Below are 57,329 nucleotides of genomic sequence, written 5' to 3' on the forward strand. Positions count from 1 at the left end.
AATGCCATCACTCATATGCGATAGCCCTGCCCTCCGGAGGGAGAGGAAGGGAGCCAGCCGGCATAAGCTCGCGCCTTTCCTCTCCCCCGTCGATCGGGGGAGAGGTGTCGAGCGCAGCTCGACGGAGTGGGGGTCGAACCTTACCCGGCGTTGCTGACCGCCCCATAAACCGGCGTATCGATCCCTTCCATCCGCGCCTTGATCTGCAGCGCCACATATTTCGAATAGAAGCGCGACAGGGCCAGATTGCCGCCGTGGAACCACAGCGCTTCCTGCGCCGTCGGTTTCCACATGTTGCGCAATTCGCCTTGCCAGGGGCCAGGGTCGCCCTTGACGCCGGAGCCGAGGCCCCAGCAGGGGCCGACCTTGTCGGCGACCTCGCGCGAGACGAGTGCGGCCACGTTCTCGTTCATCGACTGATAGCCGGTGCAGGCGATGATGGCGTCGGCCTCGAGTTCGCTGCCGTCCTCGAACAGGATGCCTTTCACCGTCAGCGCCTTGATCGCGACGCCGCTTCGGATACCGATCTTGCCGTCGATAATCAGGTCCGAGGCGCCGACATCGATGTAATAGCCCGAGCCGGTGCGGTAGGCCTTCATCAGCAGGCCGGTCTCGTCGTCGCCGAAATCCAGCGCGAAGCCGGACGCGGCGAGACGCTCGTAGAAAGCGGCGTCGCGCGCGCGGATGACGTCGTAGAGCGCGCGCTGGCCCTTGGGCACCAGCGCGAATGGCGTCGAGGCGACGATCATGTCGGCCTTTTCCGTAGTGATGCCGCGCGCCAGCGCGTCCTCGGAGAAGATCTCGAAGCCGACCTGCATCAGCGTGTCCGACTTGACCACGGTCGTCGGCGAGCGCTGGATCATGGTGACGTCGGCGCCGTTTTCCCAGAGATCGACGCAGACATCGTGCCCGGAACTGGCCGCGCCGATGACGGCGACCTTTTTGCCGCGGAATTTCTCGCCGCTTGAATACTGGCTGGAATGCAGCAGCTCGCCCTTGAACTGGTCCGCGCCGGGCAGCTCGATCTTGCGCGGCGGACCATAGGCGCCGGTGGCAAAGACGATGTGCTTCGGCTTCAGCGTGATCTGGCGGCCTATACGATCGACCACCACGGTCCATTCCTTTTCGACCTCGTCATAACTGGCGCTGAGACACTTGGTGGCGACCCAGTAATTCAACTCCATGACGCGCGTATACATTTCCAGCCAATCGCCCATCTTGTCCTTGGGCGTGAAGACGGGCCAGTTGTCGGGGAACGGAATGTAGGGCAGATGGTCGTACCAGACCGGATCGTGCAGCACGAGGGTGCGGTAGCGGTTGCGCCAGGAATCGCCGGGCCTTGCATTCTTCTCGATGACGATGCTGGGCACGCCGAGCTGTCTTAGCCGCGCGCCGAGCATGATGCCGCCCTGGCCGCCGCCGATGACCAGGCAATAGGGCTGCTCGGAGGCGCCAAGCTCGCGCGTCTCGCGTGCCCGCCCTTCCGACCAGGTCTCGCGTTCCGGGTCGGCCTTGTGGCGCACGCCCAGCGGCCGCGCCGCGCCCTTGCGCTCCTCGAATCCTTTCAGCTCGCTCATCGCCGTGAACAGGGTGCGACAGCGGCCGTCGCGCAGCCGCATGATGCCTTGTCCCGTCGCCACCGACGTTTCGAATGTGAACCAGGCTTCGACGGTGCCTTCGTCGGAGGTTGCCTCGCCGGTGAGCTGCCACGCGGCAGGCTTGGTCGTTGCCAGCGTCGATTTCAACATGTCGGCGATGGCCTCGCGGCGGTCCATGGTGGTGACGTTCCAGGTGAAGGTCAGCAGGTCGCGCCAGTAGCAATCGTCGACGAACAGGTTTGCCGCGGCTGACACGTCGCCGGATTCAAGCGCCTGCGAAAAGGAGCCAAGCCATGCGGCCGCCTGTTTGGATGGTGACATTTCGAGCATTTCTTCCCTCTTGCATGCGTCCAATCTGTATATTGGGACGGTAACCGTCGAACTCGGCGCTGCCCCTCATCCGCCTGCCGGCACCTTCTCCCCGTATAGTGACGGGGAGCAGGGACTAGTCTCCCAGCGGCTCCATTTCCTTCCCCGTGCGGTGGATCTGGGCGTTGTACTTGATGCGGCGAACCGTCTCGCGGGCCGTGCCGTCGAGCTTGTAGGCCGAGGCGACCGCCAAAAGGTCGATCATTGCCAGGAAGGCGAAGCGCGAGGCCGTCGGCTTCAGCGTGTCGGGATATTCGGGCACGGCAACCGTCAGCCTGACGTCGCAGGCGCGGGCGAGGTCGGTATCGGGCGCCGTCACGCAGATAGCGTTGGCGCGGTAGTGCTTGGCGAGTTCGACGGCCTCGATCACCTCGCGCGTGCGTCCGGTCGCCGAGATGGCGATCACCAGGTCGCCGGGTTTCAGCGTCGAGGCGGTCATGCGCATCAGATAGGGGTCGCATTGGGCGCTGATCGAGATGCCGTAGCGAAACAGCCGGTACTGGGTTTCGTGCGCCAGCGCCGAAGAGCTGCCGCCGAGCCCGAATACGGTGACCTGGCGGGCCCGCGCGATCAGTTCGGCCGCCTTTTCCAGCTCACCGGGATCGAGCTGCCGCTCGGCCTCCTGCAGTGCCCGGCGTGCTTCGCCAAACACGGAGTTCCAGAACGGCATGCCGGTGTCGCTCTCCCTGGCCGGCGACGTATCGAGATAGAGCGCGCCGACGACAAGGCTCTGCGCCAGCTTCAGCTTGAAGTCGCGCACGCCCTCGCAGCCGATGGCGCGGCAGAAGCGGGTCACCGTCGGCTCGCTGACGCCGGCGCGCTGGGCCAGCGCAGCGTTAGAGGCGTCGACGGCGTATTTGACATCGTCGAGCACGACATCGGCGACGCGGCGTTCGGCCGGGCGCAATTCCGCGTAGGAGTCCTTGACCAGCGAGATGATGTCGGGAATGCGCCGGAAAGGCTCGCCCCCGGCTCCCTCTTCGTCCGCGATCGGATGGCTCATGAAGTCGGTCTTCCCTGGCCCGTTTTCGACCCGACCTCTTATCATGTTTGCATGCTGTCGCTCCATGCGCCCGGCACTGTCGCAACCGACGCGTGCCGCAAGGGCAGCGCCGCCTGCGCCTGCTTGACTATGTAGGAAAGCAACTCACCCAATCACCTCCAGCCGCCTCGACAACCGGTTCATGGCGACCGGTCCATCCGGCCTGATCAGGAACTGGTCCTCGAGGTTGAAGCTGGCGAGGCCGTCGATATAGAGCGGGATCTCGAAGGCCAGCACCATGCCTGGTTCGATCACGACATCGCTGCCAGCGGCAATGAACGGCCATTGCTCCGAGAAGACCGATTGGCCGACGCCGTGGCCGAAATGGCCGCGGCGGTACGAGCGCAGGCCTTGCCGCGCCAGGCTTTCGGTGGCGACAGCGTATACATGGCCAAGCGAATTTCCCGGCACAAGCTCGGCCAGGCCATCCTCGAAGGCGCGCTCGGCCATGGCGTGCAGTTCCGCCTGATCCGCCGAGGGCGGGCCAAAGGTGAAGTTGCGCGACATGTCGGAGGCGTAGAAGCCGACGGTGCAGACCATGTCGCATTTCAGGGGATCGCCGGCCATCGCCCTGGCGTCGGCGCCCTTGGCCCGGGCGCCCAGCGTCACATATTCGGCCGTGGTCACTAGATGCGAGAGCCCGGCCGCCGCCGTGGCGACGCCCTGCCGGTAGAGTGCAATGAGGTCGCCCTGGCGCATGCCGGCCATGGCATCGACCTGCAGCTGCTCCAGGCCGGCTTCCGACAGGAGGATGCCTTGCCGCAGGAGGTCGATCTCGCGTTGCGACTTGACGGCGCGCAGCCGGTCCAGCACGGGCGAGCCGTCGACAAAAAGGCAATCCGGCAGCAGCGCCTGTATGGCGGCAAAATCGGCGGCGGGAACGAAGTCGAGGTCGACGCCGAGCGTGGCGCGCTCCAGCCCGAAATCAATGAGCATGGCTTGCAGCTGGCGCACCGAGCCGGCGAGGTCGAAGGTGGCGGGACGAGAAAAATCCGGCGCACGTACCAGCGAAGCCAGGCCGGCCTCGATGCGCTCCGCCAGGGCAAGTCCTGCAGATCCTGTCTCGACGGGCGCCGATTCGATCCAGATCGGATGCGAACGCACAACCATCTCGGGCGCGGCGGTCCGCAGCTGCGCGGCATTGAAGTCCGCGACCACGACGCCAATCGGCAGGTCTTGCCGGGCCGGGATGACGACGAAGCCGGCGCCGGCGCGCCGGAACAGGCCGGCCGGGCCGATCCAGGCGCCGGTCGCATAGTGGAAGGCCTCGGGCGCGCAAAGCACAAGCGCCGCAATGCCGACGCGCTGCAACAAAAGCGTGGCGCGCTGGCGGTCGACAAAGCCCGTCATGAAATTTCTCCGTATGCCCGAACCGGCAACGGAGCACTAAGGGTGCGGACAATCAAGCGGCCGGCAAGGGCTACTTGATCGATTCCAGCTTGGTAAGCGCGGCGGTGAAGCCGGCCAGTGACACCGGGATGGTGACCGGCTTGCGGGTGACGGATTCCATGCCGATGTTCAGGTTGGTTCCCGACTTCATCGCCTTGACCAGTTCCGGCGGCAGCGGCGTCGCGGCATAGGCGCCGTTCTGGTCGCTGGTCTGGATGGCGATGGTCGTCTTCTGCCCCTGGTCGATCTGATAGCTGGCGCCGGACGGCAGGAACAGGCCGTGCGGCAAAGCGAGCAGCATGGCAAGGCTGCCATTGGCATTGTCGCGGCGCACCGTCACGGTGAGCACGCGCTGTCCTGTCTTGGCCTCGGTCAGGTTCTGCGACACCTGGCATTGAAGCTCGGTGTTCGCCGCGCCGCTGGAGCAGTTGACCGCCCAGGGATTGGCGTCGGCCGGCTTGGGCTGGGCAGGCTTGGCGGCGTCCTCGGCGAGTGCGGGGCCAGCTACCGACAGGATCAGCCACAATGCACCGATAGCTGCGCCCAAGCCCAGAGTATTAGCTTGCGCTAAAGCAACGGTCATGTTTTTTTGCCCCGGTTTGGTATTTCCCGCAGTATGGCTTGATACAACACTCCAACCCGGCCCGGAAGCCGGGAATCCGGCCAAGCAAGCCGGCAAATCTACTGTGTCCATATTGCCACAACGAAGCACTTTGGGGGGTGGCGGCAGCACTTGGGCCATTAGGGACTCGCTATACAATAGAATTCCAGTAAATATCCGCACGCGGGACGTGTAGTCCCAGAAGGACTCGCCGGGGATGGGAACTACCGAGAAGTCTCGGCAAGTTGGTGAGATGGCGGCGCGTGGGGAGGGGTTCCACACGCGCGCCGGCTATCGCCGTTCGAGCATTGCAAGGCATCTCTGGAAGACGACGGCGCTTACGTCGTTGGCGCTGGCGCTTTCGGGCGCGGCCGCCTATGGCGACGATGCCGGGCTGTGGCAGCCGCAGGTCCGGGCCATCATCGGCGCAGACAACAATGGCGGCAACGCCGCGCTCGAAGGCTTCATCCCGATCAAGCAGACCGCCGAGTCGGTGCTGTTCCTGGATGTCCGCGCCAAGCACGATTTCAAGGACGCCTTCGGCCAGGACATCGGCCTCGGCATCCGCCGCATCGTCAACCCGGACCTGATGCTGGGCGGCTACGCCTATTTCAATGCCGAGAGCTACGGCGGTACCCAATTCACCGGCGGCACGCTCGGCGTCGAGGCGATCACGCCGAATTTCGACGCGCATGTGAACGTCTTCGTGCCGATCAAGGGCGACTCGACCGGCCACTCGGTCGGCTCGACCCTGTCGATGGTCAGCAATCAGCTGATCGAGCAGATCTCGGTGCTCGACCATCGCGACTACGCGGCCTGGGGTATCGAGGGCGAGGTCGGCGCGAAGGTGCCGCTCAACCTGCCCGACAAGCATTCGCTGCGGCTGGACATCGGCGGTTACCATTTCGAGGATCCGCACGGCGACGACGGCAGCGTCACCGGCGCCAAGGCCGGCATCGAGTATGAAATCGGCGATGTTTTCGGCACCGGAACGTCGCTGACCTTCACCGGCGAGGTGCGCAACGACAACCGCGACGACACCCAGTTCGCCGGCAGCGTGCGGCTGAACATCCCGTTCAATCCCGGCGGCGGCTCGGACAACACCGCGGCCATCGGCGGCGCGGAGCCTGTCTATCCGGTCAGCGAAGGCCTGCGAAAGCGCGTCAACGAGCGGGTGCGCGGCGATATCGGCGTCCGGATCCAGAGCCAGGACAAGACCGGCGGCTCGACGACGCGCGTCGCCATCAACGCCGCCACCAATGCAGCCTTCGGAAAATTCTACTTCGCCGACGGCGGCCTGGCCGGCGTGGGCACGCAGGCCGACCCGACGACGCTTGATGACGCGGTCACCAAGGCCGGCGCCGGCGGCTTCGTCGTGGCTCTGGGCGGCAACGGCAATCTGACCACCGCCGGGGTGACGCTGGCCACGGGCCAGACCGTCATCGGCGGCGGCGAAAGCGTCACCGCGAAGCTTTTCGACGGCGGCACCGCCACCTTCAACCTCGGCGGCAGCGATGGCACGATCCAGGGCACCAACGTCGCCAACAACGTCATCACGCTTGGCAATGGCAACACGCTGAACGGCATCACCATCACCGGCGGCGCCGACGGTATCTTCGGCAACAACGTCACCGGCACGACGCTGACCAAGGTCACGGTGACGGGTGCCGGCGGCAACGGCGCCGACTTCACCGGCAATTCGACCAACGTCAGCGCGTCCAATTTCACCGCTACCGGCAACGGCCTCGACGGCCTGCATATCGAGGGCAACGGCACTTACAACTTCACCGGCACGACATTGCTGCAGAGCAATCTCGACGATGGCCTAGATATCACCGGGGCGGGCACCTACACCTTCGCCACGGTCAACGCGCTGGGCAATGTCGACCGCGGCATAACCGTGCAGGGCAGCGGCGGCAGCTTCACCACCACCGGCGGCAATATCTCCGGCAATGGCGGCATCGGCATCTACATCGACCCGATCACCGCGCATGTCGTGCTGGATTCGATCTCCCAGACCGGCGGCACGTCGGGCGTGGTGCTCGACCACGTCTCGGGCAGTTTCACCGTCAACGGCGCCACGACGATTTCCGGGACGTCCGGACCGGCGATCGCCATTTCGGATTCGCCCGCGGCGATCCGCTTCGGCGACGTCAGCATCACGACGCCCGCCGGCGACGGCATGGTGTTTTCCGGTGTCAACGCGGCGGTGGTTGCCGGCAACATCGTCATCTCCGGGCTGGGTCTCGGCCATACCGGACTCGACTTCTCCGGCAGCCAGACGACCTTCACCGCACTGTCGGCCAATATCAGCGGGTCCGGCGCCGGCTCGATCGGCATCGATCTCGCCGACACGACCGGCGATGCCTCGATCATCATCACCAATGGCGGAACCATTTCGGGTGTCGACACCGGCGTGCGCCTCGGCATTGCCGGCTCGCTGGCCCACTCGGCCAATGCCCAGTTCAGCTTCGGCGGCGGCTCGATCGCGGGCATCACCGCCTCGCTCGATGCGCGCGGGCTTAACCAGACGCTCGGCCATTACGGGTTCGGCTCGACCACCTTCAGCGGCCCGCAGCTGTTCGACGTTCAGAACGTGATCTTCGTCGGCGCCGCGGCGTCGGGCTCCGGCGACGGCTCATCGCTTGGCAACCTGGCGTCGATCGGTACGGCCGACGGCATCAGCGATAGCAACGCAATCTTCGTGCTGGTCAACGACGCCGGCAACACGCCGATCGACGCCACGGGCGGCTTCTCGCTCAGTGCCGGCCAGACGCTGGCTTCGTTCGGCAACGGCCGCTCCTTCTCGCTCGGCGGCGTGCCGATCAACGTTACCGGGGCCAACATCCAGCACGACGTCGTGGTTTCCGATCCCGGCACCGGGGCGGCGACGCTGACCAATTCCGGCGCGGGCGCCGTGGTGACGGCGGCCAGCGGCGGCACGTTGGAGGATTTCAACATTTCCGGCGGCAGCGGCGCGGCGATCAGCGGCTCCGGCTCTTCCGCCCTGACAGTCCAGGGCGTGACGGTGAGCAGCGTCGCCACCGGCCTGTCGCTCAATGGTTTCAGCGGCACAGGCACCTTCACCAACTTCGACATCACCAGCGCCGGCACCGGCGTCAGCATCACCGGCGGTACCACCGGCACCTTGACCTTCGATGCGGCGAGTTCGATCACCGGCACGTCCGGCGTGGCGTTCAATATCGATTCCTCGACGCCGAACCTCACCTACAACGGCACGATCAACCAGACCGCCGCCTCCAGCGCGGTCAAGATCAACGCCATGACCGGCGGCAGCGCCACCTTCGGCGGCAAGATCACCGCCAGCACGGGCGCGGCCAACGCGATCGACCTGACCGGGAATACCGGCAGCACGATCAACTTCACCGGCGGCCTCGACCTGACCACCGACGGCGGCTACGGCTTCAGCGCCGTCAATGGCGGCACGCTGACGGTGACCGGCTCCGGCAATACGGTCAACACCGGCGCCGGCGTCACGGAAAACGGCATTCATCTTGGCGGCGCCGGCGGCCTGACGATCGGCGCGGCCGGCGTGACGTTCGCCAGCGTCACCGTCGATGGTTCCGGCGGCTCGGTGCCGGCCGGCATCGTCATCGAGAACACCAGCGGCGGCAACGTCACATTCGGCGGCGTCAGCATCAGCCGTGCCAATGGCGACGCCATCCGCCTGACCAATGTCGCCAGCGGCACCTACAGTTTCAACGGCACGACGACGATTGCCGCGGTCGGCGGCGCGGGTCCCGGCTTCGTCGTTCAGGGCAGCGCCGCGACCGTCAGCGTCAACAATCTCGTCACCACTAATGTTTCCGGCGCCGATGTCAGCCTGACCAACAACACCGGCACAATCGGCATTGGCGGTACGATCACCAATTCAGGCGCTGGCGACGGCGTCGTCGTCTCCGGCGGCAGCGCCGCGATCACGGTTTCGGCCGCCATCTTTAGTTCCCCCGGCACGACCGGCACGGCGGTCAAGGTCGACGGCATCACCGGCGGCTCGGTTGCCTTCACCGGTTCGGTTACCTCGGCCGGTACAGGCAACCTCTTCGCCATCGGCTCGACCACCGCGCCGACGGGTGGCGCGATCAACTTCACCGGCTCGGCGCTGACGGCAAGCGGCGGTGGCGGCGCGGTCATCGCAGGCCTGGGCACGGCCGCGACCTTCAACGCCACGGCGCCGCTGTCGATCACCAACGCGACCGGCAATGGCGTGTCGGTCTCCAACGTTGCCGGCAGCGCCACCTTCGGCGCCGTCACCGTGACAACGGCCGGTGGCAACGGCATCGATATTTCAGGCAATTCCGGCGCGGTGACTTTCGGCACGACCAATGTGACGCTGGGCGCTGCGGCCAACACCGCCGGCATCAATTTCAGCGGCACCAATGCCGGTGTGACCTTCGGCACCACCACCGTCAGCAATGTCGGCGCCAACCAGACCGGCATCGACTTCAGCGGTTCGTCCACGACGGCCGCCCTCGGCCTTACCACCATCACCGGCACCGGCGACCTGACCTCGCGCGGCATCGACCTGTCGTCGACGACAGGCAACAAGACCATCACCTTCCTGGCCGGCTCCAGCATCAGCAATGCCGGCGTCGGCGTCGAACTGGCATCGGATCACTCGACCGCGACTTCGGCCAACGCCAATTTCACCTTTGGCGACGGCACCTCCGCCAATGGGCTGCAATCCTCCATCACCGCGGCGGCCGGCGGCTACACCGTCAACACGGTCGGGCTGAATCCGGCGCTCGGCAACTACAATTTCAACGACGTCTCCTTCACCGGCAGCGCCAATCTGGCCAGCGCGGTCGGGGGGGTCATCATGGTCTCGCAGAACGGCGGCGTCATCGCCGCCGGGACCGACGGGCTCAGCGCCGATGTGACCACGATCTCGGTTGCCGCGGCCGATGCCATGGCCGGCACGCAGACCTTCGCCTTCGTCGGTACCGTCGATCTCAGTGGCACGCCGTTCACGCTGGATTCGGGACAGTCGATCACCGGCTTTGGCAACAACACATCCATCCTCACCTCCGGCACCATCCAGCCGGTCAATGTCCAGGGCAATCTCGGCGCCACCGGCGGCAACGTCACCGGCAATGAGGGCGTGGTCACCGGCAGCGGCGGCTTCCTGCATCTGCTCGGCAGCAATCAGGTGCGCAACACCGCGTTCGACTTCACCGGCGCCAGCGGCTCGGTCTTCACCATCGACCAAAATGCGCTCGGCTTCAGCAACGCCGGCGGCATCGTCATCGACGGCGTGACGGTCAGCAACGTCGCCGCCGGCAGTGTGGTTTTCAAGGTCGTCGACGTCGACACCAATGTGTCGATCACCAACAACAACATCAGCGTCGCCGGCACGCTGCTCGACGCCAATGGCGGCGCCGGCAACATCACGCTCACGCGCGGCACCTTGCCCAACAGCGCGACGCCGGGCACGCTGACCGGCGGCGGCATCTCGATCGCCAACCGCAGCGGCGGCCTGGTCAACTTCACCGACAAGGTGACGGTCGGCGGCAATGGTGTTTCGCTGACTTCCAACACCGGCTCCACCGTCACTTTCGCGGATGTGGACATCACTACCAATGGCGCGACGGCTTTCACCGCCACCGGCGGCGGCACGGTCAATGTCACCACCGGCACGGTGAACGCCACGGGCGCACAGGCGGTGGCGCTCGACGGTATCACGGCCGGTATCAACTTCGCCTCGACCAGCGCGACGTTCAGCTCGGGCAACGGCATCGACCTGCAGAATCTCAGCGGCACGGCCGCTTTCGGCTCCGGCACGCTGACCAACACTGGTTCGGGCACGGCGTTCAATGTCGGCTCCGCAACCAACCTCAGCGGCGGCAACGCCGCCATTTCCTATGGCGGCACGATCGCCAGCAACGGCACGGGTGCGTCGGTTTCGATCCAGGAACTGACCGGCGGCTCGGTGACGCTATCGGGCAATCTGACGGACGGCAACGCGGCGGCCGGCGGCAACATCGTCGTCGCCGGCATTGGCAACGGCACGGCAGCGGCCGTCACCTTCTCCGGCACAACCAAGCAGATCAGCTCGGGTGCGACCGACGCCGTCAGCCTTATCGGCAATCCGAACGGTACGGTCGACTTCAGCAATGGTGGCCTCGCCATCAAGACCACCGGCGGCACCGGCTTTGGCGCCAGCACCGGCACGGTCAGCGTCACCGGCCCAGGCAACACCATCACCACCACGACCAGCACCGCGCTCAACCTCGACGGCGCGACGGTCGGCGCCGGCGGCTTCACCTTCGGCAGCGTCTCGGTCAACGGCGCGGCGACCGGCATTGCGCTGAACAATGTTTCCGGCGGCTCGATCGGCCTCGGCGTGGTCGATCTGCAAGGCATCACCTCGCGCGGTGTCGACATCTCCAGCACGCTCGGCGCGACGCTGAATTTCACCAGCCTCAACATCGGGCTCGGTGCGGCAAACGCGGTCGGCCTCGACCTCAACGGCGCCGCGCTCGGCGCCAGCAACATCACGGCTGGCGATTTCGACGTCGACGGCGGCAGCTTCGCCGGCACGATAGGCATCGACATGGCCGGCACGACGGGCACCGGCACGATCCAGCTCGGCGACACCGTCAACAACAATCCCGGCCCGAGCGGCCAGACCTCGACGATCAGCAATGTCGGCTATGGCGTGCAGTTCTCCAGCGCGACCAACGCCCAACTGGTGTTCGGCGACGGCCAGGGTCCGGCCGAATCCTCGATCGCCACGACCGGCGGCCAGGTCATCCACGCCACAGACAGTTTGCCGCTCAGCGGCGACTATAATTTCAACGACGTCACCTTCACCGGCGATACGTCGAACCTGTCGTCGATCAGTGTCTACTACGTCACCGAGGGGGGCACTGGCGATGGCAGCCTCGCCAATCCGGGCAGCTATGCCGGCGCGCAGGCGTCCACTACCGCCAATGTCATCGTGCTGATCGACAAGACCGTCGACGCCAGCCAGTCGACGATCGACCTCGGCGGCACCTCGTTCCAGCTCGATGACGGGCAGGTTCTGCTCGCCTTCAAGAGTGGCGACGCAGCCATTGACGTCTCGCAGCTTGGTGTCGACACCACCGGCGGCGCGGGAGCGGCGTTCCATTTCACCACTGTGCAGAACTCGCCGATCGTCTCGGCGCCGGGCGGCATCGATTCGCTGCGGCCCATCCTGCAGAGCAACAACGCCATCTCGGTCGTCAGCCTGGCAACATCAGGCACGGGCCTCATCACCGGCGGCGTCCAGAACCTCATCATCCGCAACATCGGCACCGGCGACGGCATTGCCGTCAGTGCGACGGCCGCTTCCAGTTTCTTCCTGAGGAACAACGACATCGCGGCCGGCGGCAGCGCGCTCGACTTCGCCACGACCGGCGCCCCGGCCAATACGCTTCTGCTGTCGATCGACGGCAACACTCTCAAATCGACGGGATCGGCGCTGGCAGCGTCGTTCGTCGGCCAGAACATCAATGCGACGGACAATTCGATCGCCATCCGGTCCTTTGCCGGCAACAAGGTCACCGGCGGCACCGGCGGCGGCATCGCCTTCAACAATGTCCGGTTCGACTCCGACGGCCTCGGCGGCACCGTCAGCGTCGGCACACTCGACATCGGCACCACAGGCGCGCGCGTCCAGGGCGACGGCCTCAACCTCACCAGCACCAGCGGGACGCTCGACCTCGGCACGTTCACCATAGCCAACAATTCAGGCACCGGCCTGCTGGTCGACACAAAGACGGCGGGCACCAACTTCACGCTCAACAGCAGCGGCGGCTCGGTCGACACCACTGGCGGCGCGGCGTTCAATCTCGACCCGCTGACGGTCAACATGACGATCGGCAGCGTCACCGCCGCGGGCGGCACCAGCGGCATCATCTTCGACGGTGTCGCCGGCACCTTCACGGTTACGGGCGCCACGACCATCACCGGCACGTCGGGCGACGGCATCAGCGCCATCAACACCAACACCGGTACCTTCAATTTCAACACGGTAACGGTCAACAACGCCCTCACGAGCGGCGGCGGCATCGGCTGGGCCAGCGGCACGCTCACCGTTAGCGGCCTCGCCAACATCGACACGACCAGTGGCACCGGCCTGACCCAGGGCGGCGGCACGACCAGCTTCACCGGCGGCCTGACCATCGACACCACGTCCGGCACCGGCATTCTCGGCAGTGGCGGCACGATGGCCATCGCCGCCACCGCCGGCGCCGAGACTGTGAATTCCACCAGCGGCCAGGCGATCGGCCTCACCAGCGTCGCCGCCAACATCGCGCTGGATTCAACCTCGTCGGGCGGCGGCTCCGTCAATGTGAACCTTATCAACACCAGCGGCACGATCGACCTTGGCTCGGGCGCGTTGACCGGCGCCGCGGCTGTCTCGTTCCTGGTGAATGGCGGCACGGCGGCAGTCAGCTATTCGGGCAGTGCCACCATCTCGAACGCTGCCGGCACTGCCCTGGAAGTCCAGAACCGATTGGCCGGGGCCGGACTCGTCTCGCTGAGCGGCAACTTGACCTCCAATGGCAACGGTATCTTCCTGAACAACAATGCCGGCGGCACCGTGACCGCGTCGGGGGCATCCAACAATTTCACCGGTGCGGGTACCGGCATTACGCTAATCAACAACACCAGCGGCACCTTCAACATCAACGGTGCAAGCTACACGATCGGCATGAGCTCGACCGGCGCCGGCGTCGCCATCAGCGGCAACAGCAGCCCGGTGGTCATGAATTTCGGAGGCGGCCTGGCGATCACCACCGCGGCGGGCACGGGATTCTCCGCGACGGGCGCCGGCACGCTCAACGTGACCGGTTCCGGGAACATGATTTCGACCGGCACCGGCACCGCTCTCAACCTGAACGGCGTCACCGTCGGCACCGGCGGCGTGAATTTCTCCACCGTTTCGACCACCGGTGCGGCGACCGGCATTGCGCTGGCCAATGTCGCGTCGTCCGGCGGCGGCACCATCGCGCTCGGCACCGTCAATTTGCAAGGCATCACCTCGCTCGGCGTCGATGTTTCCGGCACGCTGGGTGCCGCCCTGTCCTTCAACTCTCTCGCCATCGGCCTCAACAGCTCCACCGCGACGGCCTTCGACCTCAGCAATGCTACGATCAACGCGGCCGTTACCGCCAACGATTTCGATGTCACCAATGCCGCCGCCGGCGCGGGCACCTCGATCGGCGTCGACCTGCGCGGCGCCAGCGGCGGCCAGACGGTGCGGTTCGGCGATGCCGCAGTCGGCGGCAACAGCTCCAGCATTGCCGGCGTCAACACCGCCGTGTTCCTCAACAGCGCGACGAATCTTGCCTTCACCTTTGGCGACGGCGAGTCCGCGACAGACCAGAATTCGACCATCAGCGCCACTACCGATATCGACGCCACCAACGCGCCGACGCTCGGAACCTACAATTTCAAGGACGTAAATTTCCAGTCGAGCCCCGGCAACGGCTTCGGCATCGGCAGGATATTCTTCGTCGGCGCCAGCGCGACCGGCAATGGCAGCGGCAAGGACCAGAGCAATCTGATTTCGTTGACCGGGGTGCAATTCCAGGCCACGACAAACGACGTCATCGTCCTCGTCAACGATCAAGGTGTCATCACGGCGACAGGCTCGTTGGTGCTGCAGACTGGCGAACAGGTTCGCGGCTTCGGCAATGGCAACATCAACCTGGCGCTGACAGTGCCCTCGACCATCCAACTGGCCAGCAACAGCATTTCGATCATCGACCAGACGCCCAACGGCGCCGCGACACTGAGCGCCAGTGCGGGTATCGACGCCATCAGGCTCGGCGCCAGCGGCAATATCATCGACGGCTTCATCCTCGATGGCGGCGCGCGCGGCATCAAGGACAATGGCTCGGGTGCGTCCGGCACCACGATCAGCCACATGACGATCCGAAACTTCACCGCGGCCGGTATCGAGATCACGCCTTCGACCAGCACCACAATCGACAATGTGACGTTCTCGGGCAATGCCACGGACGTGATCCTCAACGCGTCCAACTCCACCATCGCCAACGTCACCAGCACCGGCGCGACAGGCATCGCCTTCGACCTGCGCAATACCACCGGCACGACGACGCTGACCAACCTCAACATCACCACGGCGGCGAGCGGCACCGGTATCGTCTTCGGCGGCGCTTCCGGCCCCGGCGGCACGATCACCGGCACCAATGTCGACATTTCGGGCGGCAGCGGCATTTCCGTTGTTGGCGGCAATGCCGCGATCAGCTTCGATGGCGCCAGTTCCATCGCCGCTGGCGGCTCGGGCACAGCGGCAAGCATCACCAACCGCACCGGCGGCAGCTTCGCCTTTGCAGGCACGGTCACCGCTAATGGCGGGGCGAGCGGCATTGTCATTTCCGGCGCGACGGGGGCGAGCGATGTCAGCTTCACCGGCGCGGTCGATCTCGGTGTCGGCACGACGATGACCGGCACAGCCGTGTCGATCAACAACAACGCTCAGTCGTCGGTTGTCGCCTTCTCAAACCTCGATGTCGTCACCAACGGCACAACCGGCTTCAGCGCCACGGGCGGCGGCACCGTCAATGTCACGACCGGCACGGTCAGCTCAACCGGGGCGCAGGCGGTCAACCTCAATGGCGTCGCGACCAGCACCGGCATCAACTTCACCTCGACGACATCGACGGGCGGCGCCAGCAACGTTTCGCTGACCAACGTCACAGGAGCTGGCGCCGTCAGCCTCGGCTCGGGCGCGCTCAGCGGCGCGTCCGGCACGGCGTTCCTGGTTTCTGGCGGCTCGAACAATGTCAGCTACGCCGGCACCATCGCCAAGACGAGCGCCGGCAACGTCGTCAGCGTATCGTCTCACACCGGCAGCACCACCACCTTCAGCGGCACGATTTCGGCGACAGGCTCCAGCGGCGGAATAGCGCTTGCCAACAACACTGGGGCGATCATCAACTTCACCAACACGCTGACACTGACAGGCACGAACACCACCGGCTTCAGCGCCACGGGCGGCGGCACGGTGAGCGCGACCGGATCCGGCAGCATCATCAGTTCCGGCACCGCGACGGCGCTCAATGTGGCCAACACGACGATCGGGTCCGGCGGGTTGAAGTTCCAAAGCATTTCGGCCATCGGATCAAGCGGCAATGCCGGCATCGTCCTTGACACCACCGGCTCCCTGGGCGGCTTGACCGTGTCGGGAACAGGCACCGCCGGCAGCGGCGGCGTGATCTCCAACAAAACCGGTGGAGACATCCTCACCGGATCGGACGCAAGCGGCCAGACTGTATCCGGCAGCGGCGGCACCGGCATCTTCCTGCGGAATACGAGCGGTGCTTCATTCACCAACATGCAGCTGAACGACTTCTCCAACTTCGCCGTCTACGGCAACAACGTCACCGGCTTCACGCTGGCGAGCAGTGTCGTCAATGGCGTCAACGGCACCAACAATGCCGGCGACCGCGAAGAGAGCTCGATCCGCTTCGACAATCTGCTCGGCACGGCCTCGATCACGGGTTCGAGCATTTCGGGCGGCTTCAACCAGAACATCGATCTCTACAATACCAGTGGCACGCTCACGCGCCTGACGATGGACAACAACACGTTCGGGTTGGTCGGATCGACCGGCAACGACAATGTCAGCGGGCAGGTATTCAACAGCGCGACCGCCAACTACACACTGACCAACAGCACCTTCGCCGGAACCCGCTCCGACTTCATCGCCTTCCTTGCCAACAACAATGCAACGATGGATGCGGTGGTACGCAGCAACACGTTCCATAATGGCCAGGCTATCGTCCCCGGCGGCGGCACCGCGGTCGACATCCGTAGCGGATCCGGCGGCCTGACCTCCGCCGCGACGACGACTTTCGATATCTCGCACAACATCCTAACGGATGGCGGCGCCAACGCCTTCGATACGGTCGGCATATTCGTCGCCAAGGGCCAGGACAACGGCACCATGTCCGGCACGATCGCCAGCAACGCCATCGGCCCGGCGAAAGTGAACTCGAATTCCGACGGCATCTTCGTGCGCTCCGCTGGCACCGGCACGTTGACGACCCTGATCCAGAACAACACCATCACAGGCGTTGGCAACAACGGCATCCATCTGCAGAACAATGACGGCAGCGCGACGATGAACGCCACGATCTACGGCAACACCGTGTCCTCGCCGACGAGCTCGTTCCCGTTTGCCGCGCTGCTGGTCGACAATGGCGCGACAGCGACCGACACCAGCACGACGAACGTCGTCATCGGCACAGGCACTGGAGGCGCAGGCAGTAAGAACACACTGACGCACAACGCTCTCTACGCGGTCGACGTTTCGCTAAGCAATTTCAACGCGAATACCCATCTCAATCTTTCTAGAAACGGCTCGGCCCAAAGCACCGCTCAAGGTGTCATAGGTGACGACAACAATGGCTCGCCGATCGTGGACACGACTGGCGGCAGCGGCGCGATCACATTTGTCAATACGTTACCGACGCTGCCTGCGGTGGTAGCGCCATAGGCTTTCGAGCCGCCTTCAACCAGAAGCCGGCTATCTTTAATAAAAGCCGATATAAAAATATTATTTTTATCTGCACGACTCTTAACGTTGCGTAAGTTTGTAGTTGTGGCATATTGGCCTAAACAACTAGGGGACACCGATGGCGGAACCATTTATTTCCGAAATCAGAATCATGTCTTTCGGTTTTCCGCCGAAAGGCTGGGCGCTGTGCGATGGGCAATTGCTGCCGATCGCTCAGAACCAGCCGCTGTTTTCACTGCTGGGCACCACCTTCGGCGGCGACGGCCGGGTGAATTTCGCCTTGCCCGATTATCGCGGGCGCGTTCCCATTCATGTCGGCAGCGGTCATACATTGGGTGAGCGCGGCGGCGAGCAGGCGCACACGCTTTCGCTCGCGGAACTGCCTTTTCATAGCCACAGCGAACAGGCCACGACGGCCAATGCCGACGTGCCGGCACCCAACGGCAATCTGCTGGCGACGGTCTCCAACGTCTATACACCGCCAGGCAACCCCACGACGGCGATGGATCCCGGTACGCTAGCCTCTGTCGGCGGCAGCCAGGCGCATATCAACATGCAGCCGTTTCTGACACTGAGCTTCTGCATCGCCCTGCAGGGCATTTTCCCGTCGCCGACCTGAGGGAGCACTATCATGGCACAGCCTTATGTTGGCGAAGTCCGTATGTTTGCCGGCAATTTCGCGCCTGCCGGATGGATGATGTGCGAGGGGCAGTTGCTGCCCATCTCGGAAAATGAAACGCTGTTCCAATTGATTGGCACTACCTATGGCGGCGACGGCCAGGAAACCTTCGCGTTGCCGGACCTGCGTGGGCGCCTTCCGATCCATCAGGGCAACAGTTTCATCCTTGCCGAGGCCGGTGGCGTGGAAGAGGTCACGCTGACGACCCAGCAGATGCCCACGCACACACACCCCTTCGTCGCTTCTCTGAACAACGCGGGGGCGAGTACCCCGACCGGCAATATGACCGGTCAGGTCGGTGCGTCGCAAATCTATCGTGAAGCGCCGGCGACCACTCCAATGTCTACGCAGACTGCAGGGCAAACCGGCGGCAACCAACCGCATACCAACTTCCAACCGTATCTCTGCATCAATTTCATCATCTCGCTGTTCGGAATCTTCCCGTCGCCGACTTAAGAGGACCGCCATGGCCGACCCATTCGTCGCCGAAATTCGCATCTTCCCGTTCAACTTCGCGCCAAAGGGTTGGGCATGGTGCGATGGGCAGTTGCTGCCGCTGTCGCAGAACACTGCGCTTTTCTCCCTGCTCGGCACCACCTATGGCGGCGACGGCAAGTCCAACTTTGCCTTGCCCGATTTGCAAGGCGGCGCACCGATGCACCCGGGGCAAGGGCCGGGTCTTTCATTGCACGATCTCGGCGAGCAAGGTGGTTCGGAGACGGTCTCTCTGCTGATATCGGAGATGCCGCAGCACGGGCACACACTGATGGCGAACATCAATCCCGCCAATCTGGCGGCCCCAAGTGCGACTCGATCCTTCGCGCGTACGTCTCCTGGACAGTCTTATTCGGCGACGGCCACTTTGACGCCGCTCAGCGATCAGGCGGTGCGACCGGTCGGCGGCGACCAACCACATAACAACATGCAGCCCTACCTCACCTGCTATTTCTGTATCGCTCTCCAGGGCGTCTTCCCACCACGTCCCTAATGCCCGATGAGCCATTTTAGCAGGGCGGTCGGCTGGATGCGTGCGGCCGGTGCAGGGCTCACATTCCGCCCCATCACGGACGACGATCTGCCGTTCCTGGCAGGCGTCTACGCCTCGACCCGCGCCGAGGAACTCACCTTGACCTCCTGGACCGAGGCGCAGAAGGCTGCGTTCCTCGACATGCAGTTCCAAGCGCAGCACGCGCACTACCGGAAATACTATCCCAACGCCGACTGGCTGGTGACGATGCATGCTGGCAGCGATGTCGGTCGCCTCTATATCGAGCGCTGGCCAGGCGAGCATAGGATCATCGACATCACCTTTCTACCGGCGTTTCGCGGCAAAGGGTTGGGCTCAGCCCTGCTTGCCGACCTGATCGACGAGGCGGGTGCCGTCGGCAAGGCGGTCTCGATCCATGTCGAAAAGCACAACCCGGCTATGCGGCTTTACCTGCGACTGGGTTTCACCGTCGCCGAGGACAAGGGTGTCTACGATCTGATGGTCCGCCCAGCATCCTCATTTTGAGCCAGTTCCGGACGGGAAGCTGCTTCACATTTTCCTGGAATTGCTCCTGAGCCATCACGCGCCGCGATACCAGGAGACGATGGTGAACCGCTCGCCGCGCGTCACCGGGGTGACTTCGTGCGTCGTTTCCGAACGGAATGCCACAAGGGAGCCCGGCAATGCCGGCATGGCGATGCGCAGGTCCGGACCGCTATAGTGTCCGTGCAGGACCAGCGAGCCGCCGGCGTAGCTTGTGGGCGAAGGATCGTCACATCGAGCGTTGAGAAAGATCACCGCCGAGACTTTTCGGAAGCGCGACTCGTCGTGAATGAGCGGCGTGTTACCGTCCTGGTGCGGCACGAAGAAATCCCCCTCCCGGTAGTGCAGGAATTGGGGTTTCTCGGTACAGCCGAGCGCAAGTCCAAAATGTCGCTCCAAGGCCACTTTCTGGCCTGTAAACAGCACATTCACCCGCGCTTCGGTGGCCGGCGAGATTTCGGCGCGCCTGGTCTTGCGCACCTCCGGCCATGCGGGCTTCTGCTCAGGGGCCCCCATCAGGCCGGCCGGCCGCGGCTCGCCCGAATTTCAGCGCACAGGGCGCCGCACGCCGCTTCGTCGAGCACGCCAGGGATTTCGATATGGTCGATCATGTGTCGAGCCGCCACCGCCCTGATGGTCCGATCGTCGCTCTGACCGGATCGCCGAAAATCAGTTGAACACCGCCTCGTAGACCCGTCCCGTCGCGTCGGCCGCCACCGGCACGATGAAGATGTCGTGGGTGCCGCTTTTGCCGGCAAGACTGTAGATCGCCTGTGGCAGCGCCGCATCGCCCGGGCCCCTGAACAACAGAGAGAATCCGCCGCCGGGGCGCGGGCTGGCGGGGATCGGCCTGATATCGGTCAACTCAAGCGCAATCGACCTCTCGCCGAGCGTGATGGAGAAGGTCGTGCCCTGTTCGAAATCCGTGATCTTCATACCATGCGCCTCGATCCGCCTGCCGCGACGGGCAATGTCGCCGCTTCACGGCTGACTGTCCATAGCGGCAAGCCGCCCTCGCGGCATGGCGCGGTACAAAGTTCGGCGTAAATCCGCATTGTGGCGCCGTGCATGCTTTTGTGGAGGCGGGGAACATTGTAGAGCCTTTACTTCGATTTGCGCACGATCTCTTGCCAACCCCTTGCCCAACCCCTTGCCCAACCGAAGATCAGCGCAGAAAAACAGATCCCGGCGGGATCGCGTGTAAAGCGGACCGGTGCAACCGGGTCGCGGGAGAAGAGGAACCGGACGATGGCCGACAGCGGTGTGAAGAAGGAAACGGTGCCGGCGGGCGAATCCATGCCGCTGTTCTATACGAGGCCCGAGGCGCTCAATCCGACCCGGCACGGCTCGCTGGGTCTCGCCGCGCGCAGCGACTTCTCCTTCGCACGCTCGGCGCACGCCATTCCGGTGGTGGCGTCGGAAATGCCGGCGGCGATGCGCTCCTACCCGATCGTCTTCATCGGCCCCGCCAAGGCGCCTGTCATCATCACCGGCGTGCGCCAGGACGAGAACCTGTTCGTCGATGCCGACGGCAAATGGAACGCGCCGCACTACGTTCCGGCCTATGTCCGCCGCTATCCTTTCATCCTGGCCGAGGACCCGACCTCGGCCGGCCGGCTGACGCTGTGCGCCGACCGGGCGAGCGAGCGCGTGGTCGACCAACTGCTGGCGCCGTCCCGCGACGACAAGGTGCTGCCGTTCTTCAGCGGCAACGAACCGACCGAGGCGACCAAGCAGGCGCTCGCCTTCTGCAACCAGTTCCAGATCGACTTCAGGGCCACCCGCGAGATGGTCGACAAGATCGACGCGCACGGCCTGTTTTCGCCGCGCCAGAGCACGGTGACGCTGGAAGGCGGCGAAGTGCTCAACCTCACCGATTTCCAGGTGGTCGACGAGGCGGCCTTCAACAAATTGAGCGACGAGGCCTTCCTCGACCTCAGAAAGTCCGGCGCGCTCGGCCTGCTCTATTGCCACCTCGCCTCGACCAATAGCTGGACCTCGCTGGTGCACCAGGCGTCGGTGCGCAAGGCGGAGCGGGCGAAGGGCGCCTGAAGGCAAAAAAAGCGCGCCGCATCGCGGTTTTGGATGAATTGCTCGACCTGCCGAGGGTCGAGACATTGGGATGGAACATTTCAGGCGCTGTCCGGTTGCTTCCTCTAACGCGGAGGAATGGCCATGGTGATCAGCCAGGAAGAACGTGTCGCGCATATCAGGAAGCGGGCTCGCGAACTCTGGGAACGGGAAGGTCTGATGCCCGACCGTGAGAAGGCCTGCTGGGACAAGGCGGTCGAGGAGTTCGAGTCCGGTAAACTGACCGCCGGACGAAAGCAGGCTGGCGCGGATGCCGCTGGCGACTCCGCTGGTGCCGAACACTAACGCCCCCGCTGCGTCTCGTCACTTTACGGAATCCGCTATTTTAGAGCGGTTGAGTGTCGACTGAACCGCTCCAACTCTTTGTTCTCACCACGATTCCGGACGGAAAACCGTTAGACACTTTTCCTGGAATTGCTTCAGGCAGCCGCCCGCCGGTCGTGCCGGCCTTGCCTGATCTGTCGGTTGATGGATGGCTAACGAGGCCCGGCGTTCCTCCTGAAATTTTATGTGATTCCCGGGAGATGTCGGGCTGGGTGTCGGCCGCAGCATCCAGGCTGACGTCCGCCACAAAACGAAAAAGCCGCGGCGGACCGCGGCTTTTCGATGCTTGATTCCCCTGGAGGAAACTGGAGCGGGTGAAGCGATTCGAACGCTCGACCCCAACCTTGGCAAGGTTGTGCTCTACCCCTGAGCTACACCCGCTCACACGGCGTCTTGGCCGCAAGCCGGGCCTATATGGCTGAAGAGCGCGGCGATTGCAACAGGGAAATAGCAGGCTTTTTGCAACCTCCCGAGCGATGCCGGCAAACCGCCCGCGACGCGCGGATTTCATCGCTCCTTGCGCGACGGTCTTGTGTCGCCCGCCTCATTGGCCGTAAACGGCAAGGCCAAGAAACGGACGAGAAGAAGATCAATGCCGAAGACCGAAGCTGAACTGATGGCCTTTCTTGCCGAACTGGGCATCGCCGTTTCGACGATACGCCATCCGCCGCTCCATACGGTTGCCGATTCGCAGGCGCTGCGCGGCGAAATCGCCGGCGGGCACACCAAGAACCTGTTCCTGAAGGACAAGAAGGACAATTTCTTCCTGGTTACCGTCGGCGAGGACGCGGTCGTCGATCTCAAGCAGATCCACCAGTTGATCGGCGCCGCCAGCCGGGTTTCCTTCGGCAAGCCGGAGATGCTGATGGAGCTTTTGGGCGTCACGCCGGGCGCGGTTACCGTTTTCGGCGTCATCAACGACAGGGAAAACAGGGTCAAGCTGGTGCTCGACAAGGATTTGATGGCGCATTCCGTCATCAACGCGCATCCGCTGACCAATGAAGCGACGACGTCGATCGCTGCGGCCGACCTCATCAGATTCGTCGAGGCAACCGGGCATGATGCTGCTATCTTGAAAGTCTCGGCGTGATCGCCACATGGATGGCGAAACCGATTTCCAAAGACATTGCGCCGAGCCGCGGGCCGGCGGCGCGACCGAAAGGGTGACGAGATGAGCGACAACAATCCGTTTGGCGGATCATTCGGAAATAATGGCGGCCAGTATGCCACCACGGTGCAGTATGGCGGAACGGAGGCGGCGCCGGCGAAGACCGCGCTCGGCAACGCGCCCGCCGGCCCCGCCGGCGACGTCATCAAGGACACGACGACCGCGGCCTTCGCCGCCGACGTCATCCAGGAATCGCGCCGCCAGCCGGTGCTGGTCGATTTCTGGGCGCCGTGGTGCGGACCTTGCAAGCAGCTCACCCCGCAGCTGGAAAAGGCGGTCAAGGCCGCCGGCGGCAGGGTCAAGCTGGTCAAGATGAACATCGACGACCATCCCTCGATCGCCGGCCAGCTCGGCATCCAGTCGATTCCCGCCGTCATTGCCTTCAAGGACGGCCAGCCGGTCGACGGCTTCATGGGCGCCATTCCCGAGAGCCAGATCAACGAGTTCATCACCAAGGTCGGCGGCAAGGGCAATGGCGTGCCGCCGGTGGCCGAGGCCCTGGCGGCGGCAACCGAAGCCCGCGATGCCGGCGATATGCAGGCCGCCGCCGACATCTATGACGCCATCCTGGCGCAGGCGCCGGAGACGGTCGAGGCGATTGGCGGGCTGGGCGACCTGTTGTTCGAGGCCGGCGACACCGAGGGTGCCGAGGCGCTGCTCGCCACAGCGCCGGAGGCCAAGAAGGACGCTCCGCCGCTGGCTGCCCTGCGTGCCAAGATCGCGCTGGCCGCGCAGGCGGCGGCGCTGGGCAATCCGGCCGAGTTCGAGCAGCGGCTTGCGGAAAACCCCAGGGATCATCAGGCGCGTTTCGATCTGGCCATGATCCAGAACGCCAAGGGCGATCGCACGGCAGCCGCGGACAATCTGCTGGCCATCATCAAGGCCGACCGGAGCTGGAACGAGGATGGCGCCAGGGCGCAGTTGCTGCAGTTCTTCGAGGCCTGGGGCATGACCGACGAGGCGACGCTTGCCGCGCGCCGCAAATTGTCGGCGTTGCTGTTTTCCTGAGCCGGTTATCGGTTGTTTTGTCGCACGGGCTTGTGGCGTCGGGCCAGAGCGCCAGATAGGACAAGGCACGCTTCGCGATGGAAGCGATCGGAGGAATGAGGTGCAAGCGGGAAACGCGCATTACCGGCTCGCCAAGGATCTGCCGTCGACGATCCCGATCTTTCCGCTCGAGGGCGCGCTGCTGCTGCCGGGCGGCCGCATGCCGCTCAACATCTTCGAGCCGCGCTATCTGCAGATGGTGGACGAGGCGGTCGCCCGCTCGCGTCTCATCGGCGTCATCCAGCCCAGTCTCGACGGCGCGCTACGCGAGGATGACGAGCCGGAGCTTTGCAATGTCGGCTGCATCGGTCGCATCATCGCCTTTTCAGAGACCGGCGACGGCCGCTACCTGATTTCGCTGCAAGGCGTGTGCCGGTTCCGCGTCGCCCACGAGCTGACGGTCAAGACACCGTTCCGCCAGTGCAAGCCGGCGCCGTTCCTTGCCGATCTCGGCGAGGATCAGGCGGCTGATGAAATCGACCGGCCGGCGTTGCTGCGGGCCTTTCGCGCCTATCTGCAGGCCAATGATCTGGAAGCCGACTGGGAAAGCGTCAGCCGGGCCGAAAACGCCATGCTGGTCAACGCGCTGTCGATGATGGCGCCCTACGGACCGGCCGAGAAGCAGGCATTGCTGGAAGCCGCGGACCTGAAGACGCGGGCCGAGACGCTGATCGCCATCACCGAAATGACGCTGGCGCGCGAGAATGAGGATTTTGGCTCGAGCCTGCAGTAAAATGAACGGAGGCTTGAAGCTGGAAAGAGAATGCGATGGCGGATGGGCGTGACGGAAAGAAAACCAGCGTCGACCCGAAGCTGCTGGAACTCTTGGCCTGCCCGCTGACCAAGGGCCCGCTGGCCTGGGACCCTGAGCGTGGCGAGCTGGTCTCGCGGGTCGCCAAGCTCGCTTATCCCGTGCGCGACGGCATCCCGATCATGCTGCCCTCGGAGGCGCGGACCATCTCGGCCGAGGATGTGCTGTCGCCGCCACGGCTGGGCGGGCCGAGCAGTTCAGTGTCATAGATAGTCATTTGCCGAGTGTGATCGGACGTTAAGTTGACGCTCTACGGCGCCCCCCTCTGTCCTGCCGGACATCTCCCCCACGAGGGGGGAGATTAGTAGCTTCGGCGCCGGCCCTTCTTCTTGCAACGTTGAAAATTGGCGAAGGCGATCGCGATAGCCGATCTCCCCCCTCGTGGGGGAGATGCCCAGCAGGGCAGAGGGGGGCGCTGTCCCGCCAGCGTTTGATGATGAGGAGCCCGGTCCGCCCCTACTGAAAATTGCGCCCTTTGGGCATGACCCTTTCCGCCTCTTCCGACAGCATCGCGAGATCCTGTCCGACTTTCCGTATTGCGGGTTGGCTGGAGCGATCCGGGTCGTTTGCCTTGCCGGAGCGGTCCGAAGCGACCGGCGGTGCCTCTCCACTGACCTTTTCCAGCAGTACGGTCAGCCAGGGCGTCAGATCCTCGATCTTCTCGGCGATGATATGGACGACACCTGATTCCGACTGCAGTTTCCCGCTGACCTTCACAAACCGGGCACCCATGACGATGGGCCGGAAGCGGGTGAAGGTCCTTTCCCAGAAGATGACGTTGGCGACGGCCTTGTCGTCTTCCAGCGTGAGAAAGATCGCGTTGCCCTTGCCGGGGCGCTGGCGCACCAGCACCAGACCGGCAACGGAGACCCGCCTTCCGTCGCGAACGGATGGCAGGCTGGCATTGGGGGTAACGCCGGCGCGCTCGAGCCGCTCGCGCAGGAAGGCGACCGGATGCGCCTTCAGCGACAGGCCGAGCGAACGGTAGTCGTGGATGACATGCTCGCCGAGCGGCATTTTCGGCAGCTTCGTCTCGGGCTCCAGCTCGCGCAGGTTGAGCGCCGGCTGGTCGAACAGCGGCAGCTTTTCGGCGGCACTCTTGCCGTCGAGCGCGCGGACCTCCCAAAGTGCTGCGCGGCGATCGAGGCCGATGGACCGAAAGGCGTCGGCCTGCGCCAGCTTCTCGATTTCATCGACATCGAGGCCGGAGCGCAGCCAGACATCCCGGACGGTCGAGTAGCCGGCGCAGCGCCGCTCGACGAAAGCCTCCATGCGTTCCTTGGAAAGACCCTTGATCTGCCTGAAGCCGAGCCGCAGCGCATGGCTCGTCTCGATGACATCACGCATATCGGCATGGCGTGGCAGGATGCGGGCCGGATCGAAAGGCGCTTTTTCCAGGGTGCAGTCCCAGACGGAGAAATTGACGTCGACCTCGCGGATGTCGACGCCATGGTCGCGGGCGTCGCGCACCAATTGCGCCGGCTGGTAAAAACCCATCGGCTGCGAATTCAGGATCGCGGCGCAGAACACGTCGGGATAGAAGGTCTTGAACCAGCAGGAGGCATAGACGAGCAGCGCGAAGGAAGCGGCGTGGCTTTCGGGAAAGCCATATTCGCCAAAACCCTCGATCTGCTTGAAGCAACGCTCGGCGAAGTCCTTTTCGTAGCCTCTGCCTGTCATGCCGTCGATCATGCGCTGGCGGTAATTGCCTATGGTGCCGGTGCGTTTGAAGGTGGCCATGGCGCGGCGCAGTTCATCAGCCTCGCCCGGCCTGAAGCCGCCGGCAACGATGGCGATCTTCATCGCCTGCTCCTGGAACAGCGGCACGCCCAGCGTCTTGCCGAGGATTTTTTCCAGCTCCGGCTTGGGATATTCGGCTTTTTCCTTGCCTTGCCGGCGGCGCAGATAGGGATGCACCATGTCGCCCTGGATCGGGCCCGGCCGCACGATCGCCACCTCGATGACGAGGTCGTAGAAGCAGCGAGGCTCGAGCCTTGGCAGCATCGACATCTGTGCGCGCGATTCGATCTGGAAGACGCCGAGCGTATCGGCGCGGCAGATCATGTCGTAGACACGGGAATCCTCCTTGGCGATCGTATCCAGGGTCAATGGCCTGCCATAGCCGTCTCTCACGCCGTAGTGGGTTTCGAGCAAGGTGAAAGCACGCTGGAGGCAGGTCAGCATGCCGAGCGCCAGGATATCCACCTTGAGGATTTTCACCGCGTCGAGATCGTCCTTGTCCCATTCGACCATCTTGCGCTCGTCCATCGCCGTCTTGACGATGGGCACGATTTCGTCGAGCCGGTCCCTGGTGATGACGAAGCCTCCGACATGCTGGGAGAGATGGCGGGGAAAGCCCATGATCTCGTTGGCCCGCTCCATCACATGCCGCGATATGGGATCGCTGCGATCGAGGCCGCCGGCCCTGGCTTCCTTCTCGCCGAGCTCCGAGGTCGACCAGCCCCAGATCGAGCCGGAAAGCGACGCCCGGACATCCTCCGACAGGCCCATCGCCTTCGACACTTCGCGCAGCGCCGAGCGGCCGCGATAGCTGATGACGGCGGCGGCCAGCGCCGTGCGCTTGGAGCTGTATTTCGTATAGATGTACTGCATCACCTCTTCGCGCCGCTCATGCTCGAAATCGACATCGATATCGGGCGGCTCGTTGCGTTCCTCTGAGATGAAACGCTCGAAGAGCGTGTCGATCTTGTCCGGTCCCACCTCGGTGATGCCGATGCAGAAGCAGATGATCGAATTGGCGGCGGACCCGCGGCCCTGGCAGAGAATGCCTTCGCCGCGCGCGAATTTGATGATGTCATGGACGGTCAGGAAATAGCGGGCGTAATTCAGCCGCTCGATCAGGGCGAGCTCTTCCTGAATGCGTTTTATGACGCTGGCGGGGACGCCGCCCGGGAAGCGCCGGGCCGCTCCCTCCCGGGCCAGCCGTTCCAGCTCCGCCTGCGGGCCGAGGCCTGATTCCGTCGGTTCGTCGGGATAATTGTACTGGAGGTCGCTGAGCGAGAAGGTCAGCTCTTCGCCGAAACGCAGCGTCTCCGCCAGCGCCTGCGGATGCCTGCGGAACAGGCGCGCCATTTCCAGCGGCGGCTTCAAATGGCGTTCGGCATTGGCGGTCAGCTCCAGCCCCACTTCGGCGACCGGAACATTGAGGCGGATCGCGGTCAGCACGTCCTGCAGCGGGCGGCGTTCGGCCGTGTGGTAGAGCACATCGTTGGTTGCCATCAGCGGGATGCCGGCACTCTCTGCAAACGCAGCCGCCTGCTCGATCCGGAAGCGATCATGGCCGGCATAACAGGGCGACACGCCGAGCCGCAGGGTCCTGCCGAAGCGGTCCTTGAGTTGGCGGAGCAGAGCCAGACTGTCTTGCGCGCCCTGCGCCAGATCGGGCAGGACCGCCAGCGACATCCGGTCCCCCCATTCGAGCAGGTCGTCGCGCCGGAGCAGGGTGGCGCCCTTTTCGGTCTCGTCGCGCAGATTGGCCTGGGTGAGCATGCGGCACAGATGCCCCCAGCCCTTGCGGTCCCTGGGATAGGCGAGAATGTCAGGCGTGCCGTCGTCAAAAACCAGCCGGCAGCCGGGATGATAGGAAAGCTTTTCGACCTTGGCCTGCTGCCAGGCGCGCACCACGCCGGCCACGCTGTTGCGGTCGGCGAGCCCGATCGCGGAGAAGCCCATGAGCTTGGCCGCGACCACGAGCTCCTCCGGCTTGGAGGCGCCGCGCAGGAAGGAGAAATTCGACTGGATGCCGAACTCGGCATAGGGGATGACGGTCAGCGCGTTCATGCGAAGACCCCGTGCATGAACCAGCGCGGCGGGATCTGCGAGACGCCGCCGTAAAGGCCTTGCCGGTAGAGCCAGTAGCGGCGGCCATCGGCATCCTCGATGCGGAAATAGTCGCGTGTCGATGCCGCCGGATCGCTTGGCACCTCGCGCCACCATTCGGCGGCGATGCGCTCCGGACCTTCGGCGCGCGTGACCCGGTAAAGCGCGCGGCGCCAGCGGAAATGCAGCGGCGGTCCCTCCGGCATTTCGGTGGCCGGCACATCGACGGGCTCGGGCGCCCGGAAGAGCCGGATCGGCCGTTCCGGCGGGAAGATGGTTTTGGGCGCCTGCATTTTGTCGGGCCTCTTCGGCGGCGTGGTCCGGCGCGGCGCCTCGGTGAAAGGGACGATGGCGACGGCGCGTTCGGGCAGATGGCTTTCCACAGGGACAGGCTGCAGAACCGCGCCCTCGCCGAGGCGGGCGCGGATGCGGTCGACGAACAGGGCGATGTCGGCGCCGTCATCGGCCGCTTCACCGGTCAGATCGGCCTGCTGCATGTCGAAGGCGGCGACGGCCAGCACCGAGAGGCGCACCAGATCGAAGCCATAGCCGGCATCGATTTGCTGCTCTAGTGCTGCCAGCCGCTCATGGAACAATTTCCGGATCAGCAAGGGTTCGCGCATCGGCCGCGAGGTACCGAGCGCGATGCGGCTGACGGCGCCGTCGACGCGAAAGAGCAGCAGCGCCAGCGTCCGGGCGCCTTCGCCGCGGCGTTCGAGGTCGGTCTTCAAGGTCGTCGCCAGCATGCCCACCAGTCGCTCTATCTCCTCCGTCAGCGTGACGGGCTCGGCGAGATGGCGTTCGACCGAAAGTGGCGCGACGGGAAGGCGCGGCGAGATCGCTTCGTCGAGACGGCCGAGCGCCTGGTCGAGACGCAAAAGCAAGGTGGCGCCGAAACGGCGGGCGAGCGGCGCGCGCGGCGCGGCCATGACGGCGCCCGCCGTGCGCAAACCGACGCTTTCCAGGCTGGTCCGGGTTTCCGGCGCTATGCGAAGGGCGGCCAGCGGCAAAGGGGCAAGCAAGGCTTCCTCCTCGCCTGATACGACGATGCGGTCGCCGCAAAAGCGTGCAGCCGCCCAGGCGGCCCCGGGCGTGCCGGCAAGTCCGGCGCGGACGTCGAACCCCTGGTGGAAGAAGCGCGACAGGATTTCGTCCAGCATGGCGCGTTCGCCGCCGAACAGATGGGTACAGCCGGTGACGTCGAGGAACAGGCCGTCGATGCTGTCCAGCGCCACCAGCGGCGTGTAGCGGTCGCACCAGTCGGCAAGGCCCTCGAGCAGGCGCCGGTCGGCCTCCGGATCGGCTTCGACGATGTCTATCGACGGATGCATGGCGCGCGCATCGGCAATGCCCATGTCGCGCTTCAGGTGCAGCGCCTCAGCCCGCTCGTCGAGGGCTAAGATGCGCTGCGCGTTGCCCTGGCGGTGGCTGATCACGAGCGGCGGGTGAGATGGCGACGGATGACCCGACGGCCGGGAACGCCAGGACTTCCCCAGACGCTGCCGCAGGATCCTTTCGGCCGCGAGATAGGGAAACCACAGGGACAGGATTCTCTGCCCGCTCCCGTCTTTCCTCGCCCCTTCTTTCTTCGAATCTGCGTTCATCGGGGTTCCACTCCAGTGTGAATTGTCCAGGCAGGGCCGTGCGGCTCTTGCCGATGCTGATGGTGAAGGCGGGGTGGCCGATCGAGCCGGCGAGTGGCCCGGCGACCGTGGCGCGCGGCACGGCCGGCGCCGACGCGACAATCAGACGAACAGGCGCCGCCGTTGGTTCCGGCTCGGCCGCCTGCCGCAGTAGGAACACCGGCCGGCCGGCCCCTTGCGCCCGCGCATGCAGGCGGCGCGTCGCGGTCAGGTCCAGCCGCTGCGGATTGCCGCGGATTTCCAGGATGACGGCGGCAAGCGCGGTCATGCGGGCCGCCTCCTCGGCGACCCACAGCGCATCGACAAGCCTGGGCGCCTCGGAAAACAGCAATTGCCCGGGCTCGATGCCGAACGAGGCATGCAGCCCCCTGGCGTAGGGAAAGCCGGCCTCGTGGAAAATTTCTGATGTCCCGATCCACAGGATGGGCAGCCCCTGCGCCTGGTTGAGGATCAGGCTGACGAGCGACAGGGCGAAGCCGGCGACAGCTCCCGCATCACGGGTTTCCAGGCCATGGATTTCACTGAGCGCGGCTTTCGGCAGGCCGCCGCTGAGCGCGGCATCGAGCCGCTCGACGCCGATGGGCAGGAAAGCATCCGGCAAGGCCGCGGCAAGGCCGCGCCGGACGATCGTCAGATCGCTGCCGGGGCCAGTGCCGGCGCCGTCATCAAGGGTCGCCCCCGCCGGCGCCTGCAGGCGCTCGGGCAGCGTTCCCTCGATTTTCGCGATCTGGCGGCGCAGGGCAAAAACAGTCTCCCGCGCCACGGCGGTCATCGCCATGACGGTCAGCGTCCACTCACAATTGTTCCTGTTATGTTCCTATAGATTCCAGAGCGCTCCGGAAGAGTCAAGCGGAGTCACGAGGAATTTATTCCTGCCCGCATCGGCACACGAGTCCGACATCCACATGTCCGCACGTCACCATGAGGTCGTCATCCCTGAGCGAAGCAGCCGCGCAGCGGCGTCGCGGAGACCCTGGGATCCATGCCGCGACCTTGGCCGTGAAGTGCAGCGGAGCAAAATTCTGCCCCGTGGCTGCGCACCGGAGTCCCGGCATGGATTCCGGGGTCTGCGCTGCGTCGCTGCGCTCCTTGCTCCGCCCCAGAATGACGAAGTGATGGGCGTTTCCTCGCCAATCGCCAAGCCACTCTTCCATGCGAGGCGATCACGCTTCTTCGTGGAGACTTGACCGCCGAAAGCGAACGTGCGGCGAGCTCCGCGAACGTGCGCTCTGAACTGGGTGCGCCTCGACAGAAATTGCCGCGCCATTTGCCTGGACCAGCACGAAAGCCTATATGCCGGGATCAAAGGACAAAGCATGGCCCGCATCTACAAGACACGCACCTGGCATGGCGAACTTGCGCCCTCAATGGAGGAATTGGAGTTCCTGGCCCTGGAGGCCTACGCCCATCTGCCGGAGGAGTTTCGCAAGCTGACCGGCGAGATCGTCATCCAGATCGCCGAATTCCCGACCGACGAGATCATGGACGATTTGTCGCTGGAAACGCCGTTCGACCTGCTCGGCCTGTTCGAGGGGCGCGGCATCGCCGAGCGCTGGAACCCGCAGACCGGCGAAGGCCCGAACCGCATCACGCTCTACCGCCGCGCCATGCTCGACTACTGGGCCGAAAACGAGGAGACGCTGGGCGACATCGTCACCCACGTGCTGATCCACGAGATCGGCCATCATTTCGGCCTGTCGGATGATGATATGGAGAAGCTCGAAGAGGCGGCGGAATAGACACACCTTCGTCATCTTAGGGGTCTGCGCCGCCTCGCTTTGCTCCTCGCTTCCCCTGTCCACTCGCTGATCTGGGTGTCCGGCCCGTGTTCCTGAACGTCGATATCCCCGACCATGGTCTGGTCGCAGCATGGGTCAATGAGCCGCCGCTATAGTCACCAATCGGCCGCTGGCGGGTCACCGTCTTGCACGATTATACAAGTTTTGATATAAGTCTGCCAATGCCAGTGACGAAGCGCTTAGAGTTTCTCGGAGATTCTCTTGCCCAACTCCGGGATTTTCCAGAGGCGGCGCGCAAGGAAACAGGCGTCCAGCTGCATAAGGTGCAACTCGGACTTGAACCAAGCGACTGGAAGCCGATGACGACGGTAGGCCCGGGTGTGCGGGAAATCCGCGTCCGCGACGACGCCGGCGCGTTCCGGGTGCTTTACGTTGCGAGCATAAGCGACGCCGTCTATGTGCTCCACGCATTCCAGAAGAAGACGCAACAGACGGCGAAACGAGACTTGGATCTTGCCGCTTCGCGGTTCAAGCAAATCTAGTGGAGGTTCGACGATGGAACGTCAGAGTTTTGAAAACGTGTGGGACGCACTGGAAGGTACTTCGGCCGAATCCGCCAACATGACCATGCGCTCCAACCTGCTGATCGCGATCGAACAGCGGGTGCGGAGTTGGGACGTTACCCAGGCCGAAGCAGCCAACCGGCTCGGGATTACCCAGCCACGCCTTAGCGACCTCCTGCGGGGCAGGATCACGAATTTCAGTCTGGACACGTTGATCAATCTTGCCGCACTGGCCGGCCTTGTCGTGCGCCTTGATATTGTCGAGGCCGCCTGATGCTCTCTTTGCCATCGGCTACCAGTCGCTGAGCTTGGTGTCCGGCCCGTATTCCTGGCCGTCGACATCCTTCACCACGGCCTGGCCGCAGCGCATGGTCTTGGCTTTCTTGTCATAGGCATAGGTCGGCGAGCCGAACAGGTGCCAGCCCTTGTTCAGCGCCGCCGTCACCTTGTGGCAGAAGCTGGCGTCGTCCGGGGCGGTGAGAAAGCGGTAGAGTTTCATCGTCCAATTCCTGTCATGTAAAGTCGACGAATATCATGCGCCGATGGCGGCGGCCTTCGCCAGCAGTTTTTCGGCTTGCGCCAGGTGCAGCCGCTCGACCATCCTGCCATTCAGCGCGATGACGCCCTTGCCGCTGTTTTGCGCAAGCGCAAAGGCGTCCTTTACCGCGCGCGCCTCGGCCAGCGCCTGCGCCGACGGGGCGAAGGCATGGTTGGCGGCCTCGATCTGCGATGGATGGATCAGCGTCTTGCCGTCAAAGCCCATGGCGGCGGCCTGCGTGCATTCGCGCGCAAAAGCATCCTGGTCGCGAAAATCGTTGAACACCCCATCGAGCATGTCGAGGCCGCCGGCGCGCGCCGCCAGCAGCATCTGCATCAGCCATGGCAGGAGATAGGCGCGGTCCGGCGTCGCCAGCACGCCGGTATCCTTGATCAGGTCATTCGTTCCGGCAATGAAACAATCCAGCCGCGAGGCCGGGTCGCGGCCGAGTTCGGCGATGGCGCCGATGTTGAGCATGGCTTTGGGCGTCTCGATCATCGCCCATAGTTTCACGCTGTCGGGAGCAAAATTGTCGTCCAGCACATCGCCGACCTCGAGCACGTCACGCGGCGTGTCGACCTTGGGCAGCAGGATGCCGTCCGGTTCCGCCTTGGCCACGGCAGCAAGATCGTCGGCACCCCATTCGCTGGACAGCGCATTGACGCGCACCACCATCTCGCAGCGCCGGCCAGCGGTATCAGGGAGGTTGGCGAAAATGCCGGCCAGCTTCTCGCGCGCGGCGATCTTGTCGGTGGGGGCAACGGCATCCTCCAGATCGATGATGACGGCGTCGCAGGAAAGCTGCGCGATCTTGGCCAGCGCCTTGTCGTTGGAGGCCGGGACATAGAGTACGGAGCGGCGCGGGCGGTAGGTTTCCATGTCCGATCTATGCCGTGTGTGGTTGGTCGAGGCAAGCGTCCGACCGCTACCTGATACGAGCCACCTGCGAAAGCTTGCGCTTGCCTGTCCGTCCTCTGCAGCAGTTGCGGAAGGAGCCCCTTCCTCTCCCCCGTCGATCGGGGGAGAGGTGTCGAGCGAAGCTCGACGGAGCGGGGGTCGACTCTTGGGCGCGAGGCGATGCGATGCTTGCGCCTAGTGCCCTTCCTATGTCCGTTTGCGGCGGTTACCAGGTGGTTCCCCCACTCCGTCTCGGCTTCGCCGAGCCACCTCTCCCCCCTCCGAAGGAAGAGGAAAGGAGCCTGGCTCGGGCAGCGCACCAGCCCTGCACGAAAACTGCACGCGCCTGCGGAAAACGTCCTCCGATCCGCCATATCGCCACCCGGCCGGCCTGCGAGACAGGCGTCATGCACAAGCGAGCAAAACCCCGTCTGCCCTACCGGCTGCGCAGCGAAGGCTGGTGGCTGGTCGATCCGCCACGCACGCGCCCAGCGGCGATCCTCATTCCTTTCATTCGCAAGCGCCTATCCACAGCCCGGCTAAAAGCCATGGGGAAGATCAGGTCGTGACATCGTTCTTCCTCGCCGCGCCGAGCTATTGCAGCCGCTTCGGCGTTGCCGTCTTGCTGGTCGCGATCGCCGATTTCCTGTTCTATGGCCAGCCTGCCGGCATCACGGTTCTCCTGTTCGCCATCCTGATTGCAGCCGCCGTCGTGGCCGTGCATCCGCCCGCCTTCAGCGATGGCAAGGTGTGGCTCAAGTCGGCCGCCTTGCTTGTCGCGCTGCTGCCTTTGGCCGAGACTGCCAGTCCCTTGTCCGTCTCGATCGCGCTTGCGGCCCTGGCGGTGTTCGCGCTTTCGCTGAGCGGCCGGCTGCGGCACCGCATGGCGCGCATTGCCGGCCAGATCGTTCTGTTCGGGCTGGCGGCGCCGGCTCGGCTCATGAGCGATTTTCTGCAGTGGCGAAGGGCGGCGCGGCGGTTCGGCGGGCATCGCATAAGGCTGGCGGCGATCGCGGTCTGGGTGATGCCGCTGACGTTGGGCGCCGTCTTCGTCGCCCTGTTCGGCGCCGCCAATCCGGTTATCGAATACTGGCTGTCGCTGATCGATCTCATCAGGCTGGTCGACCTGATCCAGCTTACGCGGATTGCCTTCTGGCTGTTCGTGCTTGCCGGCGTCTGGGCCTTTCTGCGGCCGCGCCTGCCGCGCTTTCAGCGCCGTATCCCCAGGCCAGACCATCTTCCTGCCGATGCTCGGCCGGCGACCAAACCCGACAGGCGCGTGGTAGAGGACATTGTCTTCGGCAAGGCTGCCATCTTGCGCGCCTTGATCGTCTTCAACATTCTGTTTGCACTGCAGAGCGGGCTCGACGCCACCTATCTGTGGGGCGGGATAGCGCTTCCCGATGGCTTGAGCTACGCCGCCTACGCGCATCGCGGCGCCTATCCGCTTGTTGCCACCGCGCTGCTTGCCGCCGGTTTTGTCCTTGCGGCGCTGAGGCCCGGAAGCGAGACCTCAGGTGATCCCGTGATCCGCCGGCTGGTCTATGCCTGGGTGGCGCAGAACATCATGCTGGTCGTGTCGTCGATCCTGCGGCTTGATCTCTATGTCGGCATCTATGCGCTGACCTACTGGCGTATCGCCGCTTTCGTCTGGATGGGGCTGGTTGCGGCCGGGCTTGCGCTGATCATCACCCGCATCGCGCTTGGAAAATCCAATGAATGGCTGCTGTCCGCCAATCTTCTGACGTTATCCCTAGTGCTTTATGCCTGCTGTTTCATCAATTTCGCCACAACGATCGCCAATTACAATGTCGACCATTCCCTCGAGATGACCGGCCAGGGCATTCCCCTCGACGTCTGGTATCTGCGCTCGGGCCGGGCGCGTTTCCGGCGCTCGACCGATTCATTGATCATCAAGGCCCGACAACTGCCGAAGATCCAGCCTTTCGCCAATTTTTGGGGGTACGCCCTGTCGACGAAGCCAGGTATCGCGCTGTCCAGAACCAATGGCGCGCGTGGAGCTTTCGCGATTGGCGATTGCTGCGCTATCTCGACAAGCGCGGCTCGCTTGCTAATCCTGCCTTCACCCAACCTTACGCGCCGGGCCATTGATCCATGCCGCATCACATTCTCGTCGCCGACGATGATCCGCATATCCGCGAAGTGATCTGCTTCGCGCTGGAAAAGGCCGGCATGAAAACGGCTGCCGTGTCCGATGGCGCCGCCGCCCTGCAGGCAATCGAACATCGCACGCCCGACCTTGTCGTGCTCGACATCGGCATGCCGGAGATGGACGGGCTGGAGGTCTGCCGGCGGCTGCGGCAGAGATCCGATGTGCCGGTGCTGTTCCTGTCCGCCCGAGACGAGGAGATCGACCGCATCCTCGGGCTCGAAATGGGCGGCGACGACTATGTCACCAAACCGTTCAGCCCGCGCGAGCTGGTCGCCCGGGTCAACGTCATCCTGCGGCGCGCCCGCCCGGCTGCGCCCGAACCGGCCGACGACCGGCAATTTGTCCATGGCAAGCTCACACTGGTGCCGGCCAGCCATGGCGCCGGCTTCGACGGCAAGCCGCTGGCCCTGACCGGAATAGAATTCTCGATCCTGAAGGGGTTTCTGGCGCGGCCGACGCATGTGCTGGACCGCGACGCGGTGATGGCCAATGCCTATGCCGGCAAGATCCACGTCGCCGACCGCACCGTCGACAGCCATATCCGCAACATCCGCGCCAAGCTGGCGGCGGTCGGATGCCTGGATGCCATCGAGACCGTGCATGGCGTCGGTTTCCGGCTCGGCCGATGCGGCTGACCACTTCCAGCAAATGGATGGGCAGCAAGTGGATCGGCCGCAAATGGCGGCCGCGTCTCGCCACGGTCGTCGTCGCCATCCTGATCCTGGTGATGGCCCTGCCGCTGGTCGGCCTGTTCTTCTTCCGCCTCTACGAGAACCAACTCATCCGCCAGACCGAGGCGGAGCTGATCGCGCAAGGTGCGGCCATCGCCGCAATTTATGCGCAGGAGGTGACCGACGCCGGCATTTCGCCGGATAAGCTTGGCGCGCCGATGCCACCGGCAAATGGGGGCACGAGTCGAAGCGCCAGCTCCGACATGCCCTACCGGCCGATCGAGCCGCAACTCGATCTCGCCTCGGATTACGTGCTTGCGACCCGGCCGGCGGGGGTGCCGGCCACGGCCGATCCCGCCTTCGCCGCGCTCGGCGCGCGCCTGTCGGGCATTCTCGATGCGACGCAGAAAACCACGTTGGCCGGTTTCCGGCTGCTCGACCCGCGAGGTGTCGTCATTGCCGGGCGCGACGAGGTCGGGCAGTCACTTGCCGGGGTCGAGGAGGTGCGTGAGGCGCTCGCCGGGCGCTATGCCAGCGCGCTCAGGCTGCGCATCCCCAACCAGCCGGCGCCGCCGCTCTATTCGGTCAGCCGCGGCACCAAGGTGCGCGTCTTCGTCGCCCTGCCGGTTGCCGTCGACGGAAAGGTCGCCGGCGTGGTCTATGTCTCGCGGACGCCCAACAACATCATAAAACATCTCTATGGCGAGCGCGGAAAGGTGACGGTGGCGGCGATCGCCATCCTCGGCGGCACGCTGCTCATCGGCCTCGTCTTCCTGCGCACCGTCAGCCGGCCGATCTATGCGCTGATCGACCGCACCCAGCGCATCGCCGCCGGCGAGCGCGACGCGATCCGGCCGCTCGACCACCATGGCACGCGCGAAATGGCCGAGCTTTCCGCCGCCTTCCTCGACATGGCCGAAAAACTGCAGGCGCGATCGGACTCGATCCAGACCTTCGCCACCCATGTCTCGCACGAGCTCAAATCGCCGCTGACGGCGATCCAGGGCGCGGCCGAACTGCTGCGCGATTCAGGCAGCGCGATGGACGATGACGAGCGGCGGCGATTCTCCAACAACATCGTCACCGATGCCGGGCGGCTCAACCTGTTGGTCCGGCGGCTGCTCGATCTGGCGCGGGCCGAAAACCTTGCGCCGAGCGGCGAAAGCACTTCGATCGGCGCGGCTCTGGCGCTGCTTCCCGCCGATGCCAGGCTGGCGGTTCGCGTCGAGGCCGGCGGCGATCTGGCCTTGCGTATCTCGGCCGAGAACGCGGCAATCGTGCTGGCCAATCTCATCGACAATTCGGCCAGGCATGGCGCGACACTGGTGTCGATCGCCGCGGTGGGCACGAGCGGCAAGGCGACGGTGATGGTCAGCGACGATGGCGCCGGCATTTCGCAGAGCAACCGGGCGCGCGTCTTCGAGCCGTTCTTCACCACGCGGCGCGATACGGGCGGCACCGGCATGGGGCTCGGCATCGTGCTGGCCCTCCTGAAAGCGCATGATGGTACGATCAGGTTGGTTGACTCCGAGCGCGGCACGCGCTTCGAGATCACCTTGCCGGTCGCGTAGACTGTGGACGGCGGATCGGAGAAAAAAGTGCGCTACGACATCGTCATCATCGGCGGAGCCATCGTCGGGTCCTCGGTTGCCTACTATCTGCGCGAGGAAGGATTTTCCGGCTCGGTCGCGCTGATCGATCGCGACCCGCAATTCGCCCATGCGGCGACGACGCTGTCCATGGCCTCGATCCGCCAGCAATTCTCTATTCCCGAAAACATCCGCCTGTCGCAATTCACGCTGAAGCTGTTCCGGCGACTGAAGGAAGAATTCGGCGCGGACGCCGATATCGGTTTTCGCGAGGGTGGCTATCTCATCCTTGCCGGCGAGGCCGGGCTGCCGATCCTGAGGGCCAACCACGAGGCGCAGGTCGCCGAGGGCGCCGACATCCTGCTCGAGGACGCCGACCAGCTGACGCGCCGCTTCCCCTGGCTGTCGGCCGAAGGCATCGCCGCCGGCGCCTATGGCCGGACCGGCGAGGGCTGGTTCGACGCGCATGCGATGCTGATGCTGTTCCGCAAGGCGCTGCGGCAGAAGAAGATCGACTTCATCAGTGCTTCGGTCACCGGCATCGAGCGGCAGGGCGACCGCGTCACCAGCGTTAGCCTCGACAATGGCGATCGTATCGAGGCCGGCACCGTCATCAACGCCGCCGGACCGAACGCCGGCAAGGTCGCCGCCCTTGCCGGGCTGGCGCTGCCGGTCGAGCCGCGCAAGCGCAACGTCTTCGTCTTCGAGGCGCGCGAGAAATATGCCGACATGCCGCTGCTGGTCGACCCCTCCGGGATCTATGTGCGTCCGGAAGGCTCGGTCTACCTCACCGGCGGCGCCGAGCCGGAAGAGGGCGACGGCCCGGCCAACCCCAGGGATTTCGAGGTCGACTGGCCGCTGTTCGAAGAGGTGATCTGGCCGGTGCTGGCGATCCGCGTCCCGGCCTTCGAGGCCATCAAGCCGACCCGCGCCTGGGCCGGGCACTACGACTACAACACGCTGGACCAGAACGCGGTGATCGGCCCGCATCCCGAGGTGACGAATTTCCTCTTCGCCAACGGATTCTCCGGCCACGGCCTGCAGCAGGCGCCGGCGGTCGGCAAGGCGCTGGCCGAGTTTTTGGTGCATGGCGGGTATCGGACGATCGACTGCTCGGCGTTTGGGTATGGGCGGGTGGCTGAGGGGCGGGCGTTCCGGGAGTTGAATGTGATTTGAGGGAGCAAGAACGATTGATGCCGGCGGGACAGCGCCCCCCTCTGTCCTGCCGGACATCTCCCCCTCAGTGGGGAGATCGAATGTCGCGACGGTTTCGCCAATCTTCAACGTCGACGAGAACGCGCCGGCATCAAAGCTGCCAATCTCCCCCCTTTTGAGGGGGAGATGCCCGGCAGGGCAAAGGGGGCGCTGCCCCTCCAGCGTCTACGCCATCATCGCATCAACCTTGATTGCATTGCCGAGCGCATTGCCTGCGGCCGTGTTGTCGAAAATCCCCCAGACCTCGGCACCCGAAGCGGCCGCTGCCTCAATTTGCCGGCTAAATCGGTCGAGGCTTTCGGCGTCGTAGTCCGAGTAATAGACGCGCGGCGCGCCGTGCCAGCGGAAATAGGCGAGGCCGGGCCAACCGCCCGGCACCGCTGCCGCCGGCATCGGAGCCGGATCGGCGGCGACACGCGCGATCCGGTGATCGGCCAGAAGCGCTTCTGCTTCCGGTTCGAACCAGCTGGGATGGCGCGGCTCGCAGACCGGCCTGACTTGCGTTCGCCTGCTCAGCATGTCGAAAAAACGGCTCGCGACATCCGGCTCGAAGGGTAGGCTCGGCGGCAGCTGCACCAGAAGCACGCTCAGCTTTCCGCCGAGGCCTTCGACCTGCTGGAGAAAGCTTTCCAAGAGGTCCTCGCAGTCGACGAGACGGCGCTCATGAGTGATGGCCTTCGGCATCTTGACGGCGAAGCGGAAGTGCTCCGGCACGGCGCGTGCCCAGCGCTCATAGGTCTCGCGGCGGTGCGGCTTGTAGAAGGACGTGTCGATCTCGACGATGGAAAAGTGCCTGGAATAGCGTTCAAGATGCGACCCGGGTTGCGGAAAATCTTGCCTGTATCGTGTCGGAATGCCCCAGCCTGCCGTGCCTATGAAACATTCCTGTTTTCCCATGCATGGGATGTGGGCCGGACGAGGTGTGGGTCAAGGCGTACAGAGGCGGGCTTTGCTACCACTGACCCGCTGCTCATGCTGCAACCCGCCTTCCGGCCTCGACATGCGCCTGTAGCCAGGCCAGCACCCGCGCCCAGCCCTCTGCATGTTCGGTAGCCGCTTCGTGTAGCCCGGCAAAACCGCCATGGCAGATGGTGAGGCGCGTGCGCCTGGCAATCGGCTGCAACAGCCAGGCAACCGTGGTTTGCCGCCGGCCAAGCGTAGGATGGTCCCAGTCATAGGTCCGCGTCTGCACGATCCGGCGCGGCGCTTCGATCTCGAGGAATTCGCCGCTGGCCGGCATGTCCTTGCCGTCCGCCGTGCGGAAAACAACGTTCCAATGGCCACCGATGCGAAGGTCGGCCGACCAGTCGGCCATCCGATAGGTGCCGGCGGATCCCCACCACAGTTCGACTTCATCGGTGCTCAGCGCACGGAAGACGCGCTCTGGCAAAGCGCGGATATCGGCCGTGGCGAAGACGGTGTCGCCATTGGTCATGGCATGCAGGGCGGTGTGACGCAACATCTCTGCTGCCTCCATAGTATTTCGCTACCGAAACGATCAATCCTTCGATGGTGGACGCTCGAACCCCTTGCCGGTCTCGAGCAGGCTCTTCAGGCTGGCCAGCACCAACGGCCAGCCCTTGGCGACGTTGCCGATCAGCCTGTGCGGCCCGTCCGCTTCATGGGTGACGGCAAGCTTCATCAGTTCGCCGTCCGGCTCGATGGTGAAGGTGCAGCGTGTGTAGCCGTCTTCCCTGATCTCAGGCATCCATTCATTGCGCCATTTGATGACCAGGCGCCGCGGCGGGTCGATCTCGAGGATTTCGCCGCTGTCGGCGACGCGCCCGTCCGGGAAGATCAGCTTCCAGCTGGAGCCGACTTTCCACTCGCTCTCCTGATAGGAGCAGAGGAAAAACTGCCGGTTGAACTCAGGGTCGGTCAACGCTTCCCAGAGCTTTTCGGCCGTGGTGCGAATATAGGTGACGTAAACGAAACTGTTGCTCATCGGTCTTCCCTTTCGAGGCGTTTCTTCAGGTCGCTAAGGGCGGTCAGCCGTCCCCGCTCGAATTTGCCGATCCAGCGTTCGGCGATCTCGTTGATCGGAACCGGGTTTAGGTAGTGCTCCTTCTCGCGCCCCTTGCGGACGGTGGTGACGAGGTTTGCTTCTTCCAGGATCGCCAGGTGCTTGGTCACCGCCTGGCGGGTCATGGCCATCTCCGCGGACAGCGCATTCAGCGTTTGCCCATTTCTGGCATGGAGGCTGTCCAGTAATTGCCGGCGTGTCGGGTCCGCCAGGGCGCGAAAGACTGCATCCATGCTCATGCCTCTAATATGCAACCATTTGGTTGCATGTCAAGCGACAAGATCATGCTCGTTTGGTGGCTGTAGCGCGACAGGAGAAGAAATCAGCGCTTGCGGGAGATCCAGAAGGCGTCGGGCATGCGTCGCATGCCAATGCGTTCGTAGAAGCCGACAGCCTCGGGCATCGAAATCAGGCTGATGGCGACCGACGGTCCGAGTTGGCGGGCCACCTCGTCCATCAGTCCCTTGCCAATTCCCAGACCTTGCGCCTTGGCCGAGACGGCGAGATCGGAGATGTAGCAGACCCAGGAAAAGTCGGTCAGGCAGCGGGCGACACCAATCAGTGGCGTGCCTTCCATGTCGAGACGGGCGGTCACGATCAGACTGGCGCCCTCCAGCATCGCCTTCAGCCTTGCCTGGTCATCAACGGGCCTGCCTTCGCCGAGACCGGAGTCCACCAGCACGCGGCGGAATTCGGCAACGCCGAGCGCCGTTTCACGGGCGTAGAGGACGTGGGAGTTTTCTGCCATGGGACCAGACTGCATCATCGGGCGGTGAATTCGAAGCCATTAGTGCATAGCCCTCGTGCAGGCGCGCGCAAACAGCTGCCTTTTATTTGCCCGCGGCTTTGTGTAAACCGGGCCTCAGCAAAATCCCCCGCAACGAAAACACGGGCCAAAGCCATGGAAAAATTCACCAAGCTCACCGGCGTCGCCGCTCCCATGCCGATCGTCAATGTCGACACCGACATGATCATCCCGAAGGATTATCTCAAGACGATCAAGCGCACCGGGCTCGGCACCGGCCTGTTCGCCGAGATGCGCTACAATGACGACGGTTCGGAAAATCCGGATTTCGTGCTCAACAAGCCGGCCTACCGCAAGGCGCAGATCCTGGTCGCCGGCGACAATTTCGGCTGCGGCTCATCGCGCGAACACGCGCCGTGGGCGCTGCTCGACTTCGGCATACGCTGCGTCATCTCGACCTCGTTCGCCGACATCTTCTACAACAACTGCTTCAAGAACGGCGTGCTGCCGATCGCAGTCAGCCCCGAGGACCTGGAGAAGCTGATGGACGACGCTTCGCGCGGCTCCAACGCCACTCTGTCGGTCGATCTCGAGGCCAAGGAAATCCGTGGTCCGGACGGCGGCGTGGTCAAATTCGACCTCGACGACTTCAAGCGGCACTGCCTGCTCAACGGGCTCGACGATATCGGCCTGACCATGGAAAAGGCCGGCGCCATCGCCTCGTTCGAGAAGAAGAACGCCGAGCAGCGCCCCTGGGCCTGAGCGGCACAGGCGAATAGGCCCGGCCCTTTCCGGCCGGGTGGCGACCGAGGGAGGGACAGTCATGAGACATCAGCTTCTCGCCGGCGTTTGCGGGCTGGCCTTGTTGCTGGCGCCCACCGTGTTTGCGCAAACGCAGACCCAAACGCCCGCCGCGCAGCAGACGCCCCCTTCGGCGGAGAAGCCGGCTGCTGACACGGATACCGCAAACGCTGCCGATAACGACAAGCAGGCGCCCGTGCCGTTCGAGGGCGGCCAGCTGACCATCACCCAGAAGGAACAGTACGGCGAAAAGGTGCTGGCCTATGACGGCAAGGAGCTGGCGAGCAACTATGATGTGTTCTTCGACAAGATAGTCGAAGTTGGCGGCATCAAGGTGGCGCTGTTCGATGTCGGCGACGGCGGCAACCAATGCGGGCCGGCGACCGTGATCGTCTGGAAACCGGAAGGCGGCACCATCCAGAGCACCAAGGTCGAACAGGACGAGTGCGGCTCGCCGCCGTCGGCGGTGTCCGACACCGCCATCTATTTCGTGCCCTATTTGCTGCCGGGGGAAGAGAAGCCGGCTTTGCAATGGTCGCCGACGGACGGGCTGATGATTTCGGGCAATCTGACCTACATGCCGGAACCCGGCACCGACTGGAAAGACATCGATCCGGAAAAGTACCAGAACATTATCGACGCCTTTCACAATGAGGCCGTCTACAGGCAAGCCGAAAAGCTGCTCGGCAAGGACATGACCGACATGGCGACCAGCCTGCTGGTTGGCGGCGGCACGGAAAAGACGGCGTCCGGCGCCTTCTACGCCAGCGGCTGCGTGCCGCATGATTGCGGCGGCAATGACGGCTTCATGGCTGTCGACCCGGCCCAGCACCAGCTCTACTTCGCCCGCCGCGGCGACAATGGCCAGCCGAGCGCATGGCCGGCGGTGGCGACATGGCCGGCCGAGGTGAAGGAAGCGCTGGACAAGGCGCTGGGGTCAGCGAATTAACTAGAGCATTTCCGGCGAAACAGGGGGTGGGGAGGCGAATTTCTCCGGCCTACGCGCGACAACCGTCCACTGTCGCGGACCTGCGCAGGACTGCGGTTTGTTCTTCCTTTGAGCGCCGCCGGCCGCCGGCATGGAGATCGAGGACGGCCTTCTGCCCAAACCGCGTCAACGGCAATATTCGCTGGGACAAATGGAACCAGATCGGCCGCGCCGCGTCATAGGAGCAGCTTCGCGCGGCAGTGCCTGGAGTAACATCGATGGTCAGGCTCGTTCTTCTGGCGCTTGTTTTGTTCGCCTTCGCATCTGGCACCACAGAGGCGGCAAAGCTGGACGCAGCCGCCGTCAACGATGCTCAATTCAGCGATGACGCAACGAAGGGCGTCGATGCGACCGTGCTGAAGGCGCAGATCCTTTTGGATCGCGCGCGGTTCTCGCCTGGCCTCATTGACGGCCGCCAGGCGGAGAACTTCACCAAGGCGGTCCGGGCCTTTCAGGCGGCCAACGCCCTGCCCGCCGATGGCAAGCTCAACCGGGAGACCTGGGACAAGCTGGTCGCAACCTCACCAGGCGCGGTTCTTGTGAACTACGAGCTGACGCGCAAGGACTTGCGTGGACCGTTTACCAAGCGCATTCCGGCCAGTATGGAAAGAATGGCTCGCCTGCGCAGGCTCGGCTATCGCAGTTCGCTGGAACGGATCGCGGAGCACTTCCACATCAGCGAACAATTGCTGCGAAGGCTCAACCCGGGCATCAGCTTCAGGAGGGCGGGCGCAAAGGTGCTGGTGCCGGCTATCGACCGGGGCGATCCGCCCTCAGCCGTTGCCAGCGTCGAGGTCGACAAGGCCGCGCGCCAAGTTCGCGTCCTCGACAATGCCGGCAAAGTGGTTTCGGTCTATCCCGCCTCGATTGGAAGCGAAGAGAAACCGGCGCCGAGCGGCGAGGCACAAGTCACACGGGTGGTCCAAAACCCCACCTATCACTACGATCCCCGCTTTGCCTTCAAGGGGGTTAGAACCAAACGGCCCTTCACCATCGCCGCAGGGCCGAACAATCCCGTGGGCTCAGTCTGGATCGATCTGTCCATTGAAAGTTACGGAATTCACGGCACGCCCGAGCCAGGCAAGATCGGGAAGACCTTTTCGCATGGTTGCATCAGACTGACCAATTGGGATGCCGAAGACCTCGCCCTTGAGGTGCACAAGGGCACAAGGGTTGTCTTCACCGGAGAAACGGCTGAACCGGCCAAGGACCAATCCGGCTGAGCATGGCGGGCAATGCAGACCTCTGAGCGGGGCCCGCACGGAGAGCACCTCACGGTAGCCGGCGCACGAGGAATCAACGTCAAAATCTAAAGCGGCGTTTACCGCTCGGAGCCTGCCATGGGCCGGCCGGAACTGCTCGCAATCCGACCGGACAAGCTTAATGCATGTCGCCCAAAAGTGACCTCGGTTTTGGGAAGACGACATGCATAAAAACAAAGACCTAAAGCGCGTCGCCTGAATCCGTTTCGACGCGACGCGCTTTAGTTCGCTCCGAGGCTCAGCGCCTTCTTGCGGTCGGCCTTGGCTCGCTTGGTATTGCCTTTTGCCTGCCAGGAGCGGCCCCGGAAAGTGTAGGCATCGGCATAGTTGGGGTAAAGCTTGATCGCGTGATTGAAGTTGGCGATCGCGCCGTCGTGATCGCCCGCGCGTGCCTGCACGAGACCTCTGCCGAAGTAGCCGCCCGGACTGCTCCGATCGATCTGGATCGCCATGTCGAAATCAGCCAGAGCGCGCTTCGCATCGCCTTTGGCCATCCAGACGATACCGCGATCGACACGCATTTTGGCGACGCCCGGACTAAGGCTGATGGCTTTGTCATAGTCTGCTATGGCGCCGTCGTAATCGCCTATGGTCATCCGGCTGATCGCTCGAGCGTGGAAATGCAGGGGGTAGGTGGGATCGAATTCGATCGCCTTGCCGAAATCGTCGATGGCACGTTTGTGGTCGTTCTTGGCCGTCCAGGCAAAGCCACGTGCGGAATAATAGCTGCTGTTCTTTGGCTCGATCGCAATCGCGCTGCCGTAGTCCGTTATGGCGCGATCGTAATTGCCCTTCTGCCCCCATGCGAGACCGCGATATCCGAAAGCCTCCGCATCGTTGGATTCGAGCACCAACGCCTGATCGAATTTGGCAATCGCAAGGTCGTATTGACCCTTGTTGTAGAGGGCTATGCCACTCTTTGTGGCGTCGCGCGCCGTTGCTGCTGTCCCGGTCGTTGGCGTCTGCTTGTTTGCCGCTCTCGCCGCGGTCGCATCGTCGCGCTCCTTGCGGGCATTGGTGTAGTTTGGATCGAGGCGTAAAGTCTCATCCAGATCGGCGATGGCGCGGTCGTATTGTTTCTCCCTGTTCCAGCAGAATCCGCGATTGAACCATGCTTCCGCATCCGTTGGCCGCAGCCCGATCACCTCTGTCGAATCGGCGATGATGCCATCGCAATCGTGTTTTACAGCGCGGGCCCGGCTGCGCAGCACATAAGCGTCGGCATTGGCCGGTTGCAACGAAATGATGGTGCTTAGATCCGCGATGGCACGGTCGATCTTGCCCTTCTGCCGCCAGATGGCGGAACGGTAGAAATAGGCGTCGGTCGACTTTGGGTCGAGCTTAATCGCCTTGTTGTAGTCGGCCAGCGCCCGGTCGAGGTCGCCCTTCAACGCAAAGGTGAAGCCGCGCAAGGTATGGGCGCCGGCATTGGATGGGTCGGCGGCGACCGCTATGTCGTACTGCTCGATGGCGCGGTCGAATTGATTTTGGGAGCGCCAGATCGTGCCCTGCTCGATAGCGTCCTCGACGATTTTGTTTCGAGCCTGGCCGGCAGGCTTGGTTGCCGTGGCTTTGTCTTTCGCCGCCACGGCCATCATTCGGCCCTTGCTGGCAAGCGCCATCCCGGGATCGAGTTTCAGCGCCTGGTCGAAATCGGCTATTGCCCGGTCGTAGTCGCCTTTATCGATGAAGGCGCTGCCACGCCCGAAATAGGCCGGCGCGTAATCGGCATCGAGTTCGATGGCGCGGCTCAAGTCGACTATGGCGCGATCCGGCTCATTCTTTTTGGTCCACGCGACGGCACGGCCGATGTAAACGTCTGAATAATCGGGATTAAGTTCGACTACCTTGTTATAGTCCTCGATCGCCGCGTCATACTTTCCCTTGTCGACCAGCGCGATGCCCCGCCCGACATAGGCCGAGACATCTTTCGGATCGAGCGCGATCGCCTTGTTGTATTCGGCGATCGCACGATCATATTTGCCCTTGTGGTAGAAGGCATAGCCGCGATCGACGAAAGCTCTGAGCTTCTTCGAGGGTGGTACAATCGCATCCGCGCCGCCGCCGACTTTGGCTTGTAGCGCCAGCGCCGCGTTGCGGGCGGCCGCGTAGTTTGGATTGTGCGAGTCGAGTTTTGCCGCCTGGTCGAAGTCGGCAACGGCCTCGGCATAGTTCTGGCCGTCGGCTTGCACCATGCCGCGTCCGTAATGGCTGGCGGCGTCTTTCGGATCGATCTCGATCGCCACTGAAAAAGCCTCGATCGCTCGCTTGAGGTCGCCCGTGGCGTACCAGGCCGCTCCGGAACAGAAGTAGGCGCCGCTCGCTTTCGGATCGAGCCTGGCGGCCCCGATGCAATCGGCAAGCGCGCCGACCGCGTCGCCCGCGGCAGCCTTGGCCATGCCACGGCGCATGAGCGGCGTGGCCATATCCGGAATCATAGCGATGGCCTTGTCGTAGTCGGCGATGGCGCGGGTATAGGCGTTCTTGCCGTCAAAGGCGTTGCCGCGACCGAGATAGGCAAGCGGGCTCTCAGGAGCGATCGCGATGGCTTCTTCGTAGGCCTTGATCGCTTCGTCGTACTTACCGTCGTGCGCGAGGCTGTCGCCTTTGGACACCGCGACCAGGACGCGGGGATCCGCGTCGTCGGTCAGCTTCGCCAACCTCGAATCGACAGGCGCAATATCTTCGCTCGCACTCTGCTTGGCCGCAGGCCGGGTCGCGGCAGGGGCGATTGCGCTCTGTCCGGCGAGCGTCGTCGTGGTCGACGCACCGACCACAGCAATCGCTGTCAGAGCAGAGAACGCCCAGAGCAAGAGATTTGAAACAGCAGCGCTCGCCGGCGCGCCAGTACGGCGTGACATGGTCTAATTCTCCCCCCGGAACAACTGTGCCGCCTTCGCGGTTATATCTATAGTTCTTTTTTTGTTCCTTAATGCAAGCAAAAATTGCAACGAGCTTCGACGCTAACAATGTCTACCCATCGGAAGGTTAAGGCGTCGCACGGAGGGGTCGGGGCCGATCCGCCGGTGGCGCCCATCCTGCACTGCCGATCCATCCGTATTGGCCCATGGCAGGGTCGGCGTTTTCCCCACAGAATGGTTGCAACCATGGCGAGGTTCCTCATGCGTAAACTGATCTCCACCGGCTCACCATTCGAAAAGACCGCCGGCTATTCGCGTGCCGTGGTGCAGGGCGACTGGTGCTTCGTGTCCGGGACGACCGGCTACGACTATGCGACCATGACGATGCCGGAGACGGTCGAGGCGCAGACGCGTAACTGTCTGGCGACGATCGGCAAGGCGCTCGGGGATGGCGGCTTCGAGATGGCGGATGTGGTGCGGGCGCATTACTACATCACCGACCAGGCCTTCGTGGATGTCGTCTTCCCGATCCTCGGCGAGACGTTCGGCGACATCAGACCGGCGGCGACGATGATCGTGTGCCAGCTGAACAAACCGGAAATGAAGATCGAGATCGAGGTGACGGCGCTGCGGCGTACGGCCTGAGGGGACCAAGGCGATGAAGGTCCGGCGCATCGTGGCCAATATCGAGACACGGGACGCTGCGGCGGCCAGTCGTTTCTACCACGATGTGCTCGGCCTCGATCTGCTCATGGACCAGGGCTGGATCGCAACCTACGGCTCTGGCGAGACGATGCAGGTGCAGGTCAGCTTCATGGCGCAAGGCGGGTCCGGCACGCCGGTGCCGGATTTGTCGATCGAGGTCGACGATGTCGATGCGGCGCTCGAAGCGATGAAGGCCGCCGGTTTCGCCGTCGAATATGGGCCGGCCGACGAACCCTGGGGCGTGCGGCGCTTTTATGTGCGCGATCCCCTCGGCCGGCTGGTCAACATTCTCTCGCATCGGTGATGGCTGCGCGGGGCTGAAAGGCTTGCGCGCCGCGCGCTTGGCGTTTAGCAAGGCCGCGGTCGCACAGCGCCGCGCGCCTCTTTGGCGCGCAAAGGACGCTGCGTAAAATCGAAACGCAATCTTTCTGGGACGGTTTTCTCCATGGCAACGAAGCATCTTTTCCTGCTCCCCGGCGACGGTATCGGCCCCGAGGCCATGGCCGAGGTCAAGAAGCTGATCGCGGCGATGAACGAAAAGCTCGGCAGCGGCTTCGTCACCGATGAGGGCCTTGTCGGCGGCTGTGCCTATGATGCGCATGGCGCGGCGATCTCCGATGCCGACATGGAAAAGGCGATGGCGGCGGACGCGGTGCTGTTCGGCGCCGTCGGCGGGCCGAAGTGGGACGCCGTGCCTTACGAGGTGCGCCCCGAGGCCGGCCTGCTGCGCCTGCGCAAGGACATGGAGCTGTTCGCCAATCTGCGCCCGGCAATCTGCTATCCGGCGCTGGCGGCATCTTCCTCGTTGAAGCAGGAAGTGGTCGAAGGCCTCGACATCCTCATCGTGCGCGAGCTGACCGGCGGCGTCTATTTCGGCGAGCCCAAGCAGATCATCGATCTCGGCAACGGCCAGAAGCGCGGCATCGACACGCAGGTCTACGACACGTTCGAGATCGAGCGCATTTCGGGCGTCGCTTTCGAGCTGGCGCGGACCCGCAAGAACCACGTCACCTCGATGGAAAAGCGCAACGTCATGAAGTCCGGCGTGCTTTGGAACGAGGTTGTCACCCAGACCCACAAGGCGCGCTATGCCGACGTCAAGCTCGACCACATGCTGGCGGATGCCGGCGGCATGCAGCTGGTGCGCTGGCCAAAGCAGTTCGACGTCATCGTCACCGACAATCTGTTCGGCGACATGCTGTCCGACATCGCCGCCATGCTGACCGGCTCGATCGGCATGCTGCCGTCGGCCTCGCTCGGCGCGCCCGACGTGAAGACCAAGAAGCGCAAGGCGCTCTACGAGCCGGTGCATGGCTCGGCGCCCGACATTGCCGGCAAGGGCATCGCCAACCCGATCGCCATGATCGCCTCCTTCGCCATGTGCCTGCGCTATTCCTTCGGCATGGTCGATGAAGCCGACAAGCTCGAAGCTTCAATCGCCGCCGTGCTCGACCAGGGCCTGCGCACCAAGGATATCTTCTCGCCGGGCATGACCGAGGTCGGTACGGTCGAGATGGGCGACGCGATCATCGCCAAGTTCCTGGCGTAACGCTCGTTCGGCCTCAGCGGATTTCGCCGGCAAGCTGACGCAGCAGGCCGACGAGCTGTGCCTCGTCCACCGGCTCGAAAAACGCCGCGTCGGCGGCCTCGACGGCGACAATGGCGCGCTGTGCGGCGGCGGCCCCGGCTGATGTGACGCGGATCACCTTGGCCCGGGAATCCCGGGGATCGGCCTCGCGCGCGATCAACCCCTTGGCCTCCAGCCGGGCGACGACATCCGAGGTCATCTTCACCTCGGTGCCGGCCTGGGCGGCGAGCTGCACCTGGTTGGGCGGCTCGCCATTGCGGCCGAGCCACATCGCCGAGGCGAGCAGCACGAACTGGACATGCGTCAGGTCGAGCGGCGCCAGCGCCGCTGTCATGACCCGCTGCCAGCGCATCGTGGTTCGCCAGAGCAGCAATCCTGGGCTCTCCGATGGTCCGCCCTTGAAGCGCGTGTCGAGTTCAGCCACGGTTCGCCAACGCCTCCGCCTGTTCGAACAGCCTGGCCATCGAGACGTCGAAATCGCCGCTGATCTGCGGCCCTAGTTCCGGGCCGACCTCGGCGGCGGAAGGGCCGGAGATATCGAGCCGGTGCGTCACCTGCGTGCCGCCTTCGACGGGCACCAGAGTGTGCCGGAACAGCAGCGTCGTGTCGCCGAAGGAGGTTTCGTCGGCATAGGTCACGTTGTCGACGAGATCGACGATGGTCGATTCGAACGTGTCCTGACCGACCGGTGTCACCGAGACGCGGGTGCCCTTGGCGAACGGCCCGTGCAGCACGAAGGTGTCGGACCCTTCATAGGTCAGGCGGCCTTCATGCAATGCCTTGAGCGCATTCCAGATAGCTTGCGCCGGAAGCGGGGAAGTCGCGGTGTATTCATTGGTCCACATCGTCTCGCTCCATCCATCTTGCCGATCGACCATTCGATCTGTGCACAGACTATCTGTCCACAGATTAAAATGCAAGAGGAATCTTTTGAGCTGAGACGCATCCCAACGCCTTGTTTTCATGCAGTTTCAGACGAAAATCCCTTCGGCATTCCTGCCGGGATCGCTAAATTTGGGCCCTCGCCGGCATAAATCCCCATCGGTTCTCCCCGGGCTGAGAGGGAATGAGCCCGAAAATGAGAACGGCCAACGCTCCCAAAGCCGGGGTGTAGCAAAGCAAGACAAGCCAGCCCGTCAGCCCGATGTCGTGCAGACGCCGCACGACGACTGCGATCGACGGCAGGATTCCCGCCAGCACGAAGAGCAGGGCAGGAATGTAACCGATCGAGGTCCTTGGGCCGTCGTCGAAGCCGCCTATCGCTAGGTTTAGGAGAATGCCGAAACCGAACAGCGCGACGAGTATGACGTAGAACCAGAGATAGAACGCCCAAAACTCCTTGCGACAGGCCCGGCCGGTGAAATTGCGGTAATCGTCGCCAAGGGCTCGCAGGAAGTAGGCCCAGAGTCCCATGGGCCTGAGAAGGCGCGTTTCGAATGTCTGGCCAGATTGCTCCGGCCTGCCATTTGGTGACGGTGCGGCGGGTTTTGCGGCGACGATTTCGTGAGCCGTTCCGTCGTCCGGTGTGAACTCGACCAGTACGCCTTTCGCAATGGCCATGTCTTGGATCAAGTCGCTACGGCTGAAGATGTAACGCTTGCCGTCAACGCCGTTCACGTAGCCGTAATCATGATCTTGGTCGTAGTGAAAGACTTCTCCGCGCATTGCTTCCCCTTGCGTAGGGTCGCCATACTATGCAAGGTTGCATATGATTGCAATACACACGTTTAGGTTAAACGCTGACACCCGCCGGCACCGGTCCCCACTGGTTTTCGCGCGCCTGGGTCGGGATCAGCGCGAAGACCAGGATAATCAGGCTGCCGATGCTCGGAATGAGGATCAGCAGATAGAGCCAGCCCGACAGGCCGATGTCGTGCAGCCGCCGCACGGTCACCCCGAGGCCGGGCAGGAACGTCGCCAGCAGGAAGGTGCCGCACAGGCCAACCGTCACCGCCGCCGAGACGTTGGTGTCGAAATTGCCCATTTCGATATCGGTGAAGATGCCGATGCCGAAGATGATCAGCAGGCAGACCACCCAGAACAGGCAGTAGCCCCAATATTCCTTGCGACGGGCGCGGCCGGCGAAGTTGAAGTAGTTCTGCGTCAGGCCGCGCCAGAAATAGCCCCAGAGATCACTGGGTTCGGCAGGCGTGCCCTCGCTGGGTCGGCCGAAATGCTGCGCGTGCGATGCGGCGGCCGCAGGTGCGGGCCCGGCTTGAGCCGGTGCGGTGCCTGTGGCGGCGTCGGTGGCCGGGCGGGCAGTCTGGGCGGCGATCGAGAAAACGTCGCGCGCCTGACCGCCGCCCGCCTGGAACTCGACCACCGTCCCCTTGGGCATGGCGGTTTGCCGGCGCAGGTTCTCGCGGGTGAAGGTGTAGCTGTTGCCGTCGGCTCCGGTGATGAAGCCGAAGCCCTGATCCTCGTCATAGTGGAGCACTTCGCCGCGCATCGCCCACCCCCTTGTCGCCACGTCCCTGCCAAGATGTGGCACAGGGCCGAGCCGATGGGCAAGCCGCCCATGGCTACCGCCTTCGCGGCAAATGAAGCATAAGACATCGAGTGCAACCGTTTTGGCCAAGGCAGAAATGACAGTCGAACGTTCCGATGCCGGCGCGGTGACCGCGGATGGCGAGGCGACCATGCCACCGGGACGGGTCTCTCTGGCCATCGACGCCACCGGGCTGATGTTGTGGCCGGCCGGCAAGGGCCTGGCGGGCATTCCGCGGGTGGAGAGCTTTCTCGTCAACGCGGCGCTGGCGGATACCGATCCTTGCGTGGAGGTGGTGGCGCTCAGGCCGAACGGCAAGTTTCGGCCGCTTGCCCCCTATGAACTGGATCATGTCGCGGCGGCCCGGATCTCACCGCACCGTGTCAAACGGTGGCCGGGAAGACGCACGGCCCTGTCGCAGGCTTTCCAGGCGGTGAGGCAACAGCCATGGGACAAGCGCGAGACGGATCGTCATCTTGCCAAGACGGTGACCAACGGCCGCAAAGGGGTCGCCTACCAGGCGACGCGGCTGCTGATCCGCGCCTATCGCCTGTACCAACGGGCACGGATCCGGTTGGGCTCGGAGCCCGATGCGCCGGGCCAGAGCCCCGAGGCGAAGCCGGGCCTCGTGCTGATCAGCCATCACGTCCTTACCCAGCACGACCGATCCGCGGTCTCTAGCGCCGGAAAACTTGCCTTCCTCTGCCATGATCTCATCCCGACATTGCGTCCGGACCTGATCGGTGCGGGCATCGGCGAGACCCGGTTCGGCTCTTATCTCGAACAGTTGGTGCGCACCGGCGCACCGGCGTTCTGCGCCTCCGACGAGGTTGGCGCGACGCTGACCGATCACATGCGCAAGGCCGGCATCGCCGCGCCTGTGGTGTACCGTTTTCCAATGCCTTCCATCCTGCATGAAACCGCTTCGCGCATGAGCGCGACCTCGCGCATCGAGACCAGCGAACCGTTCGTGATCTATTGCTCGACCATCGAAGTACGCAAGAATCACATCCTGCTGGCGCGGATATGGCAGCAGGCGCTGCAAGAAGGCGTAAAACTGCCGCGGCTTGTCTGCGCCGGGCGCTGGGGCTGGATGATCGAGCCGCTGCGCGCCTATCTGAAGGATTATCCGGAGCTGCTCCGGTCGGTGACATTCACCGGGCTGGTCAGCGACGAAGAGCTCATCCAATATTATCGCAGCGCCACCTTTGGCGTCTTTCCCTCGCATATAGAGGGCTGGGGCTACGGCGCCTCGGAATGCCTCGATTTCGGCGTTCCGGTCATCGTGTCCACCGCGCCGTCGCTGATCGAGGCGAGCGGCGGCCTGATGCCTGCGGTCGATCCCAATGATCAGGCCGGCTGGTACGCCGCCATCCGCAGGATGGCGGACGATCACGCCTGGCGCTCCTCGCTGGCGGAGCGCATCGCCCAAAACCACCGGCCGACGCCGGCATCGGCAAGCTGGGCCGCCATCAAGGCCGGCCTCCGTGAAAGCGCATCCCGCCAGCAGTTCGAAACGGCCGCACCCTGACGCGCAAAATCAGCGGTCCCGCAGTGGCGCCGGTCTTACGACGGCCGCTTCTTCGCCTTCTTGTGCTTTGGCGCACCGGCATTTTCGAATTTCGGGTTGCCCGGTTTTTTCGCCCAAGGCTTTGCCTCATGCGCGGCGGCCGGCCGCTGGTCGGCTGACGCCGGTGCTCGCTTCTCGAATTTGCGCTTCGGCGCGTTCGGGTCGAAAGGCGCCTTGCCGCGATGCGGCTTCTTGTCCGGGCTCGGCGGCTGATAGCCGGCCCGCGACAGGTCCGGCGTGCCCTCCAGCCGCTTGACCACGATGTTGCCCTGCAATTTGCGGTCGGGGCCGATCGCGGCGAGAAAACGGTCCGCCCAGTCGGCGGCAATCTGCACGAAAGTCTCTTCCGGCTGCATCTTGATGGCGCCGATCTCGCGCTTGCTGATGCTGCCGGCGCGGCACAGCATCGGGATCAGCCAGCGCGGCTCGGCATTCTGCCGGCGGCCCACCGACAGCGAGAACCAAACACTGGCGCCAAAATCGTCGCGGCGGCTGGGCGCCTCGTCGCGGTGCGCAAACTTCTCTCCCGCCAATCTTTCGCGGGAAGGCGTGAAAGGCGCGACATCCATGAGGTCTTCGGGCGCCGAGCGGCTGGAGCGGCATTGGCGCACGAAGGCGGCCGCCACCTGTTCGGCGCCGTGCCTGGCAAGAAGCGCGTCGATGAATGCACGCTCGTCATCCATCACCGGTTCGTCGAAGGCCGGGTCGGCAAGGATGCGCTCGTCGTCGCGCCGCATCACGTCGTCGGCCGAGGGCGGGCTCGCCCATGTCGCCGTCAGCTTGGCGCTTTGCAGCAGCCGCTCGGTGCGCCTGCGGGCGCTGTTGGGCACGATCAGCGCGCTGACGCCCTTGCGCCCGGCACGCCCGGTGCGGCCGCTGCGGTGCAGCAGCGTTTCCGGATTGGTCGGCAGGTCGGCGTGGATCACCAGCTCGAGGTTGGGCAGGTCGATGCCGCGCGCCGCCACGTCGGTGGCGATGCAGACTTTCGCACGACCGTCGCGCATTGCCTGCAGCGCGTGGCTGCGCTCGTTCTGGCTGAGCTCGCCCGACAGCGCGACGACCGAAAAATTGCGGTTGTTGAAGCGTGCGGTGAGATGATTGACGGCGGCGCGCGTGTTGCAGAACACCAGCGCGTTCTTGGCTTCATAGAAACGCAACACGTTGATTATGGCGTTCTCGCGGTCGGCCTGGGCGACATTCAGCGCCCGGTACTCGATGTCGAGATGCTGCTTTTCCTCGCCGGCGGCCGAGATGCGCACGGCATCGCGCTGATAGCCCTGGGCGAGCGTGGCGATGGAGCGCGGCACGGTGGCCGAGAACATTAGCGTGCGGCGGTCGGTCGGTGCGGCATCGAGGATGAATTCGAGGTCCTCGCGAAAGCCGAGATCGAGCATCTCGTCGGCCTCGTCGAGAACCACGGCCTTGAGCGTCGACATGTCGAGCGAATTGCGCGTGATGTGGTCGCGCAGGCGGCCCGGCGTGCCGACGACGATGTGGGCCCCGCGCTCCAGGGCGCGCCGTTCGGTGCGCATGTCCATGCCGCCGACGCAGGAGGCCACCGTGGCGCCGGTCGGCTCGTAGAGCCATTCGAGCTCGCGGGTCACCTGCAGTGCCAGTTCGCGCGTCGGCGCTACCGCCAGAGCCAGCGGCGTTGCTGCCGGGCCGAAACGTTCCGCGCCGTCGAGCAGCGTCGGCGCCATGGCAAGGCCGAAGGCCACGGTCTTGCCCGAGCCGGTCTGCGCCGACACCAGCGCATCGGCCTGCCCGAGTTCCAGCACCGCCTTCTGCACCGGTGTCAGGTCGGAATAACCGCGCTTTTCCAGCGCTTGTGCGAGCGCGGGAACAATACCATCGAAGTTGGACATCTCGTTCTTTCGGAATTCAGGGTTCCGCGCTCATCATGGAGCACATGCCGGGGCTGACGCCGCGCCAGCCAAACAATCTTGGCCGTTCGTACTTCCTGCCGCCCTTCTTGTACAGGGTGCCATCAAGGCTATGCGGCGCCCCGCCAATTGACTCCTGCCGCAAACCGCGTAAAAGCCCGCTTCGAACGGGATCGTTTTTCGATGCGCGGCCTCTTGATGGCTCTTCTTGCATTCGACGCCCCCAGCCTCGATGCGAACCATTGGGCCGGGCGTGTCGGCGCGTCGTCTCGTTCCGGCAAAACCCCATTCTTGGCCAAGAAAACTACCAAAACCACCATCAAAACGGTGTGATTCCCTTGGCCTAACCACCCTCTCCC

At 64.2% G+C, this 57,329-nt stretch carries 48 protein-coding genes and 1 tRNA gene; 26 read left to right on the forward strand and 23 right to left on the reverse strand.

The features are described from left to right. Positions 1-140: 140 nt before the first annotated feature. From C7I87_RS06860 to C7I87_RS06875, 4 genes are all read right to left on the reverse strand, one after another. On the reverse strand, positions 141-1,928 hold the full coding sequence (locus C7I87_RS06860) for an NAD(P)/FAD-dependent oxidoreductase (RefSeq protein ID WP_149903488.1): 1,788 nt from the start codon (positions 1,926-1,928) through the stop codon (positions 141-143). Positions 1,929-2,043: 115 nt separating this feature from the next. Continuing rightward, positions 2,044-2,970 carry a MurR/RpiR family transcriptional regulator gene (locus C7I87_RS06865; RefSeq protein WP_149903489.1) on the reverse strand — a complete coding sequence of 309 codons (927 nt, stop codon included), beginning with the start codon at positions 2,968-2,970 and terminating at the stop codon, positions 2,044-2,046. Positions 2,971-3,114: 144 nt separating this feature from the next. After that, positions 3,115-4,359 (reverse strand): M24 family metallopeptidase, encoded by a 1,245-nt coding sequence (locus C7I87_RS06870; protein WP_149903490.1) that lies wholly within the window; start codon positions 4,357-4,359, stop codon positions 3,115-3,117. 70 nt (positions 4,360-4,429) lie between these two features. Further along, positions 4,430-4,981 (reverse strand): invasion associated locus B family protein, encoded by a 552-nt coding sequence (locus C7I87_RS06875; RefSeq protein ID WP_149903491.1) that lies wholly within the window; start codon positions 4,979-4,981, stop codon positions 4,430-4,432. 271 nt (positions 4,982-5,252) lie between these two features. On the opposite strand from C7I87_RS06875, the gene C7I87_RS06880 reads away from it, so the two are divergent. The 5 genes from C7I87_RS06880 to C7I87_RS06900 all read left to right on the forward strand — a co-directional run bounded on the left by C7I87_RS06880 (position 5,253) and on the right by C7I87_RS06900 (position 19,729). Then, positions 5,253-17,516, forward strand: a complete 12,264-nt coding sequence (locus tag C7I87_RS06880) for a beta strand repeat-containing protein (protein WP_188393765.1) — start codon at positions 5,253-5,255, stop codon at positions 17,514-17,516. 139 nt (positions 17,517-17,655) lie between these two features. Then, positions 17,656-18,156, forward strand: coding sequence for a phage tail protein (locus C7I87_RS06885; RefSeq protein WP_149903492.1), 501 nt, complete (start codon positions 17,656-17,658; stop codon positions 18,154-18,156). 12 nt (positions 18,157-18,168) lie between these two features. Continuing rightward, positions 18,169-18,672 carry a phage tail protein gene (locus C7I87_RS06890; protein WP_149903493.1) on the forward strand — a complete coding sequence of 168 codons (504 nt, stop codon included), beginning with the start codon at positions 18,169-18,171 and terminating at the stop codon, positions 18,670-18,672. A gap of 10 nt (positions 18,673-18,682) precedes the next feature. Continuing rightward, entirely contained in the window at positions 18,683-19,204 is a 522-nt protein-coding gene (locus tag C7I87_RS06895; protein ID WP_149903494.1) for a phage tail protein, read from the forward strand. A 6-nt stretch (positions 19,205-19,210) separates the two neighbouring features. Further along, a complete protein-coding gene (locus tag C7I87_RS06900; protein ID WP_149903495.1) occupies positions 19,211-19,729 on the forward strand; it encodes a GNAT family N-acetyltransferase in 519 nt (172 codons plus the stop codon). A gap of 54 nt (positions 19,730-19,783) precedes the next feature. On the opposite strand, the gene C7I87_RS06905 is transcribed toward C7I87_RS06900, so the two are convergent. Both C7I87_RS06905 and C7I87_RS06910 read right to left on the reverse strand, forming a co-directional pair. After that, a complete protein-coding gene (locus tag C7I87_RS06905; protein WP_246696221.1) occupies positions 19,784-20,263 on the reverse strand; it encodes a 2OG-Fe(II) oxygenase in 480 nt (159 codons plus the stop codon). A 153-nt stretch (positions 20,264-20,416) separates the two neighbouring features. After that, a complete protein-coding gene (locus C7I87_RS06910) occupies positions 20,417-20,683 on the reverse strand; it encodes a DUF6916 family protein (protein ID WP_149903496.1) in 267 nt (88 codons plus the stop codon). A 312-nt stretch (positions 20,684-20,995) separates the two neighbouring features. Here C7I87_RS06910 and C7I87_RS06915 point away from each other — a divergent pair, with 312 nt between their 5' ends. Further along, the gene (locus tag C7I87_RS06915; protein WP_149903497.1) at positions 20,996-21,799 is read left to right on the forward strand and encodes a SapC family protein; all 804 of its coding nucleotides are present in this window, start codon (positions 20,996-20,998) and stop codon (positions 21,797-21,799) included. 123 nt (positions 21,800-21,922) lie between these two features. Then, positions 21,923-22,123 (forward strand): DUF2934 domain-containing protein, encoded by a 201-nt coding sequence (locus tag C7I87_RS06920; protein WP_188393766.1) that lies wholly within the window; start codon positions 21,923-21,925, stop codon positions 22,121-22,123. Between the two features lie 345 nt (positions 22,124-22,468). Here C7I87_RS06920 and C7I87_RS06925 read toward each other — a convergent pair. Next, positions 22,469-22,543 (reverse strand) — tRNA-Gly (locus C7I87_RS06925). 211 nt (positions 22,544-22,754) lie between these two features. Here C7I87_RS06925 and C7I87_RS06930 point away from each other — a divergent pair. From C7I87_RS06930 to C7I87_RS06945, 4 genes are all read left to right on the forward strand, one after another. Beyond that, positions 22,755-23,252, forward strand: coding sequence for a prolyl-tRNA synthetase associated domain-containing protein (locus C7I87_RS06930; protein WP_149903499.1), 498 nt, complete (start codon positions 22,755-22,757; stop codon positions 23,250-23,252). An 81-nt stretch (positions 23,253-23,333) separates the two neighbouring features. Continuing rightward, the gene (gene trxA, locus C7I87_RS06935) at positions 23,334-24,338 is read left to right on the forward strand and encodes a thioredoxin (RefSeq protein WP_149903500.1); all 1,005 of its coding nucleotides are present in this window, start codon (positions 23,334-23,336) and stop codon (positions 24,336-24,338) included. Between the two features lie 100 nt (positions 24,339-24,438). Beyond that, positions 24,439-25,110, forward strand: coding sequence for an LON peptidase substrate-binding domain-containing protein (locus C7I87_RS06940; RefSeq protein WP_149903501.1), 672 nt, complete (start codon positions 24,439-24,441; stop codon positions 25,108-25,110). Positions 25,111-25,145: 35 nt separating this feature from the next. After that, the gene (locus C7I87_RS06945; RefSeq protein WP_149903502.1) at positions 25,146-25,397 is read left to right on the forward strand and encodes a Trm112 family protein; all 252 of its coding nucleotides are present in this window, start codon (positions 25,146-25,148) and stop codon (positions 25,395-25,397) included. Positions 25,398-25,644: 247 nt separating this feature from the next. Here the strand turns inward: C7I87_RS06945 and C7I87_RS06955 are convergent, their stop codons facing one another. From C7I87_RS06955 to C7I87_RS35900, 3 genes are read right to left on the reverse strand one after another with little or no spacing between them, the layout of a single operon-like run. Continuing rightward, a complete protein-coding gene (locus C7I87_RS06955; protein WP_149903503.1) occupies positions 25,645-28,989 on the reverse strand; it encodes an error-prone DNA polymerase in 3,345 nt (1,114 codons plus the stop codon). Beyond that, positions 28,986-30,464 carry a DUF6504 family protein gene (locus C7I87_RS06960; protein ID WP_149903504.1) on the reverse strand — a complete coding sequence of 493 codons (1,479 nt, stop codon included), beginning with the start codon at positions 30,462-30,464 and terminating at the stop codon, positions 28,986-28,988. The genes C7I87_RS06955 and C7I87_RS06960 overlap by 4 nt, the downstream gene beginning before the upstream one ends. Further along, entirely contained in the window at positions 30,406-31,449 is a 1,044-nt protein-coding gene (locus tag C7I87_RS35900; RefSeq protein WP_149903505.1) for an ImuA family protein, read from the reverse strand. Before C7I87_RS35900 ends, C7I87_RS06960 begins: the two co-directional genes overlap by 59 nt. 538 nt (positions 31,450-31,987) lie before the next feature. On the opposite strand from C7I87_RS35900, the gene C7I87_RS06975 reads away from it, so the two are divergent. The 3 genes from C7I87_RS06975 (at position 31,988) to C7I87_RS06985 (ending at position 33,247) form a co-directional block, all read left to right on the forward strand. Continuing rightward, positions 31,988-32,410: a metallopeptidase family protein gene (locus tag C7I87_RS06975; RefSeq protein ID WP_149903506.1), complete on the forward strand. Its 423-nt coding sequence runs from the start codon at positions 31,988-31,990 to the stop codon at positions 32,408-32,410. Between the two features lie 221 nt (positions 32,411-32,631). Continuing rightward, positions 32,632-32,952, forward strand: a complete 321-nt coding sequence (locus C7I87_RS06980) for a type II toxin-antitoxin system RelE/ParE family toxin (protein WP_149903684.1) — start codon at positions 32,632-32,634, stop codon at positions 32,950-32,952. A gap of 13 nt (positions 32,953-32,965) precedes the next feature. After that, complete coding sequence (locus C7I87_RS06985; RefSeq protein ID WP_149903507.1) at positions 32,966-33,247, forward strand: helix-turn-helix domain-containing protein; 282 nt, start codon at positions 32,966-32,968, stop codon at positions 33,245-33,247. A gap of 18 nt (positions 33,248-33,265) precedes the next feature. Here the strand turns inward: C7I87_RS06985 and C7I87_RS06990 are convergent, their stop codons facing one another. Both C7I87_RS06990 and C7I87_RS06995 read right to left on the reverse strand, forming a co-directional pair. After that, entirely contained in the window at positions 33,266-33,472 is a 207-nt protein-coding gene (locus tag C7I87_RS06990; RefSeq protein ID WP_027145959.1) for a DUF1737 domain-containing protein, read from the reverse strand. Positions 33,473-33,505: 33 nt separating this feature from the next. Then, a complete protein-coding gene (locus C7I87_RS06995) occupies positions 33,506-34,390 on the reverse strand; it encodes an HpcH/HpaI aldolase/citrate lyase family protein (protein WP_149903508.1) in 885 nt (294 codons plus the stop codon). A 583-nt stretch (positions 34,391-34,973) separates the two neighbouring features. On the opposite strand from C7I87_RS06995, the gene C7I87_RS07000 reads away from it, so the two are divergent. The 4 genes from C7I87_RS07000 to C7I87_RS07015 are packed head-to-tail and all read left to right on the forward strand — an operon-like array spanning position 34,974 to position 40,017. Then, positions 34,974-36,575 (forward strand): DUF4153 domain-containing protein, encoded by a 1,602-nt coding sequence (locus tag C7I87_RS07000; protein ID WP_306440473.1) that lies wholly within the window; start codon positions 34,974-34,976, stop codon positions 36,573-36,575. Continuing rightward, positions 36,524-37,216, forward strand: a complete 693-nt coding sequence (locus C7I87_RS07005) for a response regulator transcription factor (RefSeq protein ID WP_149903509.1) — start codon at positions 36,524-36,526, stop codon at positions 37,214-37,216. The genes C7I87_RS07000 and C7I87_RS07005 overlap by 52 nt, the downstream gene beginning before the upstream one ends. Then, on the forward strand, positions 37,207-38,823 hold the full coding sequence (locus tag C7I87_RS07010; protein ID WP_149903510.1) for an ATP-binding protein: 1,617 nt from the start codon (positions 37,207-37,209) through the stop codon (positions 38,821-38,823). The genes C7I87_RS07005 and C7I87_RS07010 overlap by 10 nt, the downstream gene beginning before the upstream one ends. Before the next feature lie 27 nt (positions 38,824-38,850). Beyond that, positions 38,851-40,017: an NAD(P)/FAD-dependent oxidoreductase gene (locus C7I87_RS07015; RefSeq protein WP_149903511.1), complete on the forward strand. Its 1,167-nt coding sequence runs from the start codon at positions 38,851-38,853 to the stop codon at positions 40,015-40,017. Positions 40,018-40,221: 204 nt separating this feature from the next. Here the strand turns inward: C7I87_RS07015 and C7I87_RS07020 are convergent, their stop codons facing one another. From C7I87_RS07020 to C7I87_RS07040, 5 genes are all read right to left on the reverse strand, one after another. Beyond that, positions 40,222-40,953: a DUF72 domain-containing protein gene (locus C7I87_RS07020; protein WP_149903512.1), complete on the reverse strand. Its 732-nt coding sequence runs from the start codon at positions 40,951-40,953 to the stop codon at positions 40,222-40,224. 73 nt (positions 40,954-41,026) lie between these two features. Beyond that, a complete protein-coding gene (locus C7I87_RS07025; protein ID WP_149903513.1) occupies positions 41,027-41,518 on the reverse strand; it encodes an SRPBCC family protein in 492 nt (163 codons plus the stop codon). Positions 41,519-41,554: 36 nt separating this feature from the next. Further along, a complete protein-coding gene (locus C7I87_RS07030; protein ID WP_149903514.1) occupies positions 41,555-42,001 on the reverse strand; it encodes an SRPBCC family protein in 447 nt (148 codons plus the stop codon). Further along, positions 41,998-42,318: an ArsR/SmtB family transcription factor gene (locus tag C7I87_RS07035; RefSeq protein ID WP_149903515.1), complete on the reverse strand. Its 321-nt coding sequence runs from the start codon at positions 42,316-42,318 to the stop codon at positions 41,998-42,000. The genes C7I87_RS07030 and C7I87_RS07035 overlap by 4 nt, the downstream gene beginning before the upstream one ends. Positions 42,319-42,401: 83 nt before the next feature. Next, the gene (locus C7I87_RS07040) at positions 42,402-42,827 is read right to left on the reverse strand and encodes a GNAT family N-acetyltransferase (protein WP_149903516.1); all 426 of its coding nucleotides are present in this window, start codon (positions 42,825-42,827) and stop codon (positions 42,402-42,404) included. A gap of 153 nt (positions 42,828-42,980) precedes the next feature. Here C7I87_RS07040 and leuD point away from each other — a divergent pair, with 153 nt between their 5' ends. The 3 genes from leuD to C7I87_RS07055 all read left to right on the forward strand — a co-directional run bounded on the left by leuD (position 42,981) and on the right by C7I87_RS07055 (position 45,836). Next, the gene (leuD, locus tag C7I87_RS07045; protein ID WP_149903517.1) at positions 42,981-43,586 is read left to right on the forward strand and encodes a 3-isopropylmalate dehydratase small subunit; all 606 of its coding nucleotides are present in this window, start codon (positions 42,981-42,983) and stop codon (positions 43,584-43,586) included. 61 nt (positions 43,587-43,647) lie between these two features. Next, on the forward strand, positions 43,648-44,574 hold the full coding sequence (locus C7I87_RS07050) for a hypothetical protein (protein WP_149903518.1): 927 nt from the start codon (positions 43,648-43,650) through the stop codon (positions 44,572-44,574). Positions 44,575-44,831: 257 nt separating this feature from the next. Further along, positions 44,832-45,836, forward strand: a complete 1,005-nt coding sequence (locus C7I87_RS07055) for a L,D-transpeptidase family protein (protein WP_149903519.1) — start codon at positions 44,832-44,834, stop codon at positions 45,834-45,836. 260 nt (positions 45,837-46,096) lie between these two features. Here the strand turns inward: C7I87_RS07055 and C7I87_RS07060 are convergent, their stop codons facing one another. Continuing rightward, a complete protein-coding gene (locus C7I87_RS07060; protein ID WP_149903520.1) occupies positions 46,097-48,736 on the reverse strand; it encodes a tetratricopeptide repeat protein in 2,640 nt (879 codons plus the stop codon). Positions 48,737-48,997: 261 nt separating this feature from the next. Here C7I87_RS07060 and C7I87_RS07065 point away from each other — a divergent pair, with 261 nt between their 5' ends. The 3 genes from C7I87_RS07065 to leuB all read left to right on the forward strand — a co-directional run bounded on the left by C7I87_RS07065 (position 48,998) and on the right by leuB (position 50,990). Further along, positions 48,998-49,381: a RidA family protein gene (locus tag C7I87_RS07065; RefSeq protein ID WP_127276581.1), complete on the forward strand. Its 384-nt coding sequence runs from the start codon at positions 48,998-49,000 to the stop codon at positions 49,379-49,381. A gap of 13 nt (positions 49,382-49,394) precedes the next feature. Next, on the forward strand, positions 49,395-49,745 hold the full coding sequence (locus C7I87_RS07070; RefSeq protein WP_149903521.1) for a VOC family protein: 351 nt from the start codon (positions 49,395-49,397) through the stop codon (positions 49,743-49,745). A 141-nt stretch (positions 49,746-49,886) separates the two neighbouring features. Further along, positions 49,887-50,990, forward strand: coding sequence for a 3-isopropylmalate dehydrogenase (gene leuB / locus C7I87_RS07075; protein ID WP_149903522.1), 1,104 nt, complete (start codon positions 49,887-49,889; stop codon positions 50,988-50,990). A gap of 13 nt (positions 50,991-51,003) precedes the next feature. Here leuB and C7I87_RS07080 read toward each other — a convergent pair whose 3' ends face one another. The 4 genes from C7I87_RS07080 to C7I87_RS07095 form a co-directional block, all read right to left on the reverse strand. Beyond that, positions 51,004-51,453 (reverse strand): MarR family winged helix-turn-helix transcriptional regulator, encoded by a 450-nt coding sequence (locus C7I87_RS07080; protein ID WP_149903523.1) that lies wholly within the window; start codon positions 51,451-51,453, stop codon positions 51,004-51,006. Then, positions 51,446-51,874 carry an SRPBCC family protein gene (locus C7I87_RS07085; protein ID WP_149903524.1) on the reverse strand — a complete coding sequence of 143 codons (429 nt, stop codon included), beginning with the start codon at positions 51,872-51,874 and terminating at the stop codon, positions 51,446-51,448. Before C7I87_RS07085 ends, C7I87_RS07080 begins: the two co-directional genes overlap by 8 nt. A 163-nt stretch (positions 51,875-52,037) precedes the next feature. Continuing rightward, positions 52,038-52,694 carry a DUF805 domain-containing protein gene (locus tag C7I87_RS07090; protein WP_149903525.1) on the reverse strand — a complete coding sequence of 219 codons (657 nt, stop codon included), beginning with the start codon at positions 52,692-52,694 and terminating at the stop codon, positions 52,038-52,040. Between the two features lie 67 nt (positions 52,695-52,761). Continuing rightward, complete coding sequence (locus C7I87_RS07095) at positions 52,762-53,478, reverse strand: DUF805 domain-containing protein (protein WP_149903526.1); 717 nt, start codon at positions 53,476-53,478, stop codon at positions 52,762-52,764. A 136-nt stretch (positions 53,479-53,614) separates the two neighbouring features. On the opposite strand from C7I87_RS07095, the gene C7I87_RS07100 reads away from it, so the two are divergent. Continuing rightward, positions 53,615-55,048, forward strand: a complete 1,434-nt coding sequence (locus C7I87_RS07100) for a glycosyltransferase (protein WP_149903527.1) — start codon at positions 53,615-53,617, stop codon at positions 55,046-55,048. A gap of 35 nt (positions 55,049-55,083) precedes the next feature. On the opposite strand, the gene C7I87_RS07105 is transcribed toward C7I87_RS07100, so the two are convergent. After that, positions 55,084-56,952, reverse strand: a complete 1,869-nt coding sequence (locus C7I87_RS07105; RefSeq protein WP_149903528.1) for a DEAD/DEAH box helicase — start codon at positions 56,950-56,952, stop codon at positions 55,084-55,086. 147 nt (positions 56,953-57,099) lie between these two features. Between C7I87_RS07105 and C7I87_RS07110 the strand changes: the two genes are divergently transcribed. Next, a complete protein-coding gene (locus C7I87_RS07110; protein WP_149903529.1) occupies positions 57,100-57,303 on the forward strand; it encodes a hypothetical protein in 204 nt (67 codons plus the stop codon). The last annotated feature ends 26 nt before the right edge of the window (positions 57,304-57,329 follow it).

It is taken from the genome of Mesorhizobium sp. SARCC-RB16n (assembly GCF_008520305.1).
Lineage (GTDB): Bacteria > Pseudomonadota > Alphaproteobacteria > Rhizobiales > Rhizobiaceae > Mesorhizobium.

Excerpts from the sequence above, each read along its gene's own strand:
- C7I87_RS06860 (WP_149903488.1), bottom strand. The coding sequence starts at position 1,928 with ATGCTCGAAATGTCACCATCCAAACAGGCGGCCGCATGGCTTGGCTCC.
- C7I87_RS06865 (WP_149903489.1), bottom strand. The coding sequence starts at position 2,970 with ATGAGCCATCCGATCGCGGACGAAGAGGGAGCCGGGGGCGAGCCTTTC.
- C7I87_RS06870 (WP_149903490.1), bottom strand. The coding sequence starts at position 4,359 with ATGACGGGCTTTGTCGACCGCCAGCGCGCCACGCTTTTGTTGCAGCGC.
- C7I87_RS06875 (WP_149903491.1), bottom strand. The coding sequence starts at position 4,981 with ATGACCGTTGCTTTAGCGCAAGCTAATACTCTGGGCTTGGGCGCAGCT.
- C7I87_RS06880 (WP_188393765.1), top strand. The coding sequence starts at position 5,253 with ATGGCGGCGCGTGGGGAGGGGTTCCACACGCGCGCCGGCTATCGCCGT.
- C7I87_RS06885 (WP_149903492.1), top strand. The coding sequence starts at position 17,656 with ATGGCGGAACCATTTATTTCCGAAATCAGAATCATGTCTTTCGGTTTT.
- C7I87_RS06890 (WP_149903493.1), top strand. The coding sequence starts at position 18,169 with ATGGCACAGCCTTATGTTGGCGAAGTCCGTATGTTTGCCGGCAATTTC.
- C7I87_RS06895 (WP_149903494.1), top strand. The coding sequence starts at position 18,683 with ATGGCCGACCCATTCGTCGCCGAAATTCGCATCTTCCCGTTCAACTTC.
- C7I87_RS06900 (WP_149903495.1), top strand. The coding sequence starts at position 19,211 with ATGAGCCATTTTAGCAGGGCGGTCGGCTGGATGCGTGCGGCCGGTGCA.
- C7I87_RS06905 (WP_246696221.1), bottom strand. The coding sequence starts at position 20,263 with ATGGGGGCCCCTGAGCAGAAGCCCGCATGGCCGGAGGTGCGCAAGACC.
- C7I87_RS06910 (WP_149903496.1), bottom strand. The coding sequence starts at position 20,683 with ATGAAGATCACGGATTTCGAACAGGGCACGACCTTCTCCATCACGCTC.
- C7I87_RS06915 (WP_149903497.1), top strand. The coding sequence starts at position 20,996 with ATGGCCGACAGCGGTGTGAAGAAGGAAACGGTGCCGGCGGGCGAATCC.
- C7I87_RS06920 (WP_188393766.1), top strand. The coding sequence starts at position 21,923 with ATGGTGATCAGCCAGGAAGAACGTGTCGCGCATATCAGGAAGCGGGCT.
- C7I87_RS06930 (WP_149903499.1), top strand. The coding sequence starts at position 22,755 with ATGCCGAAGACCGAAGCTGAACTGATGGCCTTTCTTGCCGAACTGGGC.
- trxA (WP_149903500.1), top strand. The coding sequence starts at position 23,334 with ATGAGCGACAACAATCCGTTTGGCGGATCATTCGGAAATAATGGCGGC.
- C7I87_RS06945 (WP_149903502.1), top strand. The coding sequence starts at position 25,146 with ATGGCGGATGGGCGTGACGGAAAGAAAACCAGCGTCGACCCGAAGCTG.
- C7I87_RS06955 (WP_149903503.1), bottom strand. The coding sequence starts at position 28,989 with ATGAACGCGCTGACCGTCATCCCCTATGCCGAGTTCGGCATCCAGTCG.
- C7I87_RS35900 (WP_149903505.1), bottom strand. The coding sequence starts at position 31,449 with ATGGCGATGACCGCCGTGGCGCGGGAGACTGTTTTTGCCCTGCGCCGC.
- C7I87_RS06975 (WP_149903506.1), top strand. The coding sequence starts at position 31,988 with ATGGCCCGCATCTACAAGACACGCACCTGGCATGGCGAACTTGCGCCC.
- C7I87_RS06980 (WP_149903684.1), top strand. The coding sequence starts at position 32,632 with ATGCCAGTGACGAAGCGCTTAGAGTTTCTCGGAGATTCTCTTGCCCAA.
- C7I87_RS06985 (WP_149903507.1), top strand. The coding sequence starts at position 32,966 with ATGGAACGTCAGAGTTTTGAAAACGTGTGGGACGCACTGGAAGGTACT.
- C7I87_RS06990 (WP_027145959.1), bottom strand. The coding sequence starts at position 33,472 with ATGAAACTCTACCGCTTTCTCACCGCCCCGGACGACGCCAGCTTCTGC.
- C7I87_RS06995 (WP_149903508.1), bottom strand. The coding sequence starts at position 34,390 with ATGGAAACCTACCGCCCGCGCCGCTCCGTACTCTATGTCCCGGCCTCC.
- C7I87_RS07005 (WP_149903509.1), top strand. The coding sequence starts at position 36,524 with ATGCCGCATCACATTCTCGTCGCCGACGATGATCCGCATATCCGCGAA.
- C7I87_RS07010 (WP_149903510.1), top strand. The coding sequence starts at position 37,207 with ATGCGGCTGACCACTTCCAGCAAATGGATGGGCAGCAAGTGGATCGGC.
- C7I87_RS07020 (WP_149903512.1), bottom strand. The coding sequence starts at position 40,953 with ATGGGAAAACAGGAATGTTTCATAGGCACGGCAGGCTGGGGCATTCCG.
- C7I87_RS07025 (WP_149903513.1), bottom strand. The coding sequence starts at position 41,518 with ATGTTGCGTCACACCGCCCTGCATGCCATGACCAATGGCGACACCGTC.
- C7I87_RS07030 (WP_149903514.1), bottom strand. The coding sequence starts at position 42,001 with ATGAGCAACAGTTTCGTTTACGTCACCTATATTCGCACCACGGCCGAA.
- C7I87_RS07035 (WP_149903515.1), bottom strand. The coding sequence starts at position 42,318 with ATGAGCATGGATGCAGTCTTTCGCGCCCTGGCGGACCCGACACGCCGG.
- C7I87_RS07040 (WP_149903516.1), bottom strand. The coding sequence starts at position 42,827 with ATGGCAGAAAACTCCCACGTCCTCTACGCCCGTGAAACGGCGCTCGGC.
- leuD (WP_149903517.1), top strand. The coding sequence starts at position 42,981 with ATGGAAAAATTCACCAAGCTCACCGGCGTCGCCGCTCCCATGCCGATC.
- C7I87_RS07050 (WP_149903518.1), top strand. The coding sequence starts at position 43,648 with ATGAGACATCAGCTTCTCGCCGGCGTTTGCGGGCTGGCCTTGTTGCTG.
- C7I87_RS07055 (WP_149903519.1), top strand. The coding sequence starts at position 44,832 with ATGGTCAGGCTCGTTCTTCTGGCGCTTGTTTTGTTCGCCTTCGCATCT.
- C7I87_RS07060 (WP_149903520.1), bottom strand. The coding sequence starts at position 48,736 with ATGTCACGCCGTACTGGCGCGCCGGCGAGCGCTGCTGTTTCAAATCTC.
- C7I87_RS07065 (WP_127276581.1), top strand. The coding sequence starts at position 48,998 with ATGCGTAAACTGATCTCCACCGGCTCACCATTCGAAAAGACCGCCGGC.
- C7I87_RS07070 (WP_149903521.1), top strand. The coding sequence starts at position 49,395 with ATGAAGGTCCGGCGCATCGTGGCCAATATCGAGACACGGGACGCTGCG.
- leuB (WP_149903522.1), top strand. The coding sequence starts at position 49,887 with ATGGCAACGAAGCATCTTTTCCTGCTCCCCGGCGACGGTATCGGCCCC.
- C7I87_RS07085 (WP_149903524.1), bottom strand. The coding sequence starts at position 51,874 with ATGTGGACCAATGAATACACCGCGACTTCCCCGCTTCCGGCGCAAGCT.
- C7I87_RS07090 (WP_149903525.1), bottom strand. The coding sequence starts at position 52,694 with ATGCGCGGAGAAGTCTTTCACTACGACCAAGATCATGATTACGGCTAC.
- C7I87_RS07095 (WP_149903526.1), bottom strand. The coding sequence starts at position 53,478 with ATGCGCGGCGAAGTGCTCCACTATGACGAGGATCAGGGCTTCGGCTTC.
- C7I87_RS07100 (WP_149903527.1), top strand. The coding sequence starts at position 53,615 with ATGACAGTCGAACGTTCCGATGCCGGCGCGGTGACCGCGGATGGCGAG.
- C7I87_RS07105 (WP_149903528.1), bottom strand. The coding sequence starts at position 56,952 with ATGTCCAACTTCGATGGTATTGTTCCCGCGCTCGCACAAGCGCTGGAA.